We start from the raw sequence: 57440 nt of genomic DNA on the forward strand, positions 1-57440 counted from the left end.
CAAGGGCACCAGCACATTGCCATCCAGGGTCTGAATGATCCCGTAGACCGCCATCAGATAGATGAACTGGTCGCTCCAGCCCCACTGAAACAGCGCAATCAGCAGCACCGGAACCGTCACCACCACGGCCCCCACATACGGCACCACCACCGAGACGCCAACCAATAGCGCCAGCAGCGCCGCGTAGTTGAGGCCCATGGTGACAAATGCGATGTAGGTCACACCGCCACAAATAATGATCTCAATGACTTTGCCGCGAATGTAATTGGCAATCTGGCGGTTCATTTCTTCGGCGACACGGGTAATCAACGCCCGCTCGCGAGGCAAATAGCCACGCACCCAACGACCGATCACTGCCCGGTCTTTGAGGAAGAAGAACACCAGTATCGGCACCAGCACCAGATAAATCATGATGTTGACCAACAGCGGCAAACTGGACAGGGAAAAGGTCAGTGCCAGTTGCCCGAACTTTCCGATTTCACCACGGGCCACTTCAATGGCCTGCAGCACCTGCTCATCGGACACCAGATGCGGATACCGCTCCGGCAACAGCAACAGGAGCGATTGCCACTTGGCCAGCATGCCCGGCAACTCGTTGAACAGCGTGATCAACTGATGCCACAACAGCGGCACCACCACCACGATGAATACCAGCAGCAGCCCCATGAACAGCGCAAACACCAGGCCAACCGCAGCGGCAGCCGGCACCCGCAACCGCTCCAGAGCCACCACCAGGCCCTGCATCAGATACGCCAGCACCATCCCCGCCAGTACCGGCGCCAGCATGCCGCCCAAGGTCAGCACGGCGGTAAAGGCCAGAACCAGCAACACCGCCAGCACCACTGCCTCTTCATCAGAGAAATAGCGCTGAACCCAATCACGTAACACTTTGAACATCGATATTCCTCAGAACAAAGCCCGGTAATCAGGCCTTGCGTAACCAGTAGCAATAAATGCCGGCATCATTCTCTTCACGGAGCAGTTCATGGCCTGCCAAACGTGCAAAGGTCCGAAAATCTCGCTGCGAACCGGCGTCCGTGGCGATCACTTTGAGGGTCTGACCACTGACCAGACGATTGAGCTCCAGCTTGGCCTTGAGCAGTGGCAACGGGCAATTCAGGCCGCTGGCATCCACCAGCGCATCATGCGCCAACGCATCAGTCATTACGTGCTCCTCCAGGGTCGGCATTTTGCAGCCGGCTAGAATACCCCAAGCTGACCCGCTACTGGTCGCCGGACACGCGGGCAGCTACAGTAAGCGCTTTACCGACCAGAGCTTTGTGCATGACTTTTCTGCGCCCGACCCTATTGACGCTCGCTTGCCTGCTCGCATCACCGAGTTTTGCCGACGATTTACCGTCTCTGGGCGACGCCAGTTCGTCCATTGTCTCCCCCCAACAAGAATACCAACTGGGTCGCGCCTGGCTGAGCATGCTGCGCGGGCAAGTGGCACAGCTCAACGATCCACAGCTTAAGGACTACGTCGAAACCAGCGTCTACAAACTGGTCGAAACCAGCCAGGTGCAAGACCGCCGACTGGAATTCATTCTGATCGACAGCCCTCAGCTCAACGCCTTTGCCGCGCCCGGCGGGATCATCGGAGTCAACGGCGGCCTGTTCCTCAACGCGCAAACCGAAGGTGAATACGCCTCGGTGCTGGCTCACGAACTCGCTCACTTGTCGCAACGCCATTTCGCCCGGGGCGTAGAAGCCCAGCAACGCATGCAGTTGCCGATGATGGCGGCGTTGCTGGCAGGGATCATCGTCGCAGCTTCAGGTGCCGGTGACGCCGGGATTGCCGCCATAGCCGGGACCCAGGCCGCCGCGTTGCAAGAACAGCGACGCTTCTCGCGACAAAATGAACAAGAGGCCGACCGCATCGGCATCCTCAACCTGGAAAAAGCCGGCTACGACCCCCGCTCGATGCCGACCATGTTTGAACGTCTGATGCGCCAGTACCGCTTTGACGCAAGACCGCCAGAGTTTTTGCTGACTCACCCGGTCACCGAATCGCGTATCGCCGACACCCGCAACCGCGCCGAACAGGCAAAAATCGGCGGCACCGAAGACAGTTTGCGCTACCAGTTGATTCGCGCCCGCGTGCAGCTCAACTATGAAGAAACCCCGGGTATTGCCGCCAAACGCTTTCGCCAGCAACTGGATGAAAATCCGAAGAACGATGTGGCGCGTTATGGTCTGGCGATAGCCCAGATCAAGGGCAGCCAGTTCAACGAGGCCCGGGAAAACCTCAAGTTACTGCTGGACAAGGCGCCGAACGACATCACCTATAACCTGGCGCAAATTGAACTGGATATAGACAGCAACCGCCTGGCTGATGCCCAGCAGCGGGTCGACAGAATGCGCACCCTGTACCCGGGCAACTACCCGCTCAATCAGGCCAGGGTTGATCTGTTGCTCAAGCAAAACCGCCCGGCCGATGCCGACAAAGCGTTGGAAGCACTGCTCAAGAGCCGCCCGGATGACCCGGATGTCTGGTACTCGGTCGCTGAGACACGGGGGTTGTCGGGCAACATCATTGGCCTGCATCAGGCCCGGGCCGAGTATTTTGCCCTGGTCGGTGATTTCCGCCAGGCCATACAACAGCTGGATTTCGCACAAAAGCTCACCAACAACTTCCAGCTGTCATCGCGACTGGACGCCCGCAAGCGCGAACTGATGGATCAGGAACGCGCGCTCAAAGACATGATGAACTAACCCTGCCCCTTCCCCTGTAGGAGCGAGCTTGCTCGCGAGCTCTTTCCATGTGCCAACGCTCGCAAGCAAAAGCTCGCGAGCAAGCTCGCTCCTACGGTTTATTTATTTGTTATCAGGCATTGCCCGCCAGCTTCAAACGCGCGGCCTGGGTGAAATCCAGCATGCGTTTAAGCGGACGAATTGCCTGAGGCACCAGCGCCGGATCGACAAAGATCTCATTGGTCCCTTGCTGCAGGCACTCAAGGGTGCGCTCCAGCGTGTTCATCGCCATCCACGGGCAATGCGCGCAACTGCGGCATGCCGCACCGTTACCCGCGGTTGGCGCTTCAATAAACACCTTGTCCGGGCACAGCTGCTGCATTTTGTAAAAAATGCCGCGATCGGTGGCCACGATGAAAGTTTTATTCGGCAGGTTTTGCGCGGCCGCGATCAGTTGGCTGGTAGAACCCACGGCGTCAGCCAGATCAATCACCGACTCCGGCGACTCCGGGTGAACCAGGATCGCCGCATCGGGGTACAGCGCCTTCATGTCTTCGAGTTGCTTGGACTTGAACTCTTCGTGGACGATACAGGCACCGTCCCACAGCAACATGTCGGCGCCGGTCTGGCGCTGAATGTAACGGCCAAGATGCTTGTCGGGACCCCATATGATTGTCTCGCCGTTGTCCATCAGGCTTTCGACGATTTCCAGCGCGCAGCTGGAAGTCACTACCCAGTCCGCACGTGCCTTTACCGCCGCCGAGGTGTTGGCATAAACCACCACGGTGCGCTCGGGATGCTTGTCGCAAAACGCCGAGAACTCCTCGACCGGGCACCCCAGATCCAGCGAACAGGTCGCCTCCAGCGTGGGCATCAGCACACGCTTTTGCGGGGTCAGGATTTTGGCTGTCTCGCCCATGAAGCGCACGCCAGCAACCAGAATGGTTTTGGCTGGATGTGCCGCGCCAAAGCGGGCCATTTCAAGGGAGTCGGACACACAACCGCCGGTTTCTTCGGCCAGGGCCTGAATCACCGGATCACAATAAAAATGCGCCACCAGCACCGCATCGCGGGCTTTAAGCTCGGCGGCGATCTGCGCCCGCAAGCTCAGGGTTTGAGCCTCGGTCAAAGGCTTGGGCTGCCTTGCATCAAGGTGGGCTTGAACCAGAAGTCGTTCAGAAATTTGCGTCATGTTCGCAAGACCTGCAAGCGCTAGTGCGCGAAAGTCGAGTGTACCACCAGCTCTGGACCGTTCGAGTCCCGCTGGGAGAATGTGTGTTATCAGGCACGGACAAGCAATGAAGCGCGACAAGGCTACAGAATATCCTTGGGATTCAAAAGTTTAATCTGGCGAAGGGACGTGTAAGCGATGCCGCCCGGACTGGCCGGCATCGCTCGGGTTTACTGGATGGCTTGCAGCACCAGGTCAGCCACCGGGCCTCCGGACGCCGGGTTTTGACCGGTAATCAGCCGCCCGTCAGCAATCGCAAAGGGCGCCCAGGGCGTACCTGCCTTTAGATAGTGGGCGCCACGCTTCACCAACTCGCTCTCGGTCAAGTACGGCACAACGTCCGCCAGGCCTACCAGCTTCTCCTCTTCATTAGAGAAACCGGTAAGCTTCTTGCCCTTGATCAGCAACTCTCCGTCAGACAGTTTGATATTGAGCAAGCCCGCTGCTCCGTGACAGACCGACGAAACCACCCCGCCCCTTTCATAGATATGGCGGCTCAATGCCTGCAACTGCGGGTTATCAGGAAAGTCCCAGATCACCCCGTGGCCGCCGGTGTAATAAATGGCGACGTAATCATCAGGGTTAACCTCACTCGGCTTGAGCGTCGCCCCCAGGCGATTCATGAACGCCTTGTCGTGATACCACTGCCAGTCAATCTGCGAGGCCATGTCCTTGGCAAGGCTGTGGGGATCAATCGGCGTGTAGCCGCCCTGCGGGCTGACGTAGTCAACGGCATAGCCCGCGGCCTCGACCTTATGCACAAAATGCACCGCTTCGCCCAGCCACAACCCAGTGGCGCGATCGAGATCGGGGTATTTTTCGACACTGGTCAGCACCACTAATATTTTCTTGCTCATCGTTAACCTCCTGCTGAGTGAGACAACCCATAGGCACTGGAGGGTAGACCATGGTCAACGCTCAGCAGTTCAGTGCCTGCCGTCACCCAGGAGGCGGGCAATCGTCTGGACGAGCATCAAAACGCTCGGGTCAATCTGATGGTTTCGCTGACTCGGTCGCTGTAAAACCCGACCTGATATGAAACGGGCTCTACAGCGCAGCCACACCCGCGGGGCCAGCCAGACTTGCAGCGCCGCTCACGAATGTCGCTACCTGGGCATGTGACAGCGCTTTTGCATCTGCCAGCATGAACAGCCACATCGCCAGCCGCGTCACGCAACCGGTCTCCCGTCGTGCGACCGGGTCCAGGTGCGCAAACAGATCTTGCACCAGCACCTCGGCCGACAGGCTCAGAAATTCCGACTTTATCGCCCCGGCAATTTGCCCGGCCAGTTGCGCCACGTCAGGGGCACTGGCTTCAAGCTCAAGCAATCGCTGGTTGTACGAGGACGTGACGGGTAACGGCATAAAGGCTGTTCCTGGGTGATTGAGGGTTAATAGAATTCTTCTTGGGATTTCACCACGCTCACCGGCTTGCGCTCACCTGTGCCGGCAATCTCGTAAATCGTCATGACATAGTTATCTGCAATGACTGTTTCGATGAGGTAGGCGGTCTTGGGTTTAGGGGTAAAGACTTGAGTGTCGGGCTGCGCCGTTATGGCATAACCGAACATCGAGTGCATGGGAATGCCGTTGAGGGTCGCAACCTGTTGCTTGACCAGCGCATTGACCTTGAGCGGTTTATTAGCCTCGACCAACGTGTCGATACTGGACGTACCACCGGCCATTTTTTTCAGGTAGCCGGGTATGCGCTTGAAATAAGCCGTGTCGTACACCCGTTCGCCAGCAGACTGCATGCCATATCGACCTGCATCGGCAGGCCCGGTGGAGTAGCTGACGGGGTGGTCACCTGCGCCGCCGACAGTGCGCAACGCAAGGCTTGCATGCTGCTCATCTGCGGGCATCGTCACCAGCGGTTCTGGCGTGGATTGAACTGCAGACTGGCGGCTACCGCAGCCGGTAATTGATATGGCCAGGGTTATTGCGAGGGTAAAAGCGAGAGATGTTTTCATTCGGTCCTTGAGTTTTCATGCATCGGGAGGAGCAATGGACTGCAGTTATTTCGGAAGGTGCCACAACTACGGATCAGTCTGCACCAAGCTGCAACTCCATTGCCTGAGACATCAGGCCGGAGCCGTCACGCAGGGGTTCCAGAGCCCCGACCGGACGAAAGCCACAGGCCTTATACAGGGCCATTGCCGGAGTGTCCGCAGCCGTTACGCCCAGGCAAACACGGCGTACACCAACGCTCTTTGCCCACTCCAGCGCTTCATGGAGCAATGCACCTCCAGCGCCCTGGCCACGGAAGGCAGGATCTACCCACATCTGAAAAATCTCGGCCACACCGGCTTCCGGCAATTTGCACCAGACCAGCCCGCACATTCGCTGGTGATCGAGCGCGACAAATATCCGGGCCCGGCCTGAGGAAACTGCACCTGCAAGCCGTGACGACCAGGCCTCATCAGCCCTGCCCGCCTCTGACTCATAGGTACTGGCGAAGGCATCGGGAGAGTCTTGCAACGACTGCAGGCGAAGGTCACGGTAACTGCGCCACTCACCGGCCTCGATCGGACGTACTGAAATCATGCTGCGGCTCCTGCCTGTACCCATGTTTATAGGATGTGCCGCAGACTAACTTGGGCATGAACCTGGAACAACCTTGCACTGCACAGGTTTGCAGCGGCGCTTGCCAAGCTGTGGCCGGGTGACTACCTTGATGTCCATGAGCAAGCACCGTAGCGCCTCGACCACCACCACTACCACGACCGCACAAGGCGGGCCGTGAGAGGTGTCGTGAGCTGAAAACAAACGAACTTCAAAGGCCCGCCAGCAATGGACAGGGCCTTTTTTGTGCCTTGGTATCGCTGGCTCACACGCAAGGAAAGCACCATGTATGCACTGCTGATTCTCGATATGCAGGTAGGTCTGGTTCAGGGTCCGGACAAGCCCTGGCAGGCGCAAGCACTCATAAGCACATTGAACAGCTTGATGAGCGATGCCCGACAATCCCACACCCCGATTTTTCTGGCTCGGCACACTGGCCCCGCCGGTTCGCCAATCGAGCCCGGCAGCCCACTGACACAAATCGTTCAGGAGCTGGAGCTGCGGGGTGACGAAGTTATCTTCTACAAAAGCAGGCCCAGCGCCTTTTTCATGACTGAACTGGCGCAACAGCTACACGCGCGGGGTTGCACAGGCATAGTCGTAACCGGAATGAAGACTCAATATTGCGTGGACAGCACCTGTCGGGCGGCAAAGGACCTGGGCTTTGATGCCGTGCTGATTGCAGACGGCCATACCTGCTCCGACACACCGCTGCTCACTGCCCGGCAGATAGTGGCACATCACAATGCGACTCTGGCCGGGCCGTTCTGCCGTGTAATCCTGGCAAAGGAATGGAGCTTTCAGGGCACGGTATCTGACTGAGTAGCAGGCACAAAAAAACCGTTAAAAACAAGGACAGAGAACATGGAAAGGACCGTAAGAATCGCCAATCAGGCAGATATCGATGTGATATTCGACATCCGCACCAGCGTGAAAGAAAACCACCTGTCCCGTGATCAGTTAACACATATGGGCATTACCCCAGAAACCATAGGACAGGCTATATCACTGGCGCCTTGCCTCTGGATCGCAGAGGCCGATGGCACCCCGGTGGGGTTTTCCATGGTGGATCTGGAAGACGGATGCGTGTTCGCCGCTTTCGTGCGTGCTGAATTCGAGGGCCACGGCTTCGGCCGTCGCCTGATGGAAAAAGCCGAAGACTGCCTGTTCCGCCATCACTCCACGATCTGGCTCGAAACCGCAGAGGCGAGCCGCGCCAGTGGTTTCTATCGCAAGCTCGGCTGGCTACCGGTGAAGAGACTGGGGCAAGGTGATGTGCGCTTTGAGAAACAGCGCCACTAAGCCGCATCCTGCTGTTGAAAAGAGTGTCCCGGGGGCTTTCATCGCCCGAGCACTGGTTGATCATGCTTTCGATTCGACAACGGGTGATCTGCGGTGTTGTCACTAACGACTCAGTAGAGGCGACGGCGCGCTCGTTAGGCAACCAGGGTTTTGAGGGGATGGTGGCTACGAATACTACTGACACATCCTCTCAAAACCCCGAATCGCAGGCACAAAAAAACCGGTAGACCCTAGGGTTTTGACCGGCTGTTTTGGTGTAGCTATTTGATGGCAAAAGCTCGATTTCCAAATACGCCCTCCTCCCCAAAAACTCTTCAAACAGAAAACCTATTTCCTGATGCCCCGCCTATCCCGCTCTGACACGCTGTCCTCGTTCTCACGCGAGGCCGCCCATGAACCTTCCACGCCCTACCCGAACCACGTTGATTCTCAGCCTCTGCCTGACCCTTCTGGCAGGAGCTCTGAGCATCACCATCTCTCAAAACTGACCAACAGCCTGGCATCTACCGCTGACAAGGATTCACTTGATGCGTTGCTAATACGCCTAGCCAAGGTGGATGAGAGACTGGATACCGTTGACGGTAAGCATCTGGTGTCCAACGATGATGTCCGGTCGAGCCAACAAGCGCTCTCCAATCGCATCGACGCTGTTCAGGCGTGTGCCAAACAAGCGACGGGATCAGCAGAAGAACTCTCACGTAACGTCATGGCCGCCGAGTAGCAGGTGCTGCAACTCAAGGCGAGTCTCGAACTGCTACCCTCAGTCTAATCAGTATATTTCGATCCGCCTCCTCTATCGTCAATATCATCAGCGTCCCAGCCGATAGATGCTAGTTGATGGCTAGATGCATTTCCATGAGCTGCTTGACTAACGCACGCTACACTTACAAGGCCACCCGCATGCCCCGCATAAACTAATAGTCGTAACGTGTTGTTCTTTTTTGACCTTGCCTTCAGAGTTTTTCTGATTCCCCATGACTTTCCCTCAGGTTAAACGAATGCCGAAACTCGGCTAACACAGGAGCTGGAGACGCTAAACAACTCCAAAGTTTTACATATTTAATCGAGAGCGCATATCCAAGAACCAACTAACCAAAGATTGATCAAACTGTTCAGCTAGATAATCAGCCTCATTGAGGTGCGCTCTAGCCTTTACATGCTCACCTAATTCTTTATAAGCCTTAGCGGATTCAAGTAGCAAAAAAGCCTTGTCAACATTTTCAGCACCGTTCGACTCAATAATAATCAACGCTTCATTGATAGATTCAATTGCAAGACTCCACTCCTCAAACTTAATAAAAGTCAATGCACAGAGATACAAACTACGCTCATGATTGATCCAGGTTCCAAAATGCAACCAGAGCTCTTTACATTTCACAGCAGCCTCAACAGCTACTTGCCTATGAAAAGCATTATCTATTTCAAGCTCAGCATCATCAATAAAGTTAGATACAAGATTATTTAAAACAGCTGCCAAACTCTTACCAACTACTGGAGAAACTTCGCAATTTATTTGCCGAGAGTACGAACTAAAAACAAAAAGAAAATCCGAAAAAACTATAGCCCTCCTCATATGAGCCAAACATTGCATAGCTATTAAAAGTTTAACTTCCATAAGATCTGAATCAATTAATTCAACACACACTAGCTCTGCTGCTAAAGCTCGCAATGGATTACCTGAACAATATGCAGCAACGGATAAATTTATCAGAAACAAATGTGAACCTGTATATTTACTTGAATCAAGCAGGTTAAAAGCACTCGACCAATCTGAGAGAGCATCTCCAAAAACATGATTAACCAGCCAACTGAAGGTATTTTTCTCTCCTTCATTTAGCCCTTCAAAAACAATTTCCTTAAGCAGCTTCCCAGCCAAAACAGGGTTTCCATCATGAATATCTAATGCCTGCTTCAAAATAGACATACTGCCCCCCTAAAAGTTAAGGACTAACATTATCCCAAAGAGCGCATACTAACTCCGACCGACCTTTCACTTATTATTTAGTTTAAACAAACCAAATAAAAAGAAAAGCGCGAACAAGACTGCAGAGAAAAGAGCATCTCCGAAACACTTAACCCACCGAAGCCATGTCGAATATAATTTATTTACCTTAACTTCCCACATCAACTATCTAACTTTATGCCGATCGCCGATTATGGATACCAACTCCTGAAGAGCAACTAAACGACCAAGTATTTTACTTGTGCCCCCCCTTTCAAACTGAATATTTAAATCACCCAGTTCATACCCCCACACCAGATACTAGCATCAATATCCTCCTAATATCATCCACATAGGATGCACGCCCATAAGCAGCCAATGCCATTGTGTTTGCTTCGCCTGAATTTTTTTGAAAACCAAGATAATACGTGAAAGCAGTACTAGCACTGACAAATTGCGAGACGCCTCTAGGACAACGCCAAAAACTTGTAGTCAATACTCGTCCTTTTTTAACATAAGAACTCTCATAGAAAACAACTTCATCTATAACTTCCAACTCAACCCCAGCGTTATTTAGCAAAGCATTTACAGATTGCGCCGAATATTACCTATCATGTTTTTGCAGAGCATGGAGCTCTTCTGATTCGACACCTAACAATTTCCCATCAGAGACTAAAGCTACACCGCTATCGTGAAAATCGAATGACATTCCTAGTACGCTCATCTCAACCCCTTAAGATTTGTTACAAACTAGAAGAGAAACTCCTGATTGTCAACAATCAAATTTAATTCCCCAAATAGGAGCGCGCGCGTTATAGAAGCATCATCTCTGTGCATAAGTGACGGCATCCACTCTCAATCAAAAAACTAACCACTTCATCACTCAAAAATCAAAGAGTTAGTATCGTATAGATAAGCCATACCTAAACAGCCGAACGTCCAGATTGCAACATATTGCTTAACAACTGTTGAAATACATACACTTTAACTCAGGATTTATTATTCCTTCATCGCACAACAATGGTGCACTACAAGATCAAATCATCTAGATTCTGTCCGAAAAGTAATGTTGCAAACACCGCATCGCACAGACCAGAGAGACCATCGCAGTATAATTTCTTGCAAGCTTGTCAAAGCGGGCACGATCCGGCGGCTTTCCTCCAGCCAGCCGAACATACGTTCAATAATGTTGCGTTGCCGGTACTTGGGACGATCAAAGAGCCTCAGCAACCCCCAGTTTTGGTTTGTGTTTCATGCTGCGCAGATGAATCACTGGCTGCATCCGATATCGGTCGCAATAGCGGCGTGATGCTTCAGTGTCATAGCTTTATCCGCTAGCAAACATCGGCATCGTTTGCGGGGACGACCCCGCAAGCTGGGTATATAGGCTTCGTCGAGTAACGGATGGGCGTAAGCGATATCGCTGACTTGTCCACCCGATAATAGAAACTTCAGTGGCACACCATTGGAATCGCACAGCATATGTATCTTCGTGGTCATCCCGCCCCGGCTGCGCCCGGGTGCATGATGTATCGCAAGCTCACTGAAAAAATGGGGGTACGAATGCCCCCTCACCGGTTCAGACATACGCTCGCTACCAACCTTATGCGCCAACCGGAACGTAATATCCACCTGACTAAAAGCCTGCTGAACCATTCAAATATTGCTACGACTCGAGCCTACATTGAGACCGATTACGGCTATATGCGAGCTGTGCTGCACGAGCGCAGCCTGACCCAAGGGGCCCTCGCGCTCGAGCGTCGTGTGGACGAACAAAAACTTGTTGCCGCTCTGGCGGAATTGCCTGCGCCTGCTGACGAGATCCCCCCTCAAGAATGCTCAACAACATTTGAACCCACGCTACCTGCGATCGTGCAGATCGTGCAGATCGAGTGCATCACAGCAGCGTTACCGTTGCCGCCACTACCACTCGAATCTCCGCAGACATCAAAGCTTCTAACCCAAGTCACCAGCCTAGCCTCAGAGCGCTACTCACTTGAGCAGGCCATCCTCCTGGCGGGTACTTGACTCAGTCATGAGATGGGATGGGCCCGGCACATGGTGACAAGAATTGGAGCTACCCCCAACCGCCATGGATGAAGGCACAGAGGCCCTCCCTGCTGCTCACTTTGATGATCAGACAAGTCGGCGGAATGAAGATCCACAATTGGAGTTAGGAAATACTGAACCAGGATCGTTTCAGTTGCACTGACTGCACAAGCACCCGAGAAATCTGAGCAGACTTGTCAGCTCAAGGTAGCGATCATCAGAAGCTCTTTTTCAGAACTGTAAGAATGCTCCTGCAACATCAAAAGCCAACATCTGACAGACAAGGCTTAAATCACTGGAAGCACCCAGTAAATGGGCTGCTTTATATAGACATCACCTAGAGTGAAAACTACTGTTCGATTCAGACGGCTGCATGTCCGCAAAGTGTGTGTTGAGCTTTGTACCCTTTCAACCCTCACACCTCGCTAAATTCCGGGCACAAAAAAGCCGGTTAATCCTTAGGATTAGACCGGCTGTTTTGGTGTCGCTATATGGTGGGTCGTGTGGGATTCGAACCTACGACCAATTGGTTAAAAGCCAACTGCTCTACCAACTGAGCTAACGACCCGCTTCGTTGTGGGACGTATAATACTGATTTTTAACGAGAATTCAACACCTAGTTAAAAATAAATGCGAAATAATTCAAAAGTAGCGGGTTGGGTCAGTAATTCCGGCTGCTGCAAAGCCTTCTGCACGCAGACGGCAGCTGTCGCATTTACCGCACGCTCGGCCCTGAGCGTCTGCCTGGTAGCAAGAAACCGTCAATGAGTAATCAACACCAAGCTTTACACCGGCCTGGACGATTTGTGCCTTGCTCAGGTTTTGCAGCGGGGCCTGGATGCGGAAACCATTCCCCTCTACCCCGGCCTTGGTCGCAAGGTTTGCCATGACTTCGAACGCCTGAACAAATTCAGGACGGCAATCCGGGTAGCCCGAATAGTCCACAGCATTGACGCCGATGAAGATATCCCGCGCTTGCAGCACTTCTGCCCAGCCCAGTGCCAACGACAAGAACACGGTGTTGCGTGCAGGCACGTAGGTGACCGGAATGCCTTCGCCCAAGGTCTCTGGCACGTCAATAGAAGTGTCAGTCAGGGCCGAACCGCCAATGCCATCAAGGCTCAGGCCGATGACTTTGTGCTCGATCGCACCCAGGTCACGGGCTACACGCGCAGCGGCATCGAGTTCGGAGCGGTGACGCTGGCCATAATCAAAGCTCATGGTGTAGCAGCTATAGCCTTCGGCACGCGCCATGGCGACTACAGTGGCGGAATCAAGACCGCCAGACAGCAGGATCACGGCCCGTTTTTCGGTAACAACAGTGTGTTCGGTCATTTCAGCGCCCCGGCTCGTCATTCCAAAGATATTTGTGCAGTTGCATTTGCAAGCGTACTGGCAGGTTATCCGCCACGATCCAGTCAGCCAGATCGCTGGCCTTCAGGTCGTGGTGACTCGGCGAGAACAATACTTCGCCAGCCCGGCGCTCCAAACCGTACTCAATCAGCTTGGAAACCGCCCAGTCGTAGTCTTCCCGCGAACAGATCACAAACTTGACCTGGTCATTGGGTGTCAACAGCGCGATGTTCTCGTAGAGATTGCGGTGAGACTCTTTGGAGCCCGGCGTCTTCAGATCAAGCACCCGGCTTACACGAGGGTCAACAGCCGAGATATCCAGCGCCCCGCTGGTCTCGATCGAGACCTCGTAACCCGCGTCACACAGTTGCTTGAGCAGAGGGATGGCATTGGGCTGCGCCAGAGGCTCACCACCTGTTACACACACGTAGCGCGGACGAAATCCGGCCACTTGCTCAAGGATACTGTCGAGGGTGCGTACGGTGCCGCCACTGAAGGCGTAGGCACTGTCGCAATACTGGCAGCGCAAAGGGCAGCCAGTCAGACGTACAAAAACGGTGGGCAGGCCAGCCGTTCGCGTTTCACCCTGTAAAGAGTAAAAAACTTCGGTAATTCTCAATGTGTCTTGCATATCCGCCACGGGCGTAACAGCTAAACAGGCTGTCCGCCTCCGTCAGGCACTCCAAAGAATCTGCCTACGCAGGACTCAGAGGAGCGTATTTCATAAAAGGGCGTGGATTCTAACGAAAAAACCCGCGACAGGCGCGGGTTTCTCGATGAAAACATCGTCTTGCTTACATGCGCTGCAGATCACGCTGCGCCAGTTGTGCCGCCGAAGTACCAGGGTACTGGGCGATCACTTGCTGCAGAATGCCTTTTACCTTGTCGGTATGACCCAAGCGGCGCTCTACATCAGCGAGCTTATAGAGTGAATCCGGCACTTTGGCATGCTTGGGATACAGCTGACTGACCTTGGCAAAGGCTTGGCCTGCGGCCTGCAAATCGCCTTTGGCCAGGTTCACCTCACCCAGCCAGTACTGGGCATTGCCCGCGTACTGGCTGTTGGGGTATTTGCGCAGAAAGGCGGTAAACGCCTGACTGGCCTTGTCGAAGTCCTTGGCCTTGATCAAGTCGAAAGCAGCATCGTAGTAGAGCTTTTCTTTCGCCGGATCGCCAGGCTCCGAACTGGCAGCGGCCTGAGGTGCAGGCGCTGCAATATTACTGGCGGCATTAGCACCACCAGCAGAAGAATTATCAGGAGCGGCAGCAGGAGCAACGCCGGTTCCTATACGCCGATCAAGTTCCTGGTATCGCTCCAGGCTTTCTTGCTTCATGCGTGAGACATCATTTTGCAGAACTTCGATCACACCTTGTTGGCGTGCAATCTGCTCCTGCATTTGTTGCAACTGGTTGAACAGCTCGCCCTGTGCCGAGATAGGGGCCGAAACCCCTCCCCCGGCATAGGCGCCGCTCGCACCGTAACCCGCAGTCGGATTACTCCCCCCGCTATTGTTATAGCCAGAGTTGTCATCGACCACAGGAACCGCAGCCCATACCGCTAGCGGCATGAGGCTGAGAGTCAGAATAGTTACAGCACGGCGGCACTTTCGCATGACGAATTACTTACGCAGTTCGACGCGACGGTTTTGAGCCCACGACTGTTCGTCGTTGCCAGTAGCGATTGGACGCTCTTTACCGTAGGACACCAGCTCCAGCTGTGCTGGAGAAACACCTTGCAGTACCAGGTAGCGTTGAACGGCTTTCGCACGACGCTCGCCCAGTGCCATGTTGTACTCACGAGTACCACGGGCGTCAGTGTTACCTTCCAGAACAACGCGAGCGCCGTTAGCTTTCAGGTCTTTAGCGTGAACGTCCAGAGCGCGCATTGCTTCTGGTTTCAGGTCCGAACTGTCGTATTCGAAGTAGAAAACAGTGATCGCGCGCAGAGCAGCTTCTTCACTCAGGGAGCCATCAACAGCGCCTGTGTTTGCGCCGTAACCAGCGTTTGGATCAACAGCAGCGCCTTCACCGGCATTGTCGCCGCCTTTAGACGAGCAACCTACAGCTACAGCCATGGCCAGTGCCAGCGCAGCGAATTTACCAAACTTCAGCATTTCCATCGTAAAACTCCTAATGAACCCCAAGTGTTATGTGCAACGTACAGCTATCACCACGTCAGTTCAGGTAAGGGGACCAGGAAGGTTCTCTGACTTCGCCTTGAGCGGTAGGAAGAGGGAGCCTTACGCGTCCGTTAATGGACACGAGCATCAAGACTCCCCGGCCCTGCTGGCGGGTGGCGTAGATTACCATGGTGCCGTTGGGTGCAACAGTAGCTGACTCATCAAGGTTGGTATCTGTGAGGATTTTCACGGTTCCACGCTGCAAATCTTGCGCTGCAACACGGAAATTGGTGAAACCATCCTGACGATGGATCATTACCAGGGTCTTTTCGTCAGCCGAAAGCTTCGGACTGGCGTTGTAGTTCCCGATAAAAGTCACACGCTCTGCATTACCGCTACCAACTGTGGTTTTGTAGATTTGCGGTTTACCGCCACGGTCAGAGGTGAAATAGATGGTGTTGCCATCTTTGCCCCAGAACGGTTCTGTATCAATTGCCGGGTTATTGGTTACGCGAGTCAACTGGCGCGAAGCCAGGTCCATCACGTAAATCTCGGCATTACCATCTTTGGACAATACAAACGCCAGCTTGGAGCCATCCGGGGACCATGCAGGTGCACCGTTCAGACCTTCAAAGTTGGTGATCTGCTCACGACGACCGGTATCAATGTTCTGCATGAAGATACGCGGACGTTTCTGCTCAAACGAAACATAAGCGATACGCTTGCCATCCGGAGCAAAGCGCGGCGACAGAATCGGCTCGCGTGACTGCAACAGAGTCACGGCGCGAGCACCATCGTAGTCCGAACGCTGCAAGGTGTAGCGGGTGTTGGTCGCGCTTGCACGTTCAGCCGTCACATAAAGCAGACGTGTAGAGAATGCACCTTTAATACCGGTCAGTTTTTCAAATGACTGGTCTGAGATGTAATGCGCCATGTCCCGCAACTGATCAGTTGTGCCCGACACGCTGCCAGTCAACACTGGCTGCTCGGTGGCCACGTTAAACAAGGCATATTGCACCTGCAGGCGACCGCCAGCCGGCACAATATTACCGACCATCACGTACTGGGCGCCCAGAGCTTTCCAGTCACGGAAAATGACTTCGCTAGCCTGGGTCGGCAAGCCAATCATGTTCTGCTTTGGAATCGGCGCGTAATAACCCGAGTTGCGCAGGTCATTGCCAATGATTTCAGCCATGTCATCGGGCAGGACGTTGCCGTCCTGCCAGCCGAATGGCACAACTGCAATGGGCGTTGCCCGGTCGCTACCACTGGTGACCAGAATGTTCTTTTCATCTGCCACTGCCATCCCTGCTACGCAGCAGACGATGACTAGCAGTCCTCGAAAAAATTTAATCACAAGGCTAGATCCTCAGGTGTGAATGTCATCTTGAATGATCGGTAAGGATTAAAATCGCTGGGTTTCATACCCTGCATTTCCGTTAAACGACCAATATTCTTGACCGCTGCCACAGCCGAACTATCAAACGGCCCATCGCCACTGGACTTGGCAACCGTCACCGACGTTACCGTGCCATCTGGCAACATGCCAATTTGCAGTACCACTGTCATATTCTTGCGGGCCGAAGGTGGACGAGCCCACCCTTCTGCTGCACGAGCACGAATCAGATCATCGAAACTACCGGCGACCTCATCGCCCTGCTCATCAGCCAAGGCTTGCTGGCGTTGCGGCGTATCGGAAAGCAAATCGGCCAGGGCTTGCGCCTTTTTATCTTCGGTCGATTTACGCGCTGCTTCGACGGCCTTTTTCTTGGCTGCATCGGCAGCCGCTTTTTTCTTCGCATCTTCGGCGGTTTTCTTCTTCGCCTCGTCTGCTACTGCCTTTTTCTTGGCATCTTCAGCAGCTTTCTTTTTCGCATCTTCGGCTGCTTTTTTCTTCGCGTCTTCAGCTGCCTTTTTCTTGGCCTCTTCTTCCGCAGCTTTCTTGGCCTGTTCCTCAGATTTCTTCTTGGCTATATCCGCCAGCTTCTTCTCTTCGGCTTTTTTGGTTTCTGTGGCCTTTTTAGCATCGTCGGCTTTCTTGGCGTCATCAGCCTTCTTCGCCTCGTCTGCCTTTTTGGCTTCGCTCGCCTTTGCTTCATCAGCCTTCTTGGCGTCAGCCGCTTTTTCGGCAGCCTCTTCTTTCTTTTGTTCCGCGGCTTTTACAGCCTCCTGCTCAACCTTCTTTTGTTCCATCTGCTCGACTTCGGTCTGACGTGCGGCGGATTTCTTCGCCTCACCCGCAATCTTCTGATTGGTCTGGGTGGTCGCCTGACTTTTGGACTTCAGTTGATACAAGGTCGCCTGAACAATCGGCTTTGAAGGCGGCAACTCCGGAGTCATGGCAAAGCTGGCGAACAGCATGCCAAAAATCAGAATGTGCAGCCCTACCGCCCAGACTGTAGGCCAAAAATAGTTTTCAGAGGCGGACGGCTCCCGCTGTTCGCGCATCAGGGAGCCTCGGTTATCAGGCCAACGTTACCAACCCCGGCCTTCTGCAGGCCACCCATGGCGCCCATTACCGCGCCGTAATCCACAGTCTTGTCACCGCGAATAAAGACTTGGGTATGCTTGCCGCCTTCATTGCCTGCGCGAATGATTTTAGTCACTGCGTCAGTCATCTGAGGCAAGGTCATGGCCTTGTCCATCTGCTTTTCGGTGTCGACTTCACTGCCAAGGTTCCAGAAGTAGGTCTTGTCAGCCTTGATCGAAATGGTCAGAACCTGGGTGTTGTTGTCCTGCGGCAAAGCCTCGCTGGAGACCTTGGGCAAATCAACCTTCACACCCTGGTTGAGCATCGGTGCGGTCACCATGAAGATGACCAGCAGTACCAGCATCACGTCGATGTATGGCACTACGTTCATCTCGGCAACCGGCTTGCGCTTTTTGCGCGCTCGAGCGATTAAAGCCATTGGAAATTACCTGCTTATTCTTCGCTGGTGTGCACTTTGCGGTGCAGGATCGCCTGGAATTCATCGGCGAAGGTGTAGTAGCGGCTAATCAAGGTTTCGCTACGTGCAGCAAAACGGTTGTAAGCGATAACTGCCGGGATTGCCGCGAACAAACCAATCGCAGTGGCAACCAGTGCCTCGGCAATGCCTGGTGCAACAGTCGCCAGCGTCGCTTGCTGGGCGGTGGCCAGCCCCCGGAAAGAGTTCATGATGCCCCAGACCGTACCAAACAAACCGATGTACGGGCTGACAGAACCCACGGTTGCCAGGAACGGCAGGCTTTGCTCCAGCTTCTCTTCTTCACGCGAGATCGCTACACGCATGGCACGTGCAACACCTTCCATAACCGCTTCCGGATCCACACCCGGCTGCTGACGCAGGCGAGAGAATTCTTTGAAGCCGGCACGGAAAATCTGCTCAACGCCGGAATCCGGATCCGGGTTGCTACCTGCCTGACGGTACAGCTTCGACAAGTCGATACCCGACCAGAAACGCTCTTCAAAGCTTTCCAGGGCACGTCGACCGGCGCGCAGCATGGTGCTGCGCTGAAAAATCATGACCCATGAGGTAACCGATGCGGCCAGCAGGATCAACATTACCAACTGCACAACAATGCTGGCATTGCTGACCAAGCTCCACATGGAGGAATGGTCGACGACGTTAGCTTCCACGCTTTATCTCCTGCTCTAAATGTTTACCCGCGCCGCTCACGTCGGCAAAGGCCGCACGTAGAGCTTCGGGAATGGCCCGGGGTTTAAAACTATCGGCGCGCACACAGGCCACCAAAAACTGCCCCTCACAGAGCAGCGTTGCATCTGACGCCCGCCAGACCTGCTGATTGAAACGCAGACTGACACGGTTGAGCTCTATCACTTGCGCACTTACCAACAGTTCATCGTCCAGTCGCGCCGGTGCGTGGTAACGCGCCTGGCTGGAATGCACGACAAATAACAGGTTCTCGCCTGCCAGCTCGGATTGGGCAAAACCCAATTCCCGCAGCCTTTCGGTTCGAGCCCGCTCCATAAACTTTAGATAATTTACGTAATACACGACGCCACCCGCATCGGTGTCTTCGTAATAAACGCGACAGCGATGTGCGAACGGCTCCAGCCTGTTTTGCGCGCGCATACTCTAGTGCTTACTCCTCAGGTTGCCAATCCGCCAAACGACTGTTTTTTCATTCTTCATGGACTTTAAGACCCAGGATTTTCAGCGCCAGCCCTTGAGACAGCAAAAACGCCGAAAAAATCGACTGCCAACCGCTTATTAATCATCTAAAGCATTCAAAAACTCGTCTGCGACCGGCATCTCGCCCAGGCGCGACGGAATATTCAAACCGAAGTGCAAATATGCGTGACGGGTCACAACACGACCACGTGGCGTTCGCATGATATAGCCCTGCTGGATCAGATACGGCTCCAGCACGTCCTCGATCGTATGACGCTCTTCACTGATTGCTGCAGCCAGGCTGTCGACGCCAACCGGTCCGCCATCGAACTTCTCGATCATGGTCAAAAGCAAACGCCGATCCTGATGATCGAAACCATGCTCATCGACATCCAGAAGATTCAACGCCAGGTCGGCCACGGGCTTGGTGATATGCCCTTTGGCCCGCACCTCGGCGAAATCGCGTACACGACGCAACAAACGATTGGCGATCCGCGGTGTGCCACGTGCACGCCGGGCAATTTCGTAAGCCCCTTCCGGGTCGAGGGGCAGGCCGAATATCTTGGCCGAACGACTGACAATCGTCGCCAGGTCATCTGTGCTGTAAAATTCCAGCCGCTGAACGATCCCGAAACGGTCACGCAGAGGGTTGGTCAGCATCCCCGCGCGGGTTGTGGCACCTACCAGAGTGAACGGCGGCAGGTCGAGCTTGATCGACCGCGCGGCAGGCCCTTCGCCAATCATGATGTCGAGCTGGAAATCCTCCATTGCCGGGTACAACACTTCCTCGACGATGGGTGACAACCGATGGATCTCATCGATGAACAGTACATCGTGCGGCTCAAGGTTGGTCAGTAGCGCTGCCAAATCACCCGGACGCTCCAGTACCGGGCCCGAGGTGCTTTTGATCGACACCCCCATTTCCTGGGCAATGATATTGGCCAGCGTAGTTTTGCCCAGCCCGGGCGGACCAAAAATCAGGGTGTGATCCAGCGATTCAGAGCGTCCGCGGGCAGCCTGGATAAACAGTTCCATTTGTTCACGGACCGTCGGCTGACCAATATAGTCGGCCAGGCTCAAAGGACGGATCGCGCGATCCTGCACCTCTTCGCGGTCTCGCCCGCCAGAGGCGGTTATCAAACGATCAGCTTCAATCACTTAAATCATTCCCTTAAGGGCACGACGAATCATATCTTCACTGCTCAACGTTTTGTCCTTGATCGCGGACACCGCCTTGCTTGCCTCCTGAGGTTTATACCCCAGAGAGATCAAGGCGCTGACCGCATCGCTTTCTGCACTGGCCACTTGCAATGGTGCATCAGGCTGATTGGGCACCAACGCAAACATGCTCGGCACTTGCTCCCAGGCCTTGAAACGATCCTTGAGCTCAACCAATAGCCGCTCGGCGGTTTTCTTGCCAACGCCAGGTACCTTGGTCAAAGCAGATGTGTCCTGTGCCTGCACGCAGCGCACCAGCTCGTCTACCTCCAGACTGGACATCAAGGCCAAAGCCAGTTTGGGACCGACACCGTTGAGCCGGATCAGCTCACGAAAGAAATCACGCTCGCGCTTGCCAATAAAACCATAGAGCAACTGAGCATCTTCGCGAACCACCAGATGGGTATGCAAGGTCAGCGGCTCGCCTATGGAGGGCAGCCGATACAGCGTAGTCATCGGCACTTCGAGCTCATAGCCCAGGCCGTTTACATCAAGTATCAGGTGCGGCGGCTGTTTTTCAGCCAGAGTGCCGCGCAAGCGTCCAATCACGTTTTAGATCCTTTTCTCTGGCCAGATCAATGGCTCACAACTGGAACGGGCAGGCCGCATCATTGCAGATAGGGCCCTGCCAGCAAGCTTAATTACATAAATAAACGTGTTTCAGAGCCGCAAACGCCCGCCGCGACTGCGCGCCGCACCCAGGCCGTGGGGTAGCAGACTGGAACGTGTGTGCGCATGGCACAAGGCAATCGCCAGCGCATCCGACGCATCGATTTGCGGCTTGGTCGTGAGCTTGAGCAAATGCATGACCATCATCATCACTTGCTCCTTGTTCGCTCCCCCCGTACCCGCCACGGCCTGCTTGACCTGAGTGGCAGAGTACTCGGCAATCTCCAGGCTTTCCTCGGCACCCGCCACAATGGCGGCGCCTCTTGCCTGGCCCAACTTGAGCGCCGAGTCGGCATTACGGGCCATGAACACTTTTTCGATGCCCATTGTTACCGGGCCGTAGGTCTGAATAACCTCGCGTACCCCGCGATAGACAATCTGCAGCCGCTCATGCAATTCGCCACTACCTGTACGAATGCATCCCGAGGCCACGTACACGCAGCCACGCCCGGTGTCTCGCACCACGCCATAACCGGTGATTCGCGAACCAGGATCGATACCAAGAATAAGAGTCATAACGCCTACAGCTTATGAAGTGACGCCCACGGGAACATGCCCGAACAGCTTAAAGGCAGAAGCCGGAGGTGCACAGCGCAGCGATCATCGCAACGTTGCACCTCCGGCCTCAGATTTGTAGCACGTTATCAGGCTAGCTGTTCCAGCACCGCATCAGGAATTTCGGCATTGGAATAAACGTTTTGCACGTCATCCAGGTCTTCAAGCATATCGATAAGCTTGAGTACCTTCTGCGCACCGTCCAGGTCCAACTCGGCACTGGTGGTCGGCAACATCACAATCTCAGCGTCTGCCGGGGTAAAACCTGCAGCTTCCAGTGCATTGCGAACCGCGTAGAAGCTTGAAAACGAAGTGAACACATCCATGGAGCCATCTTCGTTGGTCACTACGTCGTCGGCATCGGCCTCCATCGCAGCTTCCATCAATGCGTCTTCATCAACGCCCGCGGCATAGGATATCTGCCCCTTGCGCTCAAACAGATAAGCAACAGAGCCGTCAGTGCCAAGATTGCCGCCACACTTGCTGAATGCGTGACGCACAGCGGCCGCAGTGCGATTACGGTTATCCGTCATGCACTCAACCATCACTGCAACACCACCCGGGCCGTAGCCCTCGTAGCTCAGCTCGACCATGTCGTCGGTATCAGCAGCACCAGCACCGCGAGCGACGGCACGATCAATGATGTCGCGACTCATGTTTGCACCCAGGGCCTTGTCCAGCGCCAGACGCAGGCGCGGGTTGGAGCCCGGATCAGCACCGCCCTGACGGGCAGCCACGGTCAGTTCACGAATCCACTTGGTGAAAATCTTGCCCTTTTTGGCATCCTGACGCTCTTTGCGGTGCTTGATGTTCGCCCACTTAGAATGACCTGCCATAACGCACTCCGAATCCTTTATAAAACCTTGCCGGTCCTGGCGCACGCCTCGGACCCGCAATAAAAATTCTCGACCCAAATAACAAAGGCGCATCCGGAGATGCGCCTTTGCAGGTCAGCTTTACTCAGCCTTAGGCTGTTCGCGCAAACGAATGTGCAACTCGCTCAGTGCCTTGGCATCAACCACACCAGGAGCCTGAGTCATGACGCAGGCAGCACTCTGGGTTTTCGGGAAGGCAATGACTTCACGAATCGACTGGGCACCGGTCATCAGCATCACCAGACGGTCCAGACCGAACGCCAGGCCACCGTGGGGTGGCGCACCATATTTCAGGGCGTCCAGCAGGAAGCCAAACTTCTCTTCCTGCTCAGCTTCACCGATACCCAGCAGGCGGAATACTGCCTGTTGCATTTCCTTGCGATGGATACGGATCGAACCGCCACCCAACTCAGTACCGTTGAGCACCATGTCATAGGCACGTGAAAGCGCGGTGGCCGGGTTGGCCTCCAGCTCTTCAGGTGAGCACTTGGGTGCAGTGAACGGGTGATGCAAGGCGCTGAAGCTGCCGTCGGTGTTCTCTTCGAACATCGGGAAATCGACAACCCACATCGGAGCCCATTCACAGGTCAGCAGGTTCAGATCGTTACCGACCTTGATACGCAGTGCACCCAGCGCTTCGCTAACGATCTTGGCCTTGTCGGCACCGAAGAACACGATGTCACCATCAACCGCACCAACGCGATCAAGGATCACATTGAGGTTGGCTTCAGGGATGTTCTTGACGATCGGAGACTGCAGACCTTCAACACCTTTGGCGCGCTCGTTGACCTTGATGTACGCCAGGCCACGGGCACCGTAGATGCTGACAAACTTGGTGTAGTCGTCGATCTGCTTGCGCGGCATGCTCGCGCCACCGGGAACACGCAGGGCGGCAATACGGCATTTAGGGTCATTGGCCGGGCCGCTGAACACCTTGAATTCCACATCTTTAAGCTGATCGGCAACATCAACCAGTTCCAGCGGGTTACGCAGGTCCGGTTTGTCGGAGCCGAAGCGGCGCATGGCCTCTTCCCAGGTCATGTGCGGGAACTCACCGAATTCCAGACCCAACACTTCCTTGAACAGGTTGCGGATCATTTCTTCAGTCAGACCCATGATCTCGGCTTCGTTCATGAAGCTGGTTTCGATGTCGATCTGAGTGAACTCAGGCTGACGGTCGGCACGCAGGTCTTCGTCACGGAAGCACTTGGCGATCTGGTAGTAGCGGTCAAAACCGGCAACCATCAACAACTGCTTGAACAGCTGTGGCGATTGCGGCAATGCGAAGAAGGAACCGGCGTGGGTACGGCTTGGCACCAGGTAATCACGCGCGCCTTCCGGTGTGGCACGGGTCAGGATTGGCGTTTCAACGTCAAGGAAGCCGTTTTCGTCCAGGAAACGACGGATGCTGGTGGTCATGCGCGAACGCAGACGCAACTTCTCGAGCATTTCCGGGCGACGCAGATCGATAAAACGATAGCGCAAACGGGTTTCTTCGCCGACGTCAGAGAATTCGTTGAGCGGGAACGGCGGGGTTTCCGCTTCGTTCAGGACTTCCAGCTCGTAGCCCAGCACTTCAATCATGCCCGAAGCCATGTTGGCGTTGCCGGCACCGGCCGGACGCAAGCGCACCTTGCCGGTAACCTTGACGACATATTCGCTGCGCACGCGGTCTGCGGCGGCGAAAGTCTCGGCGCGATCCGGGTCAAACACTACCTGGGCCAGACCATCACGATCACGGATATCGAGGAAAATCACCCCACCGTGGTCACGGCGACGATGGACCCATCCGCAAAGGGTAATTTCCTGGCCTTCCAGGCTTTCGTTCAGTTGGCCGCAATAATGGCTGCGCATCATGATAGTGGTTTCACTTCTCGTAATTCGAAATTCGGTGGAGGTCTTGCGCACCGTCAGTGCTGGTAACAATGCAAGAGCCCGCTTGTGTTCTGACTGCTTTCGTTCAGCCTCAGTCGGATTTGTCGCCGCCGGCCAGATTCTTTTTCGAGCCTGTCTTGAAGTCTGTTTCATACCAGCCGGTGCCACTAAGGCGGAAGCCTGGCATGGACAGCATCTTCTTCAGCTCAGGTGCCTGACAGGCAGGACAATCAACCAGTGGAGAGTCACTGATCTTTTGAATGGCTTCCAGTTGATGACCACAGGAAGCGCACTGGTAATCGTACATGGGCATTGGCGTGTCTCGGCAATCCGTGAGCGGCAACCCATAAAGAGGGTTACGCGGCAAAGCCCGAGATTATATCTGGTAAATCGAGCCATTGCAGCCGCATGAGCAGCCATAACCCCTTAAAGGCACCATGAATTTCAAAAGATTACAAGCTGCCGGCAACTCAGCCCAGCCTCACGCCCCCATCCCTCGACAATCAGGTGTTTTGCTTGCGCATTGCGCGACGCTTGCTCGACTTCCGGCACATGCCGGACACCGGCTACCTCATGAAGCAGTTAAAGCTTCCACTCAACCGGCTCATGCCAAGTGCTCGATCAATACAGGACAACCAGGCTTTTATCGAACAACCGTCAATATGAAAAATAATGCCGCATATGCCCTCACGGTTATTTCACCCCGCCTCCAGCGCCCTCCGTCTCAATCACACCTGCCCAGAACAAGCCCCGGACAGGCTCACATAACCATCAAGAACAACAAGACCCAGCACTCCGGCAGCTTACTGAACAGACTGTTATCTCTGAACTGAAACGAACCTCATGCCTTCAATCGCAACAATTAAAGAAGTCACTATAAAAACATACAAAACTCTTCTTAAAACAAGTCAATATGACCGAGCAAAATCAAAGACCAGGCACACGGGCCTTACGAGCGGAAACCGCCATGCCAAAGCCTTCGCCCGCCCTCACGGCAATTAAAAAAAGTAAAACCCGCTAGTTCTCCAGCATATAAATGCAACTGGTGCGTACGACACCCTGCACTGTGATGGCACCTCCCACCAGCGATCAAAAAACTCAACACTCACTGTATCCAAACGCTCTTCGGCTTTTAAATAGTAATCCGCTGAAGATCGCACTTCAGATTTACATCAGTCTGTTTAAAAACCTCCCTGAACAACCTCCATACGATAATCAGCACTAGAGTCACTCGCTCAATTTAAAACCCATAGAAAACTAAGCGGCCAGCGCACTCCCAAAAACGCTGCAACCCTAAAAATATGACCAGCGGTCATTATTTCGCGGGCTCCGACACACAGCGCTTGAAGCCTTCTCAGTCGCCCGCATTTCCAGACACCGCTTGAGACAGACGACACCCCTCTAGAACAAGGGTCCGGAAGTAAAAAAGAACGACCCATCGCTATGGCCAACACAATCTGTTCAGACACGCATCAATACGCTTAATTTGAGAAGCCCCAAGCTTTGCTGTTAAATAGGCAGCGTGTCGCCTTCGTCAAACCTCTGGCGACGGTGCATAGGCTGATGCCAGCACGTGTCTAACGCCTCCATTATTTTCAGAAGCGAACCGTGCACACCCAGCTCTTCCTTGCGATCCGTCTTAATGTGAGTTAATTGAAATGTTGAAAATCGTTCACCTGCTAACGGGCGCAGCTGCATTGCTGCTGTCCTTCATTCCTAGCCTGCAACCCGATGCCATACCTTACCTACAACACGCCGATGCTCTTTATCTGGCTTTTTTCGGTCTGCTTAACCTGACACTGGCCCCGGTCATTCCGTTCTGGAATAAAGGTCCTCGTCATCAACTGCAAAACCTGGTCAGCGCCCTGCTGGTGCTTTCTGTTGTTCTGCAAACCCTTACCCTGTTCGGCCTGCTACTGCCAATCGGCGACCAACCTGCAATCCTGCTCAGTCTCGTACCTGCCGTGATTGCCGTGCTGCTGCACCTGGTAGTCAGCTTCTATAAATCATCACCTTCGTCAATTTCGCAAAGCTATGACATGACCAACCGCGATACAGGCACTGTAAAGTGGTTCAACACCTCAAAAGGTTTCGGCTTTATCTCCCGAGATTCTGGCGACGACATTTTTGTCCACTTCCGTGCCATTCGTGGCGAAGGCCACCGTGTACTGGTGGAAGGGCAGCGTGTCGAGTTCTCGGTAATGAACCGCGATAAAGGCCTTCAAGCTGAAGATGTGATTGCAGCGTTACCACGCCGCTAATTTCAGCAATAAAAAACCGCGATCAAGCCCCGGCCTGATCGCGGTTTTTTATTGCCTGCTCAAAAATCAATAATGCGGCGGCGGAGCCTCTTCTTCAAATGACTCGAACTGCCCGCCCATTTCTTCCTGACGCTTGAGCAAGGCGGCCATCTGCATTTGCAAACGATCGACAGCGTTCTGCTGCATCACCAGCACATCATTCAATGCCTGAATGGTGTCGTCCTGAAAAGCCAAACGACTCTCAAGATCCATTACCCGAGCTTCAAGCGTCACAATTGCACCTCCGAAAAAATGAAGCCGCCATCAAGAACCGACTTTAGCTTGCCCCGGATCACGTCAACCTCAGCTTGCGTATACGGCTTCGCAGAGTGCTTGCCCCAGACAGGAGCGGGCCACGCAGCATCCGCCTGATATCGAACTATGACGTGCATGTGCAACTGACTGACGACATTACCCAGGGTCGCGACATTCATTTTATCTGCGCCGAACAGCCCCTTCAGTAGTCCTGCCAAGGCCGTCGTTTCGCTCCACATCAGTTGCTGATCGCGGTCATCCAATTGAAACAATTCGCTTATACCCTCGCGTCGCGGTACCAGAATAAACCACGGGTAATTCGAATCATTGGACAGCAGCAAGCGGCACAAGGGGAAGTCTCCTATCAGCCAGGTATCCTCGTGAAGACGGGTATCCAAAACGAACACTGAGTGCTCTCCTGTTTAACGGGTAGTTTCAGCTCGACCTGGCGAACAGGTATCAACCGCCAAGCGAAAGATCTGCAGGATACCCTTGATTGCCCCGCACATCACGACAGCAAGCACTGATTCGCAACTGAAATGAAACTGTCCTGCTGAATCAACAGCCGTCAAACACTTGTGCACCAAAAACGCACAACACGAATGTTTTTAGTGCACCAAAACGTCACCGACCAACCCAACAGGTGTTAACCGGTAACGCTTTTGGTGTTTCCATAGCCCAAACGCTGGCCGTTATCATAAAAAAACAGGAACCCAGCCGTGCAATATTTCCGTTTATTCCAAGCAGCCTCAGGATATTGAGACTGGAACGGTCTAAAAAAATATTTTTCAGGCTTCCTGGCGGTTTGAGCATGGTTGTTGCATCAAGCACAGATACAGTCGCCAAGGCATCTGCCGGAGTGCAATAGCCTGACGATAAATAACAATAGCCAAACTGCAAGGATCGGGATTTTTAATACGTGGATACGACACAGTTTTCCAAGTGTCCACAGCTGTAGTTAGCACTTTAAACATGCAAAAAACGACATACAGCTACGTACTAGCGACATGCAGGCTGCAATTTTCGACACAGCTGTAAAGAAGCTGAAAGCTTTTGAGACCAAGTATCGCCAACATGGCCGGCGTGATATAAGTTTGCGCCGACACAAAAAGAAAGAGCCGCCCCAGATAATAATTCAGGTGGGGACGGCAGTACTCTTCCTAAAACCAAAGGAGCAAATCACGATGCGCGTGATGAAGTGGAGCATGATCGCCCTGGCTGTTTCAGCCGGTACTACTCAGTTCGCAATGGCCTCGTCGCAGGACGATGCTAAAGGTTTCGTTGAAGACAGCACGCTGACTTCCAAAACTCGCATGCTGTACATGAACCGTGATTTCCGTAACGGCGCCGGCAACATCGCCAAGCCTGGTGGCGGCTTCAAAAGCGGCTACCGCGAAGACTGGGGTCTGAGCGAACTGCTTAACTACCAGTCCGGCTTCACTCAAGGCACCATCGGTGTGGGTGTTGACGCTTTTGCCATGGGCACAGTACGCCTGGACGGCGGCGCCGGTCGCCAAGGCAACGGCCTGTTCGCTACCAAGAGCGACGGTTCTCCGGAAGATACCCAATCGAAAATCGGCGGCGCTGTTAAATTCCGTCTTTCCGATACCGTTCTGAAATACGGCAACCAGTTTGTGGCAAGCCCGGTTTTCTCCACCGATGACAGCCGTTTGCTGCCAGAAGTAGCCACCGGTACCTTGATCACCAGCAAGGAAATCAAGGGCCTGGAATTGAGCGCCGGCCGCTTCACAGCGCTAAGCTCGCAGACTGGCATGGCTCGTGACAGCATCAACGGTCCAGGCCAGCCAGGTCTTACCGCTGCCAACATTGCTGGCGCGACCTACCAGTTCACTGACAACTTCGTCGGTGGCGTGGCCGCATCCGATGTTGATGACTACTTCAAGAAGCAGTACATCAACCTGAACTACACCCTGCCGATCGCAGACTCTCAAGCCCTGAACTTCGACTTCAACGGCTACAGAACTTCGAGCCAAGGCCAGGAACTGGCAGGTGACGTAGACAACAAAATTTGGAGCTTGGCAGCAGCCTATAGCCTCGGCGCTCACAAGTTCACCATTGCTCACCAGCGCTCTACCGGTGACAGCGCTTACTACTACGGCGTAGACGGCGGCGGCACCATTTTCCTCGCCAACTCCGTACAGTACTCCGACTTTAACGCCAAAGACGAGCAGTCGTGGCAGGGTCGTTACGACCTGAACATGGCTAGCTACGGCGTTCCAGGCCTGAGCTTCATGGCTCGTTACGTTCGCGGCGACAACATCTCCACCAATAACGGTGAAGGCAAAGAGCACGAATTCGACTTCGAAACCAAGTACGTGTTGCAGGAAGGCCCGGCCAAAGACCTGTCTTTCCGCCTGCGTAGTGCGATCTACCGCACCACCAGCAACTACGGCAATGATGTAAACGACGTTCGCGTGATTGCTGAGTACCCTCTGAACATCTTGTAACCGAGGCCTTCGGGCTTAATTACAAACACGGTGTTTAGCAAAAGCCACGCCCCTGCTTAGGGGCGTGGCTTTTTATTTGCCAAGGCAAAAACACATATATAGCAAGCTAACTAACAAAATTGAAAAACAAACAACTCTGTACCACGCTCAATTACACACCCGTACGGGTCTGCACCAAGGTACAAAAACAATTAAAGGGGCATTCGCCCCTTTAATGTTTACCTGTCACCGATGGTCAGATGTGATCCGTGACTTTACTGAGCCGCCACTTCCTGAACCACCCGAATCACTCGTTGCGGAAATGGAATATCGACTCCCTCCGCCTTCAGGCGATCACGTGCGAACTCATTGAACATGAACAGAACATCCCAATAATTCGGGGTATCTACCCAAACTCGCAGCGACATCGTGATAGCACTCTCACCCAAGGTGGACACAACCACCACAGGGGCCGGCGCTTTCAGCACGCGAGGATCATCGGCCAGCGCCAGCAATACTTCACGTACCTTCTGCAAATCCGCTTCGTAGTCCACACCCACGTCAAACACCACTTTACGGGTCGGTTGACGGTTGTAGTTAGTGATGATGCCGTTGGACAGATTACCGTTTGGCACGATCACGGTTTTGTTGTCGCCGGTACGCAACACCGTGTGAAAGATCTGAATGCTATCGACGGTTCCGCTCACGCTTTGCGCTTCGATCCAGTCACCGATTTTGAACGGACGGAATAACAGAATAAGCACTCCGCCGGCAAAGTTCGCAAGGCTGCCCTGCAACGCCAGGCCAATAGCCAGGCCTGCCGCACCAATGGCCGCGACGAACGACGTGGTCTGGATGCCAATCATTGAGGCAACGCTAACAACCAGCAACACCTTGAGAATGATATTGACCAGGCTGCTGATAAAACCCTGCAGCGCCAGATCAGCCTTTCTCAACGCCAGCAAGTGCCCCAGTTTTACCGTCAACCGGTTGATTAACCACCAGCCTACCGCCAGCGTGATAACGGCCAGCAATACACGGCTGCCGTATTCCATAATCATCGGGATCCAGGCCTGTGAGGCCTTGATCAACTGATCAACTTCAGCATTCAAATCCACTTGTATCTCCTTGCACCCATATCCGGCGACGTCATTCGTTCAGCGAGACGATAGAACCGCTCAATCGTTTTTGCAGGTCCAGGGAAAATCGGACGTAGATAATCGCCATAGGTTCCCCCCGTATTCAGTCACGGAAGTTATTGAACTGCAGCGGCATATCGAAGGTTTTGGCACGTAACGCAGCGATCGCATCTTGCAAATCATCACGCTTCTTGCCAGTGATGCGTACTTGCTCACCCTGAATAGAGGCTTGAACCTTGAGCTTGGCGTCCTTGACGTGAGCAACGATTTTCTTCGCCAACTCCTTGTCGATGCCTTCTTTCAAAATGACTTCCTGCTTCATCAATTTGCCAGAAGCGTAAGCATCCTTGATCTCGAGGCATTGCGCGTCAATCTTGCGTTTGATCAGGGCCAGCTTGAGAATCTCGATCATTGCTTCCAGCTGAAAATCAGCCTCAGCGGTCAAGTTCACGGTCAGATCCTTCTCTTTGAACTCAAAAGTACCTTTACCTTTGAGATCATAACGACGATCCAGCTCCTTGACCGCGTTCTCAACGGCGTTGGTGACTTCGTGCTTGTCCAGTTCGGATACCACGTCGAACGACGGCATGTATTTTTCTCCAATAATAAAGGGCGCGCTCAACACAGATGGAGCACGCCTGACCTGACAGTTAAAATGCGCGGGCATTATAGCGGTTCTTCGACTTCATTCACTTGCGAGCACACATGCCAAATTCGGCCTTGCCTCAAACCTGCTCCAACACGCCAGACCTTGCCTCGACCCCCTGGCACATTCTCGGTGCCGGGAGCATGGGGATGTTGTGGGCTACACGGCTGGCGCGAGCCGGCTTGCCGGTTACGCTGATCATGCGAAATGACGCCCGCCTGCAAGCTTATAGAGCGGCACAAGGGGTAACTTTAGTTGAAGGTGAACATTCGCAACTGATAACCCTGCGGGCTCAAACGCCGGACACCGACGAACCTGTGCAGCGCCTGCTGGTGACCTGCAAGGCTTATGACGCAGAGCACGCCGTCGCGCAGATTGCCGGGCGTCTAACCCCTGATGCCGAAGTGATCCTGTTGCAGAACGGTCTTGGCAGCCAGCAAGCTGTCGCCAACCTTGTCCCACAAGCACGCTGCATCTTTGCCTCCAGCACTGAAGGCGCATTTCGCCAGAGCGACTGGAACGTGGTATTTGCCGGCCGTGGCCAGGTCTGGTTGGGCAATACCGGTGAAGCACCGCAGTGGCTTGAAGAGCTTGAGCGCAGCGGCATTTCTGCACAGTGGAGCCCGAACATACTGAGTCTTTTATGGCGAAAACTGGCGCTTAACTGTGCGATCAATCCACTGACCGTGCTGCACGACTGTCGTAATGGCGGTTTGCTCACGCACATTGATCAAGTAAACGCACTATGCGCCGAACTCGGCATCTTGCTTGAGCGTTGCGGCCAGGCCGAGGCGGCAATCGATCTGCCTGCGCAAGTCAGCCGAGTGATTCAGGCCACCGCCAACAACTTCTCTTCAATGCATCAGGATGTCGCACAAGGCCGACGCACTGAAATCAGCTACTTACTGGGCTATGCGTGTGCAGCCGCTCACAATCACCAACTCACCGTACCGCTTTTACAGGCACTGCAGCAGCGCCTCGAGCATCACTTGAAGCTGCGCGGATTGCCCTGCAACTGAGGCCCGCGCTACCCTGCGGGCTGGTCCTTATTAGTGCGACGACCCCATGCCCTTGCGCCAGCGCCTTGAAAACCTACCGGTAGGCCAGAAGTTGCTGGCCGCCCTCCTTGTATTGCTGGCCACCGTCTTGCTGGTGGCCAACCTGACGTTTATCAGTGCTGCGTACTGGATCTCCCATGAGAGCACCGCACCACAGGCCTTGCAGACACTGGGACAGCTGGCATCGAAGCCCGATCTTATCGCTCAGGCACTCGACTCGGCACACAACGCCCAAGCTCTGCTCGAAGAAGTCGGCAGCTACGCCCCTCTGCGAGCCGCCGCGGTGTATGACAGCACAGGTACCCTGCTGGCGCAGTTGCAACATGGCGAACACCTGCCGCTGCCCGAGCACTATCGTGAAATCGAGGCCTGGCGCCTGACCGAACTGCGCAGCAATCACCTCACGAAGCTCCCCCATGGCGATGGCCCTCCCGGACATTTGCTGCTAGTCGCCAGCAGCGAACTGCCCATGGCGTTTTATACCGGCACACTCACAGCCAGCCTGGGAATTCTGGTGTTTAGCGCCTTGCTGTGGTTCGTGGTTGCCCGGCAAATCAAACGGCTGATCACTCAACCCATTCACCGGCTAGAAGAGCTGTCGCGCCAGGTCACCCGGGAAGAGAACTACGCCTTGCGCGCAGCACCGGGCAACAATGATGAAATCGGCCATCTCGCCGAAGCGTTCAATACCATGCTGTCGCGCATTGAAGCACGCGAACAGGAACTCAAACGCGCGCGAGATGAAGCACAAGCGGCTTACGATCAGGCACAAACACTTGCCGAAGAAACCCGCCACACCAATCGCAAGCTGGAGCTTGAAGTTCAGGTACGTAGCAAAATCGAGAAAAAACTCACCGGATTTCAGAAATACCTGAACAGTATTATCGACTCCATGCCTTCAGCCTTGATCGCCCTGGACGAGCAACTCTATGTTACTCAGTGGAACCAGGAGGCCAGTGCACTCTCCGGTACGCAATTGGATGAGGCCTTGAATCAGCCGATTTATCTAGCCTTCGAGCCCCTCAAGCCCTTCCTGCCGCAGCTCAAAGACACCATCGAAAATCACCGGGTAGCTAAAATTGAACGTGTCACCTGGGGCCAGGGCGAGGGCGAGGAAGCCCGGCACTATGCACTGACGTTCTACCCACTGATGGGCGGTGCCGGCCGTGGCGTGGTCATCCGGATTGATGACATTACGCAACGCCTGTCACTGGAAGACATGATGGTGCAATCAGAAAAGATGCTTTCAGTGGGCGGCCTGGCTGCCGGCATGGCGCACGAAATCAACAATCCACTGGGCGCCATCCTGCATAACGTGCAGAACATTCGCCGGCGCCTGTCCAGCGACCTGCCAAAGAATCTCGAGCAGGCACAGGAGGCCGGCATTGAGCTGGAGGCCATAAACCGTTACCTGCAGGCCCGCGAAGTACCGAAACTACTGGATGGCATTCAACAGGCCGGGGCACGCGCTGCAAAGATTGTCACTCACATGCTCAGTTTCAGCCGGCGCAGCAATCGACAAATGAGCCCCTGCGATCTGTCGGCGCTGATTGATCAAGCCATTGATATTGCCAGCAATGACTTTGACCTGACCATTGGCTTTGACTTTAAGGGGCACGCCGTTACTCGCCAGTTCGACCCTCAGCTAGGCCCTGTCCCCGGCATCCCCAACGAGCTGGAACAGGTGTTGCTGAACTTACTGAAAAACGCCGCCCAAGCGATTCATCAGCGCACTGACAAGAGCGAGCCGGGACGTATCACCCTGCGTACAAAACTCAATCCGCCGTGGGCGGAAATACAGGTTGAAGACAACGGCGTGGGCATGCCGGAACACGTGCGCAAACGGATTTTCGAGCCTTTCTTTACGACCAAGGAGGTGGGTCAGGGCACGGGGCTCGGCCTGTCCGTGTCGTACTTCATTATTACCAACAACCATAAGGGCCAAATGGAAGTGCACTCGACCCAGGGCCAGGGTACCTGCTTTACCCTGCGCCTGCCGTTGGCTGGCAACCTGATGACCGCACACGAATCAACCAAGGTGGAACTCTAGACATGGGCTTTCGGTTATCGAAAATTTATACCCGCACCGGCGACAAGGGCGAGACCGGCCTGGGCGATGGTCGCCGCGTACCCAAGGACCATCCGCGTGTAGAAGCCATCGGCGAAGTCGATACCCTCAATAGCCAGGTAGGCCTGTTGCTGGCCGGCCTCACCGAACAGAGCGCCCTGTGTCCCGGGCTCAATGAGCTGATTGAAGTACTTGAACCGTGCCAGCATCGACTGTTTGATCTGGGGGGCGAATTGGCCATGCCGGTCTATCAGGCACTCGACATACGTGAAATCGAAAGGCTTGAAGCTGCGATTGATTGCTGGAATGAAGAACTGGGCCCGCTGGAAAACTTCATTCTGCCAGGAGGTTCGAGCCTGATCGCGCAAGCCCACGTTTGTCGCAGCCTGGCACGCAGTGCCGAGCGCCGCTGCCAACAGCTCAACGCGATGGAGCCACTGACGGGGGTGGGTCTGGCGTACATCAACCGCCTGTCTGATCTGCTGTTCGTCGCTGCCCGCCTCATCGCCAAGCGTCAGGGGATTGCAGAAATTCTCTGGCAAGCGGCAGCAAAGCCCGAAGCGTGACGGCGGTTACAAAAAACCGTAATACAGGCACCCGCGCAAAATCACGCACAAGGTTGCGGTCAACGACTGGAAAGAGTGTGAAGCAATGCCCGGGCGGGCAAGAAACAGGCGGGGTAAAACATGAAGGCAGCCACTGGGGCTGCCTTCATTTTTGACGTCAGGCTACCGGATTGATCGGCTTTTCCGGGTACCACACGTCCAACAGCGGGCTAACTTCAACGCTGGTCAGCTCTGGGCGAGCTTTCAACCAGGCTTCAACAGCGGCACGCTGCTCTTCGCTGACCGAACCGCGCTTCTGCAGGCAAACCAGACCGTAGTCGTCGCCGCCAACATAACCCAGACCGTTAGCTTCCATGGCTTCTTTCAAAAACGCTGCGAGGAATGCATCGATAGCCTCTTCCGACAGGTCTTCTTTGAAATCCAGGTTCAGCTCAAAACCCAGCTCCTGAAATTCATCAACGCACAGTTTTTTGCGCAGACGCTGGGAACGATTAGTAGCCATTGAACAATCCTCATAAGTAATTACGGGCGGCACTTTAGCAGCTTAAGGCCGCAGTTGCCCGGTTCCATGTGAACGGTTCATCGTTTTCTATATTTAATAAGCCAATACCGGCATTACGCGGATGCACAAGCCCGCTGAGCTTGGGGCATAATGCCGATACTTTTATGACTATCGAAGGCCTTTTTATCATGCCTTCTTATTTTTCCCCCTCGCCTGCAGGGTTTTACTTCATATGATCAAATCTTTACGACCATTGCTTCTGGCCAGCCTGTTTTTACCGCTCGCCTTCGGCGCCAGCGCCGCCCCTGTCAACTCCACTCTTTCGCCAAAAGTCCAACAAGCACTCAAGACCAACAAGTTGCAAAACGATGCGCTGTCATTGGTCATGATCCCGCTCGATGGTCCTGGTACGCCGACGGTATTCAATGCCGACGTATCAATGAACCCTGCCTCCACAATGAAGCTGGTAACCACTTACGCAGCCCTTGAAATGCTCGGCCCGACCCATCAGTGGAAGACCGAGTTCTATACCGACGGCACCCTGAACAACGGCATCCTGCAGGGCAACCTGTACCTCAAGGGCGGCGGCGACCCCAAACTGAACATGGAAAAGCTCTGGTTGCTGATGCGCGACTTGCGCGCCAACGGCGTGCAGCAAGTCACCGGTGACCTGGTGCTTGACCGCAGCTTCTTCGAGCAACCGCAGCTCCCGGTTTTTAACGACGACGGCAACGACAAGAACAAACCGTTCCTGGTTAAACCCGATTCGCTGATGGTCAACCTCAAGGCACTGCGCTTCATCGCACGCAACGACGCAGGCAAGGTGCTGATTTCGGTCGAGCCACCCATTGCCAGCATTCGGATCGACAACCAGGTAAAAGCCGTCAACAGCAAGCAATGCACAGGTGATGTCCGTTACAACCCCGTCACGCAAGCCGACGGCTCGGTCCTGGTCACCGTCAGCGGCCAGCTGGCCGATGGCTGCAACTCGCAAACCTACCTGTCTTTACTTGACCACGCCACTTACACCGCCGGTGCGGTACGCGCTATCTGGAAAGAGCTGGGTGGCAGCATCCAGGGGCAAGACCGTCAGGCCGGCGTGCCAAAAAATGCAAAATTGCTGGCCCGGGCCTACTCGCCGGATCTGGCCGAGATTATTCGCGACATCAACAAGTACAGTAACAACACCATGGCCCAGCAGCTGTTCCTGAGCCTGGGCGCGCAGTTCCGCAACGATGCCGATGGTGACGACGCCAAAGCCGCACAGCGTGTCATACGCCAGTGGCTGGCCAAGAAAGGCATAACCGCGCCACATCTAGTCATGGAAAACGGCTCCGGCCTGTCGCGCGCAGAGCGCGTCAGTGCACGGGAAATGGCGCAAATGCTCCAGGCCGCCTGGAAAAGCCCGTATGCCGCCGAGTTCATCAGTTCCCTGCCCATTGCCGGCAAAGACGGCACCATGCGCAAGCGCCTGAAAACCACGGCAATGAACGGTCAGGCCCACATCAAAACCGGCACCCTCAATACCGTGCGCGCGATTTCAGGCTTCAGCCGCGACAACAATGGTCATACCTGGGCGGTAGTGGCGATCCTCAACGATCCTCGCCCATGGGGCGCTTCATCCATTCTTGATCAGGTGCTGCTGGACCTGTATCGCCAGCCGGCTCTGGCCGACAGTTCGGTCTCCATCGCGCAATAAAGCCTGGTGATCGCCAGCTTGCCGCTGTGAACACATTTAGCACGCAATAAAAAACGCCCCCGGTCTTGCGATCGGGGGCGTTTTTATTTGTGCCGGTATCAACCGCCCTTAACGAGCCGTGATTTTCCATGCACGGTGGATTTTGCTGTTGCGGGCAAAGTCCGGGTCGATGGTGCTAGCGGTAATTTCTTCTACCGCATAACGCGCTTCCAGATTTTCATCGAGGATGAATTTGCGGAAGTTGTTCGAGAAGTACAACACGCCGCCCGGTGCCAGTCGCGCCATGGCCAGGTCCAGCAACTGCACATGGTCACGCTGGACATCGAAGATGCCTTCCATACGCTTGGAGTTGGAGAAGGTCGGCGGATCGATAAAGATCAAGTCGTACTCTTCACGGCAGGCATCCAGCCACGCCATCACATCGCCCTGCTCCAGACGGTTCTTGTCCGAGAAACCGTTGAGGGACAGATTGCGTCGCGCCCAGTCCAGATAGGTTTTCGACAAGTCGACGCTGGTAGTGCTGCGCGCACCGCCCTTGGCTGCATGCACACTGGCGGTTGCGGTGTAGCAGTACAGGTTGAGGAAGCGCTTGCCGGCTGCCTCTTTCTGGATGCGCATCCGCATCGGGCGGTGGTCAAGGAACAACCCGGTGTCCAGATAGTCCGTGAGGTTCACCAGCAGCTTGACGCCACCTTCATTGACCTCGGTGAACTTGCCCTGGGCACTTTGACGCTCGTACTGCTTGGTACCGCTCTGGCGCTCGCGACGCTTGACGATCACCCGGCTTTTGTCGATGTTCAGCGCCTGCGGAATGGCCGCCAAGGCATCGAACATACGGGCCGAGGCTTTTTCCGGATCGATGGACTTGGGGGCCACGTATTCCTGGACGTGAACCCAGTCGTGATACAGATCGATAGCCATCGAGTACTCAGGCATATCGGCGTCGTATACGCGGTAGCAATCAATACCTTCGCGCTTGACCCACTTACCCAGCGCCTTGAGGTTCTTTTGCAGACGGTTGGCAAACATCTGCCCGCCTTCGCTCAAGCGCGGCTGCTCGATCACCACAGGAGCCGGCTTGATCGGGTTACCGTTCTTGTTGAATTTCTCGTACTTGCCCGGAGCTTCGATGTTGGATGGCAGGTCTGATTCGACCTGCTCACGCTCAGCCTGACGCTGTTCAGGCGTGCGACGCTCGCCAGTCACGAATTGATCCGGAACCACCTTGATCAGCAACAGCTTGCACGGCAAGGCACCATTCCAGAACGAGTACTGCTTGTGACTGCGAATACCCATGCGCTTGCCCAGATCCGGGGCACCGGTGAATACGGCCGCCTCCCAGTTCAGACAGGCCTGACGCAGGCGCTCGCCAAGGTTCTGGTAGAGATAGAGCAAGCTAGCCTCATCCCCCAGCCGCTCGCCGTAGGGAGGGTTACAGATGACCAGGCCTTTCTGGTTCTGATCCGGGCGCGGTTCAAATGTCGCGACCTCTCCTTGATAGATCTTGATCCAGTGACTCAAGCCTGCACGCTCAATATTGTTGCGTGCCGGCTGGATCAGACGAGGATCGGCTTCGTAGCCACGAATCCACAGCGGCGGCTTGGCCATACCGGCTTCTGCACGCGCAGTAGCTTCTTCATGAAGTTTCTTCCAGATTGCCGGAACGTGACCCAGCCAGGCGTCAAAACCCCAGTGAATACGATTGAGGTTTGGAGCCATATCGGCAGCAATCATCGCGCCTTCGACCAAGAACGTACCCACGCCGCACATCGGGTCAGCCAGGGCAGCGCCTTCAGCGGCCATACGCGGCCAACCGGCACGGATCAGGATGGCTGCAGCGAGGTTTTCTTTGAGTGGCGCAGCACCTTGCTGCAGGCGATAACCACGCTGGTGCAAGCTGCTGCCCGACAGGTCCAGAGACAAAATCGCTTCGCCACGATCAAGACGCAAGTGGATGCGCATGTCAGGGCTGATCTTGTCGATGGAAGGACGCTCGCCAGAGGGCGTGCGCAGTTTGTCGACAATGGCGTCTTTAACCTTCAAGGCACCAAAGTGAGTGTTGTCGATACCTGAGCCATGGCCGCTGAATTCAACGGCCAGCGTGCCGTCCGGGACCATGTGATCCTGCCATTCAATATCCAGCACACCGTGATACAGGTCTTCAGCGTCCTTCATCGGGAAGCGCTTGAGTACCAGCAACACACGGTTGGCAAGACGCGACCACAGACACAAGCGGTAGGCAGTTTCCATATCCGCCATGCCACGAATGGCCGAGGTGTGCTCGCGGGCTTCCTCAAGGCCAAGACCAGTGGCCTCCTCAAGGAGAAGACCTTCAAGGCCTTTGGGGCAGGTAAGGAAGAGTTCGTAACGATCCGACATGGGATTCCTGGGCTTTAAGCTATCAGTGAGCAGGCAACGCATTACCTGCTCCGTTTTCAATCAAGCGCTTTTCTTGAAGAGCGCTCGTGTGGCACGAAACTGTGCCGTTCCACCCCGGCGATCGTCCATGCCCTGAGGCAGGAAGAGTTTAGACGCAGAGGCAGGTCATTCATCGAGAAACAAATGGTCATGTTCAGACCCTTCGTCGAATAGTAACCCAGCAAAACAGGTAACTATTCGCAGTAGAGAATGAAACACATCATCTTTGTAAACACTCGCCCTATCAGGCTTTGGTCGAAACCAACCCTGCAGAAACAGCCGTTCTTATGGCCATAACACCATTATCGTTACGTCCTTATGACAAAACGATCATTCACACGCTTAGGCGCATTGGTTAGAACTGAACTCAGGTTGTCACCGCACAGGTGACAACAAAATGCTCGCCACGCCGGCAGCGAGCATACCAACGGCAGAACACTCTGCCCCGACCCTTGGTAGGTCGACGCGATATAAAACAGTCAACAAGTGAGGGCAACACCCTATGAGAAGACTTAAGCGTGATCCGTTGGAAAAAGCTTTTTTACGCGGATATCAATACGGCGTTCATGGAAAGTCCCGTGAGCTTTGCCCATTTACTCTACCGTCGGTACGCCAAGCCTGGATTAACGGCTGGCGCGAGGGACGCGGCGACAACTGGGACGGTATGACTGGCACTGCGGGCATCCATAGACTCAACGAACTCCACGCCGTCGGCTAACTCTGGGCACACTCCGACATCACCTCGAAGCTACATCGACTTAACCATGCCGTCCTATCCGGGCAGCGGGCTTCGGCCCAAGGGCTCCTTTTGGGAGCCCTTTTTTATGCCTGCCTGTCGACACTTCTACTTTGTGAGAGCGGTTATTTACGAGCCAACGCGGAAATGGCATCGACCGACTCTCGAATCAAGGCCGGTCCCTTGTAGATAAAGCCCGAATAGAGTTGAACCAGGCTAGCACCCGCAGCGATTTTCTCAGCTGCGTACTTGCCCTCAGTGATCCCGCCTGCGGCGATGATCGGCATGCGCCCTGCCAATTCTTGCGCCAGCACCTTAACCGTGTGGGTGCTCTTGTCGCGAACCGGAGCACCGGACAAACCACCCGCTTCGTCACCATGCTCCATGCCCTCAACCCCGACACGACTTAAGGTGGTATTGGTCGCAATCACTGCATCCATACCAGTCTCAAGTAACGCCTGTGCCACCAGCACGGTTTCTTCGTCAGTCATGTCCGGAGCAATCTTGATTGCTAGAGGGACACGCTTGCCGTGGAGCTTTGTCAGTTCGTTCTGACGCAATTGTAGGGCTTCAAGTAACTGCTTGAGAGAATCACCAAATTGCAAGCTGCGTAAACCAGGTGTATTAGGCGAGCTGACGTTCACGGTTACATAGCTGGCATGGGCATACACCTTGTCCAGGCAGATCAGGTAGTCGTCGACTGCGCGCTCAACCGGCGTGTCGAAGTTCTTGCCGATGTTAATGCCCAGGATACCGCTGTATTTTGCTGCCTGAACCCGTGTCAGCAGGTGGTCCACGCCGAGGTTGTTGAACCCCATGCGATTGATGATCGCCTGCGCTTCCGGCAATCGAAAGATGCGTGGTTTTGGGTTGCCTGGCTGAGGCCGCGGAGTAACCGTGCCGATTTCAACGAAGCCAAAACCCAACTGTGCGAAGCCATCAATAGCCGCACCATTTTTATCCAGACCGGCAGCCAAGCCGACCGGGTTCGGAAATTCGAGCCCCATGACTGTCACTGGCAGTTTTGCCGGCGTCTTGCACAACAAACCATTGAGCCCCAGACGGCCACCAGCGCCGATCAAATCCAAAGACAAATCGTGAGAGGTTTCAGGGGAAAGTTTGAAGAGCAACTGGCGGGCCAGGTTATACATGGGCTCAATAGTCTCGAAAATGACTTGAATAGGGCGCGATTATAGCCGCGCATACCCTGCGCAAGCGAGGGGCAGACGTATCACAATGATCCGTACCCGGCTAAATCGCAGGCAAAGAAAAACCCGGCCTAAGCCGGGTTTTTCTGAACAGCCTAGCTAAAAATTACTTAGCTTCTGCTTGAACGGTAGCTTCTACGCGACGGTTCAGAGCACGGCCTTCTTCAGTTGCGTTGCTTGCAACTGGGTTAGCTTTACCGTGACCAACTGCGTCTACACGGTTAGCTGCAACACCTTGGTTAACCAGAGCTGCACGAACAGCGTCAGCACGACGTTGCGACAGTTTCAGGTTGTAGGCGTCAGTACCAACGCTGTCAGTGTAACCAGCAACAGTAGTGTTGGTCGCAGGGTACTGCTTCATGAAATCAGCAACGTTGTTGATGTCAGGCATGTACTGCGATTTAACAACCGACTTGTCGAAGTCGAATTTCACGTCAAGTTCAACGCGAACTACTTCAGCGATCGGAGCTTCTGGCTCTGGCTCAGCAACTGGTGCTGGAGCTGGAACTGGAGCAGGAGCTACTTTACCGCCGTTGCCGCCGAAGTTAACACCCAGGCCAACGGTAGGAGCGTAGTCCCACTTGCCGTTGTCCAGTTTGTAGTCAGCTTCAACGCCTGCACGAGCGAACAGGTTGTCAGTGATGTACCACTTAACACCAGCGCCAGCTGTCAGGAAAGTCGACTTGTCGCGACCGCTGTGGCCATCAGCCTCAACGTTGGTCATGCTCTTGTGAGCAACACCGCCGGAAACGTATGGACGCAGAGCGTCGCCAACGTTACCGAAGTGGTACTGAGCGTTTAGACCAAAGTTGTCGCCTTTGATTTTCTGGTGGCCAGTGCCATCAGCCGAACGGGTGTGGTCAGTAGTGTCGTAGGTCAGGTTCAACGAAACGTCGTCGGTCAGGAAGTAACCGATCGATGCGCCTGGGTTGTAACCGTCTTCTACGTGCTTGACGCTGTCGTTGTACTGTTTTTTGTAGAACAGTTCACCCTCGACCGCGCCTTGGCCTTGTGCCAGGGCACCGAACGAAGTTGCGGCTACAAAGGAACCAATGGCAATGCCCAAGGTGTTTTTCAGTTTCATCCGTTAAATCCCCATCTGGTGATTGTAAAGCAGTCCCACATACCGGGGGACAACTCGGCGACAAGTCTATCAGACCTTGCCTACACGTAGAGCCATTTGCGCTGAACTAAGTTTCAGCAATACCTGCAAATTTCTCACGTAATTTATCTAGAGCGCGCTTGTATCGCATCTTCGTCGCACTCAAACCCATATGCATTATGTCTGCGATTTCCTGAAATTCCAGTTCTGCGACAAAACGCAGCACTAAAATCTCCCGATCTATCGGGTTCACATGCACCAGCCAGCGATCAAGTCCGCCCTTTTCCTCAGGTTTCGGCGCCTTTTCTTCAGACGCTTCCTCGAGGGGGTCAATACTCAATGCGTCCATCAAGCGACGCTTTCGCCGTTCCTTTCGATACTGTGTAATGCATTCGTTATAAGTGATGCTATATAGCCATGTTTTGAATTTCGATTTCCCCTCGAAATTTTTCAGACCGTACAGCACCTTTAGCATTACTTCCTGACAGACATCATCCGCGTCCCTATCGTTCCCTAAATACCTTGAACAAACGTTGAACAGCGTACGTTGATAGCGACGCATCAGCTCTTCGTAGGCGCGCGTGACGTGAAACAACTCATCATGCGCGCGCGCCACCAACTCCTCATCAGAGAGCTCGCGGGGGTCGTAGCGCATGGATAGCGATTGGGCTTTATTCAAAACGAGTCGTGCCGACAGTCAGGTCAATGTCCGCCGCTGCCTTTGGAACAGGCTTTTTTGCGGTGGCATACATTAGCAGGGTTTGCCGCATCAGCGGCTGGTCACGTGCTGCTCCAGCAAGATCCGATTAGAGATGGAGACTAGCTCACCCTCATCGGTCAGCAACGTGGTTTTAACCGTGCCTATTTCTTCAATCTGACCTGCAACCTCACCCACTCGAACGTCCTGCCCAACCTGATACAACTCACGCACATAGATCCCGGCAAGAATCTGCCCCGCAATTTCCCTGCTTCCAAGCCCCATTGCCAAAGCCACAGCCAGGCCAACGGTAATCAACACGATCACAATCACATGGTTGAGCAGGTCAGTCTTGACCTCCAACTGGCTGATTGCCACGGAAATACTGATGATGATCACCAGCCCTTGCGCCACACGCCCCAGACCGCCTGCGTAATCAAACCCGACACTCTCGGCAGCGCCACGTACAAGACCGTTGAGCAACTGTGCAACCAGCACACCGACCAACAACACTAGCAGCGCACCAAAGACCTTGGGCAAGTACAGCGTAAAGATGTCAAGCGTAGCAGAGACGCGTTCCAGCCCCAGCGACTGGGCAGCGGAGACCAGGAAGATCAGAAGAATGAACCAATAAACAATTTTGCCAATAAGGGTCGAGATCGGGACTTGAATGCCTGCGCGCCCCAGGATCTTGGTAAGCCCGGTGCCGCCCATCAAACGATCGAGGCCCAACTTGGCAAGCAACTTAGAAAGCAGGGTATCCAGCAGTTTGGCAACCACGAAGCCCAACAGCACCACCACCAACGCCCCGAAAAGGTTAGGGATGAAGTTGGCAATTTTGGTCCACAAGGCAGTCATTGCCGTGACCAGGCTCTGGGTCCAGAGATCAAGTTCCATGTTCAATCAGCCTTATCAACAGGGCGAGCAGCAGGTTTGCGCCGCGAAACGGGCGCAATATGAGCCGAACCGTTATTCAAAGCAATCATAAGTGCTTGCACCCAACGCCCCAGCAGACTGAAAAGATCACCCGCACCCACCTGACGGTTAGCGGTTTTCAGCACTCGGCCCAGGCAGGCGTCATCGTCACGGGTGGACGGCGGCGACTTGAGCATTTCACGTAGCGACTGTTCAAACGGATCGTGCATAAGCACCTCTCGGTATGTCTGTAAAAGACGCGAACAACTTTATCGGCGTCACATGTGCCCCGTTCAAAGCCACTGCAAACGACGATAAAACCACCATTGCCCTACGCCAATGACCAGCATCAAGATGCAGATCACGGCAAAGCCATAGGGATCATTGGAGAGTGGAACACCCCCCACGTTGATCCCGAGCAAACCGGTAAGAAAGGTGATGGGCAGGAATATCCCGGTGAGTACGCCGAACCGGTACATGATGCGACTCATGCGCACATTCAAACGACGATCTTCAGACTCAAGTACCAGCCCCACGCGCTCGCGGGTCAACTCAAGCTCTTCCAGATAGCGGGTCAGGCTGTTGTTCAGTTCGTTCCAGTAATCGGCGTCATCCGAGCTGAACCACGGTAATTTTGTCCGCGTGAGCTGTCCGAAAATGTCCCGTTGAGGCGCCAGAAAACGACGCAAGGCAGCAGCCCTTCGGCGAATCTGCAAAATAGCCCCATGCTCCGGGGTATACCGTTCGTCGGCATCTATTTTATCCTCTTCGTCATCGACGATTTCCGACAGCTCGCTGATCAAGTCTTGCACTTTCAACGTCAGATGCTGAGCCAGATACAGGATCAATTCAGCAGGATTTCCAGGCCCTTCACCCAGCGAAAACTCACCGAGCAGCTCGTCGGTGGCCCGCAGCGGACGCATACGCAAGGAAATTACCCGCTGGGCACTGCCGAAAATACGCAGCGAGACCATGTCTTCCGGCTCGGCCCCCGGGTTCAGATTGACGCCACGCATGAACAACAACAGCTCATTGTCGGGCAGAGGCAGCAAGCGGGGGCGGGTATTCTCTTCCAGCAGCAAATCACAACTGAAGTCACTCAAGCCGCTCGAGTCGCGCAACCAGTTCTGGGTCTGCGGATGGCTGCGATCCCAATGCAACCAGATGCTTTCATGCGCTTGCAACTGCAGATCGTCCAATTCGGTGCGTGCAATCGAACGCGCACCGCCTTTGCCGTCCAGCACCAGCGCATGGACCAGTCCCCATTGAGCGTTTTCGTCCTCGAACATCCCTGATCCTTAATGGTGATACGTTTAGCCCGGCATTTTCAGAGCAGTTGGCGAAATGATAACGCCATTGTTGTCGGCGTAAATGAATTCTCCGGGGCGAAATGTGACACCTGCAAACGTTACCGGCACATTCACATCACCCAGACCGCGCCTGACGGATTTGAGCGGGTGACTGGCCAATGCCTGCACCCCCAGGTCGGTTTGGGCTAGAACATCGACATCGCGGATACAGCCGTAGATCACCAGCCCTTCCCAACCGTTTTTCGATGCTTTCTCAGCAATCATGTCGCCCAGCAAGGCATGGCGCAGAGACCCACCGCCGTCGACCACCATCACTTTGCCCGTGCCATTGAGCTCAGCCTGCTCCTTGACCCGGGAGTTGTCCTCGAAGCACTTGATGGTCACGATCTCGCCGCCAAAGGAGTCGCGCCCGCCAAAATTGCTGAACATTGGCTCAAGCACCTGCACTGAATCGGGGTAGGCATCGCACAGATCGGGAGTGATGTAGTGATTCATGAAGTAACTCCTGTTTTGAGTCGCGCAGCAGGGGGAGGAAAAACAACACTAGCTTTATAGACGCTCTGAAGCAGGCTGACTGTATATGTTTACGCACCTATCAGCGAGAACACACCACAAGCCCAGACGCCTAACGTGACCACATTCACAGGCAACGTCACATATTAGCCGCACTCGCACCACTCAAAACCCCGGATTAAAACCCGCTGACCTGTGCAAAACCGTCTTCAGCCACTGCCACGCAGTGCTGGGCCAGCCAATTGCGCACCAGCGGCCACACTTCTTCCCGGGCGGCCTGGCTTACCAGCATCTCAACGTGACTGAAATCAGAACTGAAACCCTGCTTGCACCCCAAAGTCACGAAAGTAAGCTGCTCTGAGCCCAACTGGTCGTAGAGTTTTCGGCACGCCCATTCCGGAGTTTGCCGATCGCCCGCGGCAGCGACGGCCAGTACGGGCACACGGACTTCGGCCAGACCCGCCCACCAATCCTTTTCAGAATCTTTAAAGCCCCCCATAAAACCATTCCAGCGCAAGGTTTCCAGGGCGATGCTGACGGGCTCGTCTTCGGGACCTCGCTTGAGCCATGCACCCGAGAGTTGCGTAAAGCGCTTCAACAACAGATAAGCGCACCACTGCACCGGCGGGATTTTCAATAACCAATAACGACGATTGATCTGACAGCCAAAAAACGCCGCGGAGGCCACGGCTTCATCACCCAGATACTGACCGCCAAGGGCCGCTGCCAGACTGATCCCACCTTGAGAGTGGCCGATCCAGTGCGGGATGCTCCCGCTTAACTCGCGTACAAAGGCACCGATGGCCGGCAAATCATAACGGGCGTAGTCCGCCACACGGTTCTTGTTCCAGCTGATATTGCGCGCCGAAAGACCATGACCGCGCATTTCAGGAAGCCACACATCAAAGCCGGCCCGGGCCAGAAATGCCCCCAGCCCCACCCCTTTGGGCGAGTACCAGAATCGCCGATTGGAAAAGCTGCCGTGCAACAGGATAACCGGCACACCGCGCACCTGGCTGGCGTCAGCCATGCCCAGCCGGGTCACCACCAGCTCCACGGAAATGTCCGGGCTATTGGCGGGTTTCAAGCGATAAACGTCTTCGCTCAGATCACTCCGACGCTCAGCGCTAATCAGGGCAACGGGAAAAAGATGACTGCTGCTTTGCATAATGCTCTTGCACAAAAAAGGGCGACTCCACAGAGGAACTCGCCCTACCACTGCTTATAAAGAGCAGAGCAGCCCATTGGCTGCCCCGCCCTTCTCTCAACGACTCAAGCCTGGGCTTGACCTTCAGCCAGGAAGAACCAGGTTTCCAGCACGGTGTCAGGGTTCAGGGACACGCTTTCAATGCCCTGCTCCATCAACCACAGCGCCAGATCCGGGTGATCGGACGGGCCCTGGCCACAAATACCGATGTACTTGCCAGCCTTGTTGCACGCCTGAATGGCGTTGGACAGCAGCTTTTTAACTGCCGGATTACGCTCGTCGAACAAGTGGGCAATCACACCGGAGTCGCGGTCCAGACCCAGGGTCAACTGGGTCAGGTCGTTGGAACCGATGGAGAAACCGTCGAAGAATTCAAGGAACTCTTCGGCCAGAATCGCGTTGGACGGCAACTCGCACATCATGATGATGCGCAGGCCATTTTCGCCACGCTTGAGGCCGTTTTCAGCCAGCAGGTCGATGACCTGGCTCGCCTCACCCAGGGTGCGCACGAAAGGCACCATGATTTCGACGTTGGTGAAGCCCATCTCGTTGCGCACACGCTTGAGGGCGCGGCACTCGAGTTCGAAACAATCGCGGAAGTTTTCGCTGATGTAACGCGAAGCGCCGCGGAAGCCCAGCATCGGGTTTTCTTCTTCGGGCTCGTACAGCTTGCCGCCGATCAGGTTCGCGTACTCGTTGGACTTGAAGTCCGACAGACGCACGATCACTTTCTTAGGCGTAAATGCGCCAGCCAGAGTGCTGATGCCTTCAACCAGTTTTTCGACATAAAAACCGACCGGATCGTCATAGCCAGCGATACGCTTGTCGACGCTATCCTTGATTTCCTGCGGCAGGCCGTCGTAGTTCAACAGTGCCTTGGGGTGCACACCGATCATACGGTTGATGATGAATTCCAGGCGGGCCAGACCCACGCCGGCGTTCGGCAACTGCGCGAAGTCAAAGGCGCGATCCGGATTGCCGACGTTCATCATGATCTTGAACGGCAGTTCCGGCATGGCATCGACCGAGTTCTTCTTGATATCGAAGCCCAGCTCGCCTTCAAAGATAAAACCGGTATCACCTTCGGCACAGGAAACAGTCACGCCCTGGCCGTCTTTCAACAGCTGGGTCGCGTTGCCGCAACCGACCACGGCCGGAATACCCAGTTCGCGCGCGATGATCGCCGCGTGGCAGGTACGCCCGCCACGGTTGGTGACGATTGCACTGGCACGCTTCATGACCGGTTCCCAGTCCGGATCAGTCATGTCAGACACCAACACGTCGCCCGGCTGGACCTTGTCCATCTCGGACACGTCCTTGATGATCCGGACCTTGCCTGCGCCGATACGCTGACCGATCGCGCGGCCTTCCACCAGCACCGTGCCGGTCTCTTTCAACAGGTAGCGTTCCATGACATTGCCGGCACTGCGGCTTTTCACGGTTTCAGGGCGCGCCTGAACGATGTACAGCTTGCCGTCGTCACCGTCTTTGGCCCATTCGATGTCCATCGGGCACTTGTAGTGCTTCTCGATGATCATCGCCTGCTTGGCCAGCTCGCTGACTTCAGCATCAGTCAGGCAGAAGCGGGCACGGTCGGCCTTGTCAACGTCGATCACCTTGACCGACTTGCCGGCGCTGGCTTCTTCGCCGTAGATCATCTTGATCGCTTTGCTGCCCAGGTTGCGACGCAAAATCGCCGGGCGACCGGCTTCCAAAGTCTGCTTGTGGACGTAGAACTCGTCCGGGTTGACCGCGCCCTGCACAACAGTTTCGCCCAGCCCGTAGGCGCCGGTGATAAACACTACATCACGGAAACCCGACTCGGTGTCCAGGGTGAACATCACACCCGCGGTCCCGGTTTCGGAGCGCACCATGCGCTGCACTCCTGCCGACAGCGCGACCAGTTTGTGGTCAAAACCCTGGTGCACGCGGTAAGAAATCGCACGATCGTTGAACAAGGAGGCAAATACCTCCTTGGCCGCACGGATCACGTTTTCAACGCCACGAATATTCAGAAAAGTTTCTTGCTGACCGGCAAAGGATGCATCCGGCAAGTCTTCAGCGGTAGCCGAGGAGCGCACGGCAACAGCCATGTCCGGGTTGCCCTGGGACAAGGTTGCGAAAGCCGTACGAATTTCTGCGTTGAGCTTCTCCGGGAACTCGGCTTCCATGATCCATTGACGGATCTGGGCCCCGGTCCGGGCCAGGGCGTTAACGTCATCAACATCCAGCGCGTCCAGCGCCGCATGAATCTGATCGTTCAAGCCGCTCAGTTCAAGAAAATCACGATATGCCTGGGAAGTGGTGGCAAAACCACCGGGAACCGAAACACCAGCGCCTGCAAGATTACTGATCATCTCGCCGAGGGATGCGTTCTTGCCCCCCACATGCTCTACATCATGGACGCCGAGCTTATCGAGGGAAACTACGTACTCTACCAAGGTGATCTCTCCACTAACTGTGTTGGAAAAGCTCAGGGCGCTGAATGCTCATCTAGGGGGCATCGCAGCGATTGTGGCCTGGACCTGGAAAATAAGTGAAACTGCCGGCCATGTAGCGCGACAAAATCGCGCCTATCATATCCAACAATCGTCACCAGCTTAAGGCCCAAGGCGCAAATGAAACGATCTGCTTTCTTTATCTCCGATGGCACCGGCATTACCGCCGAAACCCTTGGCCAGAGTTTGTTGGCACAGTTCGAAAATGTGACCTTCAGCAAGTTCACACGCCCCTATATAGATAGCGTGGACAAAGCGCGGGCAATGGTACAACAAATCGATAACGCCGCCGAAAAAGACGGAGTTCGCCCGATCATCTTCGACACCATCGTCAATCAGGACATCCGCGAGATCCTCGCCACCTCCAATGGTTTCATGATCGACATCTTTTCCAGCTTCCTCGCACCGCTGGAGCAAGAGCTCGACGAGCACTCCTCCTACTCGGTCGGCAAGTCGCACTCCATCGGCCACAACTCCAATTACATGGAGCGCATCGAGGCCGTGAACTTTGCCCTCGACAACGATGACGGGGCCCGCACCCACAAGTACGACAAAGCCGACCTGATCCTGGTGGGCGTGTCGCGCTGCGGCAAAACCCCGACCTGCCTTTATATGGCAATGCAATTCGGCATTCGCGCGGCCAACTACCCGCTGACCGATGACGATATGGAAAGCCTCAAGTTGCCGGCAGCCTTGAGCGCGCACAAACACAAACTCTTCGGTCTGACCATTGACCCTGACCGCCTGACAGCCATTCGCAACGAGCGCAAGCCCAACAGCCGCTATTCAAGCTACGCCCAATGCGAATTTGAAGTGCGCGAGGTCGAGCTACTGTTCCAGCGTGAAAACATTCCGCACATCAACTCCACGCATTTCTCGGTAGAAGAAATCTCGGCCAAAATCCTGGTCGAAAAAGGCGTGGAGCGACGCTTCAAATAACCCACCGCCTTACCCTGTGGGAGCTGGCCCGCCAGCGATGACATCAGTGCGCACGGCCTGATACTCCGGGCCGCCCGCATCGCTGGCAAGCCAGCTCCCACAATGATTGCTCTGTGGCTACGCCGGGTTTAAATCACCAACAAGTCCACAAATGCATGAACCGGTGTCGCCTCCAGCGCCGCCTGGTCCTTGCACAGCGCAAAAATCTGCTTGCAACGCTGGCCCACAAACCGCGTCGCCAAATTGGCCTTGAACTTGTCTTCGAGCAACGGAATGCCTTCGGCACGCCGCCGACGATGGCCAATCGGATACTCCACAACCACTTGCCCGGTACTGCTGCCATCGGTGAAAAACACCTGAATCGCATTGGCGATTGAGCGCTTGTCGGCCTCCAGGTATTCGCGGGTAAAGCGCGGATCTTCAACAATCACCATCTTCTCGCGCAACTCATCAATGATCGGATGCGCGGCATGAAAATCATCCTCGTACTGCTCGGCAACCAGATTGCCAAAGGCCAGCGGTACAGCCGTCATGTATTGGATGCAGTGATCCCGGTCCGCCGCGTTGGCCAATTTGCCCTGCTTGGAAATGATCCGAATCGCTGATTCGTGGGTTGTAATCACAATTTTCTCGATCTCGTGCAGACGATCCCTGACCTGCGGATGCAAGGTTACCGCCGCCTCACAGGCGGTTTGCGCATGAAATTCGGCCGGAAAACTGATCTTGAACAAGACGTTTTCCATCACATAAGTGCCGTAGGGCTGTGACAGGCTGAACTGACGCTGGCCTTCAGGCTTGAGCGCCAGGTCCTTGTTGGTATGGCTGAACAGCACATCGTAGAACCCCCACTGCGGCGCCGTCAGCACACCCGGAACACCCATTTCGCCGCGCATCGCAATATCAGCCAGGCGCACCCCCCGACTCGACGCATCCCCGGCAGCCCAGGATTTTCGCGACCCGGCATTGGGCGCATGACGATAGGTGCGCAAGGCCTGGCCATCGACAAAGGCATGGGACAATGCCGACAGCAACTGCTCGCGGTCAGCCCCCATCAGCTTGGCGCAGACCGCCGTCGAAGCGACTTTCACCAACAGCACGTGATCGAGCCCTACACGGTTGAAAGAGTTTTCCAGGGCAATCACCCCCTGAATCTCATGGGCCATAATCATTGCCTCAAGCACCGCCCTCACCGTCAGCGGCGCCTCGCCATTGGCCACGCGCTTTTGCGACAGATGATCGGCCACCGCCAGAATGCCGCCCAGATTATCCGAAGGATGCCCCCACTCCGCCGCCAGCCAGGTGTCGTTGTAATCCAGCCAGCGCACGATGCAGGCGATGTCCCACGCGGCCTTGACCGGGTCCAGCCGCAACGAAGTCCCCGGCACACGGGCACCAAAAGGCACCAGCGTGCCCTCCACTATCGGCCCCAGGTGCTTGGTGCACTCCGGAAAACGCAACGCCAGCAAGCCACAGCCCAACGTGTCCATCAGACAGTTGCGGGCAGTGTTCAGGGCTTCGGGCGAGGTGATGGTGTAAGTCAGGACGTAATCGGCAATGTCCTGCAAGACGCGGTCATAGTCGGGACGATTGTTGAGGTCGACGTTGGCACTCATTCGTAATTGCTCCAGTTCGGATAATTAAAAGGTGTGTTCCATCCTCAGGCTCGGCGTGATCATGCGGGTCTGGAGCGCCCGCTCAAGTAGATTTCTACAGCCAGACAGTTCCCCACTGTAGAGGGCTTAAGTCGTACTTGCGTTCAGCTGCGGGTTAAAAAGGCGTCTGCCAGCAGCCGGTTGCGCGCCAGCCCCGCCAAAAACAAACGCTTGGCGAAAGCCTCGACACTGTCGGGGTGACCGCAGATCAAAGCGTGAGTCTGGCGCGACTCCACCCGTAACCCGGCCAGAAAGTCCGGTAACCGAGCGCGCACGACCCGCTCGACCTGCAGATTTGGCTGCGCGACAGCCAGCGCCTGCAGCTCTGCCTCCAGGTAGTGTTCGCTATGATCCCGGGCTACGTGCACCAGGCGTATCGGCCCATGATGGTGCTGACGCAGCGCCTCGCGCAGTACGCCATATAAAGGCCCCAGCCCGGTGCCGGACGCCAGCAGCCAGAGAGGGTGTTCCTGCCAGTCGGGGTCGTAACGCAGAGCGCCGCCACGCAGCTCCCCCAAACGCAGCGGATCGCCAACCCGCAACTGACGCGCGGCACTGACAAATTCACCGGCATGGGCGCAATCGAGGTGAAACTCCAGAAACCGGTCTTCATCCGGCAGGCTGGCTAATGAATACGGACGCGCGACACCGCTGGCTGTCCACAACACCACATGCTGACCGGCGCGATAACGCAGCGAGCGCCCAGGCAACAAACGCAAGCGCAACACCGTCGGGCTCAACCAGTCGACACTCAGCACCTCGGCGGGCAAGCCGTCGCGCATCGGGTCAAAGGCCTCAAGCTGCAAGTCTTCCACCACCTGACACTGACAAGCCAGGCGCCAGCCTTGTTCACGCTGGGCGCGGCTCAATGCCTCGGGTTTGAGGTCGGCAGGCTCGCCACGCACACAACGCACCAGACAGGCATGGCAACTGCCGGCACGGCAGCTGTAAGGCACCGCCACACCGGCCTGATTGAGGCTATCGAGCAAATTGGCATCCTGGCAAACCGACCAGCGCCGGTCAGCGACGTGTAACTCGGGCACTTCATATGTCCTGTAAAAGAGTCAGTGTGGCGGGTAGCAGTTGCCGCAGGCTAAGGCAGATTGCAAAGCGATCGTAAATGCTGAGCGTGCGCCTGAACTAAAGGATCGCGGTAGCTGATTCTACGACGGCTTCGCCGCCGCACGCAGCCTTCGTCAGCGGCTACAAATCCACCCGACGTTCGTTTATACCCCCCGCAGGTGTATCAAGGCGTGCACCGGGTTATACTGCCGCGCCTTTTTGGTGCCGGTCATCCGTGCCCGGTATGCCCAGCAAAGATGTTTTCGACAGACCGATAGACCAAGGTCGCAAACACCTTATTGAATGTTCCCGTCTTATAGAGGAGCGCGACCCATGACCGTGATCAAGCAAGACGACCTGATTCAGAGCGTTGCTGACGCCCTGCAATTCATTTCCTACTACCACCCCGTGGACTTCATCCAGGCCATGCACGAGGCCTACCTGCGCGAAGAATCGCCAGCGGCCCGTGACTCGATGGCGCAAATCCTGATCAACTCGCGCATGTGTGCCACCGGCCACCGCCCGATTTGCCAGGACACCGGCATCGTCACCGTATTCGTGCGTGTGGGCATGGATGTGCGCTGGACCGGCGCCACCATGGGCCTGGACGACATGATCAACGAAGGCGTGCGTCGCGCTTATAACCTCCCGGAAAACGTCCTGCGGGCTTCGATCCTGGCCGACCCGGCCGGCGCTCGCCGCAACACCAAGGACAACACCCCGGCAGTTATCCACTACTCCATCGTTCCGGGCAACACCGTGGAAGTGGACGTAGCGGCCAAGGGCGGCGGCTCCGAAAACAAGTCGAAAATGGCCATGCTCAACCCGTCCGACTCGATCGTTGACTGGGTGCTCAAGACCGTTCCGACCATGGGTGCGGGCTGGTGCCCACCGGGCATGCTCGGCATCGGTATCGGCGGCACGGCTGAAAAAGCGGCGGTGATGGCCAAGGAAGTGTTGATGGAGTCCATCGACATTCACGACCTGATCAAGCGCGGCCCGTCCAGCCGTATCGAAGAGATGCGTATTGAGCTGTTCGAGAAGGTCAACCAGCTGGGCATCGGCGCCCAGGGCCTTGGCGGCCTGACCACCGTGCTCGACGTAAAAATCATGGACTACCCGACCCACGCCGCTTCCTTGCCGGTGTGCATGATCCCGAACTGCGCGGCCACCCGCCATGCGCATTTTGTGCTCGACGGTTCCGGCCCGGCCGAACTCCAGGCACCACCGCTGGACGCCTACCCGCAAATCGTCTGGGAAGCAGGTCCATCGGCGCGCCGTGTAGACCTGGACACCCTGACCCCGCAAGACGTGCAAAGCTGGAAGCCGGGCGAGACCGTTTTGCTCAACGGCAAAATGCTCACCGGTCGCGACGCGGCGCACAAGCGCATGGTCGAAATGCTGAACCGTGGTGAAACCTTGCCGGTCGACCTCAAGGGTCGCTTCATCTATTACGTGGGCCCGGTTGATCCGGTCGGCGACGAAGTCGTTGGCCCTGCCGGTCCGACCACAGCCACGCGGATGGACAAGTTCACCCGCCAGATCCTTGATCAGACCGGCCTGCTGGGCATGATCGGCAAATCCGAGCGCGGCCCGACCGCTATCGAAGCGATCAAGGACCACAAAGCCGTGTACTTGATGGCGGTTGGCGGTGCAGCGTATCTGGTGGCTCAAGCCATCAAGAAATCGCGCGTCGTGGCCTTTGCCGAACTGGGCATGGAAGCGATCTACGAGTTCGACGTTAAAGACATGCCGGTTACCGTGGCTGTCGACAGTAAAGGCGAGTCGGTACACATCACCGGCCCGGCAATCTGGCAGAAGAAAATCAGCGAAAGCCTGGCCGTTGAAGTGCAGTAAGCCCTTCTAAGCCAGACACAAAAAAACGGCCGGGTTAATCACCCGGCCGTTTTTTATGCACGTTATCTGTAGGAGCGAGCTTGCTCGCGAGCAGTTGAAGAGCTCGCGAGCAAGCTCGCTCCTACAAGACGTTAAAACGCGTTACGGAAGATCTCTTCAATCTGCCCCTGATCCGCCTTGCGCGGGTTGGTGAAACCACAGGCATCTTTCAGCGCGTTGGTTGCCAACATCGGGATGTCATCCACCTTGGCCCCCAGATCCCGCAGACCGGCTGGAATTTCAACATCCTTGGCCAAGGTGCGAATTGCCGCAATGGCTGCTTGCGCGCCCTCTTCCGGGCTCAAACCCCGTATATCGGCACCCAGCGCGTGGGCCACATCGGTCAGGCGAGCCGCACACACATGAGCGTTAAAGGTTTGCACATGGGGTAGCAGTACCGCGTTGCACACCCCGTGCGGCAAGTCGTAGAAGCCACCCAACTGGTGCGCCATGGCGTGAACAAAACCCAGCGACGCATTATTGAACGCCATGCCTGCCAGGAACTGCGCGTAGGCCATGTTCTCCCGGGCGGTGAGGTCTTTGCCATCGCTTACCGCCTGACGCAAGTTCTGGCTGATCAGCTGCATGGCTTTAATTGCACAGGCGTCGGTAATCGGGTTGGCCGCGGTCGACACATAGGCTTCCACGGCGTGGGTCAGCGCGTCCATACCGGTCGCAGCCGTAAGCCCCTTGGGCATTGCCACCATCAGTTGCGGGTCGTTGACCGACAGCAGCGGTGTTACGTTGCGGTCGACAATCGCCATTTTCACGTGGCGCTCTTCGTCCGTGATGATGCAAAAACGCGTCATCTCACTGGCCGTACCCGCCGTGGTATTGATCGAAACCAGCGGCAGTTGGGGCTTGGCCGACTGATCCACGCCTTCGTAATCGCGAATATGCCCGCCGTTGGTCGCACACAACGCAATGCCTTTGGCACAGTCATGGGGCGAGCCGCCACCCAGCGATACAACAAAGTCACATTGATGCTGCTTGAGGACCTTCAAACCCGCCTCTACGTTGGCAATGCTCGGATTCGGCTTGGCGCCGTCGAAAATCACCGAGTCAATATCCTGCAATGCCAGCTTTTCTGCGATCAGCGTTGCTACCCCGGCCTTGGCCAGCCCGGCATCCGTCACGATCAGCGCCTTGCGAAATCCATAATTGCTAATCGCGGTCATGGCTTCATCCAGACAACCGTTACCCATAATGTTGACGGCGGGAATAAAAAAAGTGCTGGTCATGGCGAGTCCTCTAAAGCGGGGTGTAGCCCGCGACGCTGAATAAGTCCATGAGCATAGCTTCAACTTATTTATGCACACCGATGTTGATCTGGCTCAACACTTGAGCGTGATAAAGTCCTGCTTTGCCCCCGCCTTGAGACGATATTTGCCATGACCCCCTTCCAGGAATTTGATGCCGAACTAGAAGACTGGAATGCCTTGAGCACCGGCACACCGTGCAGCGGGCTGCTGATCGGTAACGGTGCGAGCATGGCCGTGTGGCATGACTTTTATTACGACTCGCTGTTCGACAAAGCCAAAAGTGTCGCCGAAAAGCCTCTGAGCCAGACCGAACTCAGCGTGTTCGAAGCCCTGGGCACGCGCAATTTCGAGCACGTGTTAAGCGCACTCAAAACCGCAAGCAAGGTCAACAAAGCCCTGGCGATCAATTCAGCCTCGCCGCGCAAGCGCTACTACGCCATCAAAGAAGCGCTGATCAACAGCACACAGGACGTACACATCCCCTGGCGCCTGATGCAGCCCGAAACCCTGGCATGCTGGAACCGTGAACTGGCGCGCTACGCCACGGTGTACTGCTCCAACTACGACCTGCTCACCCCCTGGGCGGTGATGCAGGCGCCGAAACAGTTCAATGACCTGTTCGATACGCCGGGGGCTACTTTCGAACTGGCTGGCGCACTGGGCAAGAGCAAGTCCACACGCGTGCTCTACCTGCACGGTGGCCTGCATCTGGTGAAAAATCAGGAAGGCAAGGCTCGCAAGATCAACGCCACGCCACCCGTGCTGCTGAGCAACTTCGCGATCAA

Annotated in this window: 56 protein-coding genes, 1 tRNA gene and 1 pseudogene (2 of these 58 cut by a window edge); 15 read left to right on the forward strand and 43 right to left on the reverse strand. The window is 55.3% G+C overall.

The window, feature by feature from the left end:
• On the reverse strand, window positions 1-897 hold the 5' portion of the coding sequence (locus ACP7BO_RS05450) for an AI-2E family transporter (RefSeq protein WP_397454456.1). It extends 174 nt beyond the left edge of the window; only the first 897 of its 1071 coding nucleotides appear in the window; the start codon lies at window positions 895-897; the stop codon falls past the left edge of the window.
• Window positions 898-925: 28 nt separating this feature from the next.
• The gene (locus ACP7BO_RS05455; RefSeq protein ID WP_060694266.1) at window positions 926-1165 is read right to left on the reverse strand and encodes a sulfurtransferase TusA family protein; all 240 of its coding nucleotides are present in this window, start codon (window positions 1163-1165) and stop codon (window positions 926-928) included.
• A 119-nt stretch (window positions 1166-1284) separates the two neighbouring features.
• Here ACP7BO_RS05455 and ACP7BO_RS05460 point away from each other — a divergent pair, with 119 nt between their 5' ends.
• Window positions 1285-2715 (forward strand): M48 family metalloprotease, encoded by a 1431-nt coding sequence (locus ACP7BO_RS05460; protein WP_060694268.1) that lies wholly within the window; start codon window positions 1285-1287, stop codon window positions 2713-2715.
• A 112-nt stretch (window positions 2716-2827) separates the two neighbouring features.
• On the opposite strand, the gene nadA is transcribed toward ACP7BO_RS05460, so the two are convergent.
• The 5 genes from nadA to ACP7BO_RS05485 all read right to left on the reverse strand — a co-directional run bounded on the left by nadA (window position 2828) and on the right by ACP7BO_RS05485 (window position 6469).
• Window positions 2828-3886 carry a quinolinate synthase NadA gene (nadA, locus tag ACP7BO_RS05465; protein ID WP_397454457.1) on the reverse strand — a complete coding sequence of 353 codons (1059 nt, stop codon included), beginning with the start codon at window positions 3884-3886 and terminating at the stop codon, window positions 2828-2830.
• A 209-nt stretch (window positions 3887-4095) separates the two neighbouring features.
• Window positions 4096-4782 (reverse strand): type 1 glutamine amidotransferase domain-containing protein, encoded by a 687-nt coding sequence (locus ACP7BO_RS05470; protein WP_060694272.1) that lies wholly within the window; start codon window positions 4780-4782, stop codon window positions 4096-4098.
• Between the two features lie 190 nt (window positions 4783-4972).
• The gene (locus tag ACP7BO_RS05475; RefSeq protein WP_426209025.1) at window positions 4973-5290 is read right to left on the reverse strand and encodes a hypothetical protein; all 318 of its coding nucleotides are present in this window, start codon (window positions 5288-5290) and stop codon (window positions 4973-4975) included.
• A 26-nt stretch (window positions 5291-5316) separates the two neighbouring features.
• On the reverse strand, window positions 5317-5895 hold the full coding sequence (locus tag ACP7BO_RS05480) for a hypothetical protein (protein ID WP_397454459.1): 579 nt from the start codon (window positions 5893-5895) through the stop codon (window positions 5317-5319).
• 73 nt (window positions 5896-5968) lie between these two features.
• The gene (locus tag ACP7BO_RS05485; RefSeq protein WP_426209026.1) at window positions 5969-6469 is read right to left on the reverse strand and encodes a GNAT family N-acetyltransferase; all 501 of its coding nucleotides are present in this window, start codon (window positions 6467-6469) and stop codon (window positions 5969-5971) included.
• Window positions 6470-6772: 303 nt separating this feature from the next.
• On the opposite strand from ACP7BO_RS05485, the gene ACP7BO_RS05490 reads away from it, so the two are divergent.
• From ACP7BO_RS05490 to ACP7BO_RS05500, 3 genes are all read left to right on the forward strand, one after another.
• A complete protein-coding gene (locus ACP7BO_RS05490; protein ID WP_426209028.1) occupies window positions 6773-7309 on the forward strand; it encodes a cysteine hydrolase family protein in 537 nt (178 codons plus the stop codon).
• 42 nt (window positions 7310-7351) lie between these two features.
• The gene (locus ACP7BO_RS05495) at window positions 7352-7789 is read left to right on the forward strand and encodes a GNAT family N-acetyltransferase (RefSeq protein WP_426209030.1); all 438 of its coding nucleotides are present in this window, start codon (window positions 7352-7354) and stop codon (window positions 7787-7789) included.
• A 62-nt stretch (window positions 7790-7851) separates the two neighbouring features.
• Window positions 7852-8016: an isochorismatase family protein gene (locus tag ACP7BO_RS05500; protein ID WP_426209032.1), complete on the forward strand. Its 165-nt coding sequence runs from the start codon at window positions 7852-7854 to the stop codon at window positions 8014-8016.
• A gap of 824 nt (window positions 8017-8840) precedes the next feature.
• Here the strand turns inward: ACP7BO_RS05500 and ACP7BO_RS05505 are convergent.
• Together ACP7BO_RS05505 and ACP7BO_RS05510 are read right to left on the reverse strand one after the other, a co-directional pair.
• Window positions 8841-9713 (reverse strand): hypothetical protein, encoded by an 873-nt coding sequence (locus ACP7BO_RS05505; protein ID WP_426209034.1) that lies wholly within the window; start codon window positions 9711-9713, stop codon window positions 8841-8843.
• A gap of 1063 nt (window positions 9714-10776) precedes the next feature.
• Window positions 10777-11273 (reverse strand): annotated as a pseudogene (locus ACP7BO_RS05510) (IS5 family transposase); the annotation flags it as partial.
• Between the two features lie 21 nt (window positions 11274-11294).
• On the opposite strand from ACP7BO_RS05510, the gene ACP7BO_RS05515 reads away from it, so the two are divergent.
• Window positions 11295-11759, forward strand: coding sequence for a site-specific integrase (locus ACP7BO_RS05515; protein WP_426209036.1), 465 nt, complete (start codon window positions 11295-11297; stop codon window positions 11757-11759).
• Window positions 11760-12272: 513 nt separating this feature from the next.
• Here ACP7BO_RS05515 and ACP7BO_RS05520 read toward each other — a convergent pair.
• From ACP7BO_RS05520 to ACP7BO_RS05595, 16 genes are all read right to left on the reverse strand, one after another.
• Window positions 12273-12348 (reverse strand) — tRNA-Lys (locus tag ACP7BO_RS05520).
• 74 nt (window positions 12349-12422) lie between these two features.
• The gene (gene queC / locus ACP7BO_RS05525; protein ID WP_397454463.1) at window positions 12423-13115 is read right to left on the reverse strand and encodes a 7-cyano-7-deazaguanine synthase QueC; all 693 of its coding nucleotides are present in this window, start codon (window positions 13113-13115) and stop codon (window positions 12423-12425) included.
• A gap of 1 nt (window position 13116) precedes the next feature.
• Window positions 13117-13764, reverse strand: a complete 648-nt coding sequence (gene queE, locus ACP7BO_RS05530) for a 7-carboxy-7-deazaguanine synthase QueE (RefSeq protein WP_060694285.1) — start codon at window positions 13762-13764, stop codon at window positions 13117-13119.
• 163 nt (window positions 13765-13927) lie between these two features.
• The gene (ybgF, locus tag ACP7BO_RS05535; protein WP_426209038.1) at window positions 13928-14746 is read right to left on the reverse strand and encodes a tol-pal system protein YbgF; all 819 of its coding nucleotides are present in this window, start codon (window positions 14744-14746) and stop codon (window positions 13928-13930) included.
• A 6-nt stretch (window positions 14747-14752) separates the two neighbouring features.
• Window positions 14753-15253 carry a peptidoglycan-associated lipoprotein Pal gene (gene pal, locus ACP7BO_RS05540; protein WP_003441254.1) on the reverse strand — a complete coding sequence of 167 codons (501 nt, stop codon included), beginning with the start codon at window positions 15251-15253 and terminating at the stop codon, window positions 14753-14755.
• Between the two features lie 55 nt (window positions 15254-15308).
• Window positions 15309-16559, reverse strand: coding sequence for a Tol-Pal system beta propeller repeat protein TolB (tolB, locus tag ACP7BO_RS05545; protein ID WP_426209040.1), 1251 nt, complete (start codon window positions 16557-16559; stop codon window positions 15309-15311).
• 47 nt (window positions 16560-16606) lie between these two features.
• Window positions 16607-17701, reverse strand: coding sequence for a cell envelope integrity protein TolA (tolA, locus tag ACP7BO_RS05550; protein WP_426209042.1), 1095 nt, complete (start codon window positions 17699-17701; stop codon window positions 16607-16609).
• The gene (tolR, locus tag ACP7BO_RS05555) at window positions 17701-18153 is read right to left on the reverse strand and encodes a protein TolR (protein ID WP_162207799.1); all 453 of its coding nucleotides are present in this window, start codon (window positions 18151-18153) and stop codon (window positions 17701-17703) included. Before tolR ends, tolA begins: the two co-directional genes overlap by 1 nt.
• Before the next feature lie 23 nt (window positions 18154-18176).
• The gene (gene tolQ, locus ACP7BO_RS05560) at window positions 18177-18872 is read right to left on the reverse strand and encodes a protein TolQ (RefSeq protein WP_060694291.1); all 696 of its coding nucleotides are present in this window, start codon (window positions 18870-18872) and stop codon (window positions 18177-18179) included.
• Window positions 18862-19329, reverse strand: coding sequence for a tol-pal system-associated acyl-CoA thioesterase (gene ybgC / locus ACP7BO_RS05565; protein ID WP_426209044.1), 468 nt, complete (start codon window positions 19327-19329; stop codon window positions 18862-18864). The genes tolQ and ybgC overlap by 11 nt, the downstream gene beginning before the upstream one ends.
• 138 nt (window positions 19330-19467) lie before the next feature.
• Window positions 19468-20526, reverse strand: coding sequence for a Holliday junction branch migration DNA helicase RuvB (gene ruvB, locus ACP7BO_RS05570; RefSeq protein WP_060694297.1), 1059 nt, complete (start codon window positions 20524-20526; stop codon window positions 19468-19470).
• The gene (gene ruvA / locus ACP7BO_RS05575) at window positions 20527-21135 is read right to left on the reverse strand and encodes a Holliday junction branch migration protein RuvA (protein ID WP_060694300.1); all 609 of its coding nucleotides are present in this window, start codon (window positions 21133-21135) and stop codon (window positions 20527-20529) included.
• 111 nt (window positions 21136-21246) lie between these two features.
• On the reverse strand, window positions 21247-21771 hold the full coding sequence (gene ruvC, locus ACP7BO_RS05580) for a crossover junction endodeoxyribonuclease RuvC (protein ID WP_003441230.1): 525 nt from the start codon (window positions 21769-21771) through the stop codon (window positions 21247-21249).
• Between the two features lie 128 nt (window positions 21772-21899).
• Window positions 21900-22646, reverse strand: coding sequence for a YebC/PmpR family DNA-binding transcriptional regulator (locus ACP7BO_RS05585; RefSeq protein WP_003441226.1), 747 nt, complete (start codon window positions 22644-22646; stop codon window positions 21900-21902).
• A 120-nt stretch (window positions 22647-22766) separates the two neighbouring features.
• Window positions 22767-24542 carry an aspartate--tRNA ligase gene (gene aspS / locus ACP7BO_RS05590; protein ID WP_060694303.1) on the reverse strand — a complete coding sequence of 592 codons (1776 nt, stop codon included), beginning with the start codon at window positions 24540-24542 and terminating at the stop codon, window positions 22767-22769.
• A 109-nt stretch (window positions 24543-24651) separates the two neighbouring features.
• Entirely contained in the window at window positions 24652-24873 is a 222-nt protein-coding gene (locus ACP7BO_RS05595) for an FmdB family zinc ribbon protein (protein ID WP_003441220.1), read from the reverse strand.
• Between the two features lie 1345 nt (window positions 24874-26218).
• Between ACP7BO_RS05595 and ACP7BO_RS05600 the strand changes: the two genes are divergently transcribed.
• On the forward strand, window positions 26219-26821 hold the full coding sequence (locus ACP7BO_RS05600) for a cold-shock protein (RefSeq protein WP_060694305.1): 603 nt from the start codon (window positions 26219-26221) through the stop codon (window positions 26819-26821).
• A 66-nt stretch (window positions 26822-26887) separates the two neighbouring features.
• Here the strand turns inward: ACP7BO_RS05600 and ACP7BO_RS05605 are convergent, their stop codons facing one another.
• Window positions 26888-27094 (reverse strand): SlyX family protein, encoded by a 207-nt coding sequence (locus tag ACP7BO_RS05605; RefSeq protein WP_003441212.1) that lies wholly within the window; start codon window positions 27092-27094, stop codon window positions 26888-26890.
• A complete protein-coding gene (locus ACP7BO_RS05610) occupies window positions 27091-27522 on the reverse strand; it encodes an HIT domain-containing protein (RefSeq protein WP_060694308.1) in 432 nt (143 codons plus the stop codon). The genes ACP7BO_RS05605 and ACP7BO_RS05610 overlap by 4 nt, the downstream gene beginning before the upstream one ends.
• 777 nt (window positions 27523-28299) lie before the next feature.
• Between ACP7BO_RS05610 and ACP7BO_RS05615 the strand changes: the two genes are divergently transcribed.
• Window positions 28300-29583, forward strand: a complete 1284-nt coding sequence (locus ACP7BO_RS05615) for an OprD family porin (protein ID WP_426209049.1) — start codon at window positions 28300-28302, stop codon at window positions 29581-29583.
• A 254-nt stretch (window positions 29584-29837) separates the two neighbouring features.
• Here the strand turns inward: ACP7BO_RS05615 and ACP7BO_RS05620 are convergent, their stop codons facing one another.
• Both ACP7BO_RS05620 and ACP7BO_RS05625 read right to left on the reverse strand, forming a co-directional pair.
• A complete protein-coding gene (locus ACP7BO_RS05620) occupies window positions 29838-30680 on the reverse strand; it encodes a mechanosensitive ion channel family protein (protein WP_397454468.1) in 843 nt (280 codons plus the stop codon).
• Window positions 30681-30804: 124 nt separating this feature from the next.
• The gene (locus tag ACP7BO_RS05625; protein ID WP_060694315.1) at window positions 30805-31290 is read right to left on the reverse strand and encodes a YajQ family cyclic di-GMP-binding protein; all 486 of its coding nucleotides are present in this window, start codon (window positions 31288-31290) and stop codon (window positions 30805-30807) included.
• A gap of 206 nt (window positions 31291-31496) precedes the next feature.
• Here ACP7BO_RS05625 and ACP7BO_RS05630 point away from each other — a divergent pair, with 206 nt between their 5' ends.
• Genes ACP7BO_RS05630 through ACP7BO_RS05640 form a run of 3 tightly spaced genes read left to right on the forward strand, consistent with a single transcriptional unit; the run spans window position 31497 to window position 35039 of the window.
• Window positions 31497-32366, forward strand: coding sequence for a putative 2-dehydropantoate 2-reductase (locus ACP7BO_RS05630; RefSeq protein ID WP_397457293.1), 870 nt, complete (start codon window positions 31497-31499; stop codon window positions 32364-32366).
• Between the two features lie 46 nt (window positions 32367-32412).
• Window positions 32413-34455 carry a sensor histidine kinase gene (locus tag ACP7BO_RS05635; protein ID WP_426209052.1) on the forward strand — a complete coding sequence of 681 codons (2043 nt, stop codon included), beginning with the start codon at window positions 32413-32415 and terminating at the stop codon, window positions 34453-34455.
• A gap of 2 nt (window positions 34456-34457) precedes the next feature.
• Window positions 34458-35039 (forward strand): cob(I)yrinic acid a,c-diamide adenosyltransferase, encoded by a 582-nt coding sequence (locus ACP7BO_RS05640; RefSeq protein WP_060694322.1) that lies wholly within the window; start codon window positions 34458-34460, stop codon window positions 35037-35039.
• Window positions 35040-35196: 157 nt separating this feature from the next.
• On the opposite strand, the gene ACP7BO_RS05645 is transcribed toward ACP7BO_RS05640, so the two are convergent.
• On the reverse strand, window positions 35197-35541 hold the full coding sequence (locus tag ACP7BO_RS05645; RefSeq protein ID WP_003441192.1) for a YggL family protein: 345 nt from the start codon (window positions 35539-35541) through the stop codon (window positions 35197-35199).
• A 232-nt stretch (window positions 35542-35773) separates the two neighbouring features.
• Here ACP7BO_RS05645 and dacB point away from each other — a divergent pair, with 232 nt between their 5' ends.
• The gene (dacB, locus tag ACP7BO_RS05650; RefSeq protein ID WP_060694324.1) at window positions 35774-37240 is read left to right on the forward strand and encodes a D-alanyl-D-alanine carboxypeptidase/D-alanyl-D-alanine endopeptidase; all 1467 of its coding nucleotides are present in this window, start codon (window positions 35774-35776) and stop codon (window positions 37238-37240) included.
• 108 nt (window positions 37241-37348) lie between these two features.
• On the opposite strand, the gene rlmKL is transcribed toward dacB, so the two are convergent.
• Window positions 37349-39619: a bifunctional 23S rRNA (guanine(2069)-N(7))-methyltransferase RlmK/23S rRNA (guanine(2445)-N(2))-methyltransferase RlmL gene (rlmKL, locus tag ACP7BO_RS05655; protein WP_397454470.1), complete on the reverse strand. Its 2271-nt coding sequence runs from the start codon at window positions 39617-39619 to the stop codon at window positions 37349-37351.
• 541 nt (window positions 39620-40160) lie between these two features.
• Between rlmKL and rmf the strand changes: the two genes are divergently transcribed.
• Window positions 40161-40376: a ribosome modulation factor gene (rmf, locus tag ACP7BO_RS05660; protein WP_019827662.1), complete on the forward strand. Its 216-nt coding sequence runs from the start codon at window positions 40161-40163 to the stop codon at window positions 40374-40376.
• A 143-nt stretch (window positions 40377-40519) separates the two neighbouring features.
• Here rmf and ACP7BO_RS05665 read toward each other — a convergent pair whose 3' ends face one another.
• From ACP7BO_RS05665 to ppsA, 9 genes are all read right to left on the reverse strand, one after another.
• Window positions 40520-41545, reverse strand: coding sequence for a quinone-dependent dihydroorotate dehydrogenase (locus ACP7BO_RS05665; protein WP_060694328.1), 1026 nt, complete (start codon window positions 41543-41545; stop codon window positions 40520-40522).
• Window positions 41546-41708: 163 nt separating this feature from the next.
• Entirely contained in the window at window positions 41709-42686 is a 978-nt protein-coding gene (locus ACP7BO_RS05670) for an OmpA family protein (RefSeq protein ID WP_397454472.1), read from the reverse strand.
• 106 nt (window positions 42687-42792) lie between these two features.
• Window positions 42793-43383, reverse strand: a complete 591-nt coding sequence (sigX, locus tag ACP7BO_RS05675) for an RNA polymerase sigma factor SigX (protein WP_029612359.1) — start codon at window positions 43381-43383, stop codon at window positions 42793-42795.
• 90 nt (window positions 43384-43473) lie between these two features.
• Window positions 43474-44298 (reverse strand): mechanosensitive ion channel family protein, encoded by an 825-nt coding sequence (locus ACP7BO_RS05680; protein WP_003441169.1) that lies wholly within the window; start codon window positions 44296-44298, stop codon window positions 43474-43476.
• Between the two features lie 2 nt (window positions 44299-44300).
• Complete coding sequence (locus ACP7BO_RS05685; protein ID WP_397454473.1) at window positions 44301-44546, reverse strand: CrfX protein; 246 nt, start codon at window positions 44544-44546, stop codon at window positions 44301-44303.
• A gap of 63 nt (window positions 44547-44609) precedes the next feature.
• Window positions 44610-45605, reverse strand: a complete 996-nt coding sequence (locus tag ACP7BO_RS05690; protein ID WP_060694334.1) for a CorA family divalent cation transporter — start codon at window positions 45603-45605, stop codon at window positions 44610-44612.
• A 24-nt stretch (window positions 45606-45629) separates the two neighbouring features.
• Complete coding sequence (rraA, locus tag ACP7BO_RS05695) at window positions 45630-46121, reverse strand: ribonuclease E activity regulator RraA (protein ID WP_060694336.1); 492 nt, start codon at window positions 46119-46121, stop codon at window positions 45630-45632.
• 196 nt (window positions 46122-46317) lie between these two features.
• A complete protein-coding gene (locus tag ACP7BO_RS05700; RefSeq protein ID WP_426209059.1) occupies window positions 46318-47307 on the reverse strand; it encodes an alpha/beta fold hydrolase in 990 nt (329 codons plus the stop codon).
• Window positions 47308-47411: 104 nt separating this feature from the next.
• On the reverse strand, window positions 47412-49787 hold the full coding sequence (ppsA, locus tag ACP7BO_RS05705; RefSeq protein WP_010655860.1) for a phosphoenolpyruvate synthase: 2376 nt from the start codon (window positions 49785-49787) through the stop codon (window positions 47412-47414).
• 177 nt (window positions 49788-49964) lie between these two features.
• Here ppsA and ppsR point away from each other — a divergent pair, with 177 nt between their 5' ends.
• On the forward strand, window positions 49965-50783 hold the full coding sequence (gene ppsR / locus ACP7BO_RS05710) for a posphoenolpyruvate synthetase regulatory kinase/phosphorylase PpsR (RefSeq protein WP_060694339.1): 819 nt from the start codon (window positions 49965-49967) through the stop codon (window positions 50781-50783).
• A gap of 128 nt (window positions 50784-50911) precedes the next feature.
• On the opposite strand, the gene prpD is transcribed toward ppsR, so the two are convergent.
• The gene (gene prpD, locus ACP7BO_RS05715) at window positions 50912-52396 is read right to left on the reverse strand and encodes a 2-methylcitrate dehydratase (RefSeq protein WP_426209062.1); all 1485 of its coding nucleotides are present in this window, start codon (window positions 52394-52396) and stop codon (window positions 50912-50914) included.
• A gap of 143 nt (window positions 52397-52539) precedes the next feature.
• Window positions 52540-53478: an iron-sulfur-binding ferredoxin reductase gene (locus ACP7BO_RS05720; RefSeq protein WP_426209064.1), complete on the reverse strand. Its 939-nt coding sequence runs from the start codon at window positions 53476-53478 to the stop codon at window positions 52540-52542.
• Between the two features lie 352 nt (window positions 53479-53830).
• Here ACP7BO_RS05720 and ACP7BO_RS05725 point away from each other — a divergent pair, with 352 nt between their 5' ends.
• Window positions 53831-55354 carry a fumarate hydratase gene (locus ACP7BO_RS05725; protein WP_397454477.1) on the forward strand — a complete coding sequence of 508 codons (1524 nt, stop codon included), beginning with the start codon at window positions 53831-53833 and terminating at the stop codon, window positions 55352-55354.
• Window positions 55355-55485: 131 nt separating this feature from the next.
• Here the strand turns inward: ACP7BO_RS05725 and yiaY are convergent, their stop codons facing one another.
• Complete coding sequence (yiaY, locus tag ACP7BO_RS05730) at window positions 55486-56634, reverse strand: L-threonine dehydrogenase (protein ID WP_060694347.1); 1149 nt, start codon at window positions 56632-56634, stop codon at window positions 55486-55488.
• Between the two features lie 150 nt (window positions 56635-56784).
• Here yiaY and ACP7BO_RS05735 point away from each other — a divergent pair, with 150 nt between their 5' ends.
• Window positions 56785-57440, forward strand: the 5' portion of a protein-coding gene (locus tag ACP7BO_RS05735; RefSeq protein ID WP_397454478.1) for a DUF4917 family protein. It continues 370 nt past the right edge of the window; only the first 656 of its 1026 coding nucleotides appear in the window; the start codon lies at window positions 56785-56787; its stop codon lies off the right edge, out of view.

It is taken from the genome of Pseudomonas sp. TWR2-1-1, from assembly GCF_049897045.1.
Taxonomy (GTDB): domain Bacteria; phylum Pseudomonadota; class Gammaproteobacteria; order Pseudomonadales; family Pseudomonadaceae; genus Aquipseudomonas; species Aquipseudomonas versuta.

Bases quoted from the DNA above. Each gene is read 5' to 3' on its own strand.
- ACP7BO_RS05585 (WP_003441226.1), bottom strand. From the start codon at position 22,646: ATGGCAGGTCATTCTAAGTGGGCGAACATCAAGCACCGCAAAGAGCGT.
- ACP7BO_RS05500 (WP_426209032.1), top strand. From the start codon at position 7,852: ATGCTTTCGATTCGACAACGGGTGATCTGCGGTGTTGTCACTAACGAC.
- rraA (WP_060694336.1), bottom strand. From the start codon at position 46,121: ATGAATCACTACATCACTCCCGATCTGTGCGATGCCTACCCCGATTCA.
- yiaY (WP_060694347.1), bottom strand. From the start codon at position 56,634: ATGACCAGCACTTTTTTTATTCCCGCCGTCAACATTATGGGTAACGGT.
- ACP7BO_RS05665 (WP_060694328.1), bottom strand. From the start codon at position 41,545: ATGTATAACCTGGCCCGCCAGTTGCTCTTCAAACTTTCCCCTGAAACC.
- ACP7BO_RS05490 (WP_426209028.1), top strand. From the start codon at position 6,773: ATGTATGCACTGCTGATTCTCGATATGCAGGTAGGTCTGGTTCAGGGT.
- ACP7BO_RS05595 (WP_003441220.1), bottom strand. From the start codon at position 24,873: ATGCCCATGTACGATTACCAGTGCGCTTCCTGTGGTCATCAACTGGAA.
- ACP7BO_RS05635 (WP_426209052.1), top strand. From the start codon at position 32,413: ATGCCCTTGCGCCAGCGCCTTGAAAACCTACCGGTAGGCCAGAAGTTG.
- ACP7BO_RS05640 (WP_060694322.1), top strand. From the start codon at position 34,458: ATGGGCTTTCGGTTATCGAAAATTTATACCCGCACCGGCGACAAGGGC.
- ACP7BO_RS05685 (WP_397454473.1), bottom strand. From the start codon at position 44,546: ATGCACGATCCGTTTGAACAGTCGCTACGTGAAATGCTCAAGTCGCCG.
- queE (WP_060694285.1), bottom strand. From the start codon at position 13,764: ATGCAAGACACATTGAGAATTACCGAAGTTTTTTACTCTTTACAGGGT.
- rlmKL (WP_397454470.1), bottom strand. From the start codon at position 39,619: ATGTCGGATCGTTACGAACTCTTCCTTACCTGCCCCAAAGGCCTTGAA.
- ACP7BO_RS05700 (WP_426209059.1), bottom strand. From the start codon at position 47,307: ATGCAAAGCAGCAGTCATCTTTTTCCCGTTGCCCTGATTAGCGCTGAG.
- ppsR (WP_060694339.1), top strand. From the start codon at position 49,965: ATGAAACGATCTGCTTTCTTTATCTCCGATGGCACCGGCATTACCGCC.
- nadA (WP_397454457.1), bottom strand. From the start codon at position 3,886: ATGACGCAAATTTCTGAACGACTTCTGGTTCAAGCCCACCTTGATGCA.
- ACP7BO_RS05485 (WP_426209026.1), bottom strand. From the start codon at position 6,469: ATGATTTCAGTACGTCCGATCGAGGCCGGTGAGTGGCGCAGTTACCGT.
- ACP7BO_RS05480 (WP_397454459.1), bottom strand. From the start codon at position 5,895: ATGAAAACATCTCTCGCTTTTACCCTCGCAATAACCCTGGCCATATCA.
- aspS (WP_060694303.1), bottom strand. From the start codon at position 24,542: ATGATGCGCAGCCATTATTGCGGCCAACTGAACGAAAGCCTGGAAGGC.
- ACP7BO_RS05625 (WP_060694315.1), bottom strand. From the start codon at position 31,290: ATGCCGTCGTTCGACGTGGTATCCGAACTGGACAAGCACGAAGTCACC.
- ACP7BO_RS05645 (WP_003441192.1), bottom strand. From the start codon at position 35,541: ATGGCTACTAATCGTTCCCAGCGTCTGCGCAAAAAACTGTGCGTTGAT.
- ruvC (WP_003441230.1), bottom strand. From the start codon at position 21,771: ATGACTCTTATTCTTGGTATCGATCCTGGTTCGCGAATCACCGGTTAT.
- ybgF (WP_426209038.1), bottom strand. From the start codon at position 14,746: ATGCGAAAGTGCCGCCGTGCTGTAACTATTCTGACTCTCAGCCTCATG.
- ACP7BO_RS05630 (WP_397457293.1), top strand. From the start codon at position 31,497: ATGTTGTGGGCTACACGGCTGGCGCGAGCCGGCTTGCCGGTTACGCTG.
- ACP7BO_RS05600 (WP_060694305.1), top strand. From the start codon at position 26,219: ATGTTGAAAATCGTTCACCTGCTAACGGGCGCAGCTGCATTGCTGCTG.
- dacB (WP_060694324.1), top strand. From the start codon at position 35,774: ATGATCAAATCTTTACGACCATTGCTTCTGGCCAGCCTGTTTTTACCG.
- ACP7BO_RS05475 (WP_426209025.1), bottom strand. From the start codon at position 5,290: ATGCCGTTACCCGTCACGTCCTCGTACAACCAGCGATTGCTTGAGCTT.
- ACP7BO_RS05725 (WP_397454477.1), top strand. From the start codon at position 53,831: ATGACCGTGATCAAGCAAGACGACCTGATTCAGAGCGTTGCTGACGCC.
- queC (WP_397454463.1), bottom strand. From the start codon at position 13,115: ATGACCGAACACACTGTTGTTACCGAAAAACGGGCCGTGATCCTGCTG.
- tolA (WP_426209042.1), bottom strand. From the start codon at position 17,701: ATGCGCGAACAGCGGGAGCCGTCCGCCTCTGAAAACTATTTTTGGCCT.
- ACP7BO_RS05455 (WP_060694266.1), bottom strand. From the start codon at position 1,165: ATGACTGATGCGTTGGCGCATGATGCGCTGGTGGATGCCAGCGGCCTG.
- ACP7BO_RS05470 (WP_060694272.1), bottom strand. From the start codon at position 4,782: ATGAGCAAGAAAATATTAGTGGTGCTGACCAGTGTCGAAAAATACCCC.
- ACP7BO_RS05495 (WP_426209030.1), top strand. From the start codon at position 7,352: ATGGAAAGGACCGTAAGAATCGCCAATCAGGCAGATATCGATGTGATA.
- pal (WP_003441254.1), bottom strand. From the start codon at position 15,253: ATGGAAATGCTGAAGTTTGGTAAATTCGCTGCGCTGGCACTGGCCATG.
- ACP7BO_RS05505 (WP_426209034.1), bottom strand. From the start codon at position 9,713: ATGTCTATTTTGAAGCAGGCATTAGATATTCATGATGGAAACCCTGTT.
- ACP7BO_RS05515 (WP_426209036.1), top strand. From the start codon at position 11,295: ATGCCCCCTCACCGGTTCAGACATACGCTCGCTACCAACCTTATGCGC.
- ACP7BO_RS05615 (WP_426209049.1), top strand. From the start codon at position 28,300: ATGCGCGTGATGAAGTGGAGCATGATCGCCCTGGCTGTTTCAGCCGGT.
- tolB (WP_426209040.1), bottom strand. From the start codon at position 16,559: ATGGCAGTGGCAGATGAAAAGAACATTCTGGTCACCAGTGGTAGCGAC.
- ACP7BO_RS05680 (WP_003441169.1), bottom strand. From the start codon at position 44,298: ATGGAACTTGATCTCTGGACCCAGAGCCTGGTCACGGCAATGACTGCC.
- ybgC (WP_426209044.1), bottom strand. From the start codon at position 19,329: ATGCGCGCGCAAAACAGGCTGGAGCCGTTCGCACATCGCTGTCGCGTT.
- prpD (WP_426209062.1), bottom strand. From the start codon at position 52,396: ATGAGTGCCAACGTCGACCTCAACAATCGTCCCGACTATGACCGCGTC.
- ACP7BO_RS05690 (WP_060694334.1), bottom strand. From the start codon at position 45,605: ATGTTCGAGGACGAAAACGCTCAATGGGGACTGGTCCATGCGCTGGTG.
- ACP7BO_RS05460 (WP_060694268.1), top strand. From the start codon at position 1,285: ATGACTTTTCTGCGCCCGACCCTATTGACGCTCGCTTGCCTGCTCGCA.
- rmf (WP_019827662.1), top strand. From the start codon at position 40,161: ATGAGAAGACTTAAGCGTGATCCGTTGGAAAAAGCTTTTTTACGCGGA.
- ACP7BO_RS05670 (WP_397454472.1), bottom strand. From the start codon at position 42,686: ATGAAACTGAAAAACACCTTGGGCATTGCCATTGGTTCCTTTGTAGCC.